58 protein-coding genes and 1 riboswitch (1 of these 59 running past the window's edge) are annotated in these 57,671 nt (G+C 44.3%); of the genes, 27 read left to right on the top strand and 31 right to left on the bottom strand.

Annotated elements, in window-relative coordinates:
- A protein-coding gene (gene dcm, locus B092_RS0101975) for a DNA (cytosine-5-)-methyltransferase (RefSeq protein WP_018573569.1) crosses the window boundary here: on the top strand, positions 1-825 show its 3' portion. 549 nt of this gene lie to the left of the window's left edge; 825 of the gene's 1,374 nt are visible here — the last part of the coding sequence; its start codon lies beyond the left edge, outside the window; it ends in the stop codon at positions 823-825.
- Between the two features lie 109 nt (positions 826-934).
- On the opposite strand, the gene gatB is transcribed toward dcm, so the two are convergent.
- From gatB to B092_RS0101955, 4 genes are all read right to left on the bottom strand, one after another.
- Positions 935-2,389 (bottom strand): Asp-tRNA(Asn)/Glu-tRNA(Gln) amidotransferase subunit GatB, encoded by a 1,455-nt coding sequence (gene gatB, locus B092_RS0101970; protein ID WP_018573568.1) that lies wholly within the window; start codon positions 2,387-2,389, stop codon positions 935-937.
- A gap of 2 nt (positions 2,390-2,391) precedes the next feature.
- Entirely contained in the window at positions 2,392-3,903 is a 1,512-nt protein-coding gene (gene gatA / locus B092_RS0101965) for an Asp-tRNA(Asn)/Glu-tRNA(Gln) amidotransferase subunit GatA (RefSeq protein WP_018573567.1), read from the bottom strand.
- Positions 3,904-3,918: 15 nt separating this feature from the next.
- Positions 3,919-4,227, bottom strand: coding sequence for an Asp-tRNA(Asn)/Glu-tRNA(Gln) amidotransferase subunit GatC (gene gatC, locus B092_RS0101960; protein WP_018573566.1), 309 nt, complete (start codon positions 4,225-4,227; stop codon positions 3,919-3,921).
- Between the two features lie 167 nt (positions 4,228-4,394).
- Complete coding sequence (locus tag B092_RS0101955) at positions 4,395-7,397, bottom strand: FAD-binding and (Fe-S)-binding domain-containing protein (protein ID WP_018573565.1); 3,003 nt, start codon at positions 7,395-7,397, stop codon at positions 4,395-4,397.
- Between the two features lie 111 nt (positions 7,398-7,508).
- On the opposite strand from B092_RS0101955, the gene B092_RS0101950 reads away from it, so the two are divergent.
- From B092_RS0101950 to rodA, 6 genes are all read left to right on the top strand, one after another.
- Complete coding sequence (locus B092_RS0101950) at positions 7,509-8,402, top strand: LysR substrate-binding domain-containing protein (protein ID WP_018573564.1); 894 nt, start codon at positions 7,509-7,511, stop codon at positions 8,400-8,402.
- A gap of 290 nt (positions 8,403-8,692) precedes the next feature.
- Positions 8,693-9,736, top strand: coding sequence for a rod shape-determining protein (locus B092_RS0101945; protein ID WP_026253539.1), 1,044 nt, complete (start codon positions 8,693-8,695; stop codon positions 9,734-9,736).
- Between the two features lie 131 nt (positions 9,737-9,867).
- A complete protein-coding gene (gene mreC / locus B092_RS0101940) occupies positions 9,868-10,740 on the top strand; it encodes a rod shape-determining protein MreC (protein WP_018573562.1) in 873 nt (290 codons plus the stop codon).
- Between the two features lie 5 nt (positions 10,741-10,745).
- Complete coding sequence (gene mreD, locus B092_RS0101935) at positions 10,746-11,312, top strand: rod shape-determining protein MreD (protein WP_018573561.1); 567 nt, start codon at positions 10,746-10,748, stop codon at positions 11,310-11,312.
- A gap of 18 nt (positions 11,313-11,330) precedes the next feature.
- Positions 11,331-13,448 carry a penicillin-binding protein 2 gene (gene mrdA / locus B092_RS0101930; RefSeq protein WP_051077697.1) on the top strand — a complete coding sequence of 706 codons (2,118 nt, stop codon included), beginning with the start codon at positions 11,331-11,333 and terminating at the stop codon, positions 13,446-13,448.
- A 2-nt stretch (positions 13,449-13,450) separates the two neighbouring features.
- Positions 13,451-14,611 carry a rod shape-determining protein RodA gene (gene rodA / locus B092_RS0101925; RefSeq protein ID WP_026253537.1) on the top strand — a complete coding sequence of 387 codons (1,161 nt, stop codon included), beginning with the start codon at positions 13,451-13,453 and terminating at the stop codon, positions 14,609-14,611.
- A 19-nt stretch (positions 14,612-14,630) separates the two neighbouring features.
- On the opposite strand, the gene mutY is transcribed toward rodA, so the two are convergent.
- From mutY to B092_RS0101910, 3 genes are read right to left on the bottom strand one after another with little or no spacing between them, the layout of a single operon-like run.
- Positions 14,631-15,707 carry an A/G-specific adenine glycosylase gene (gene mutY / locus B092_RS0101920; protein ID WP_018573558.1) on the bottom strand — a complete coding sequence of 359 codons (1,077 nt, stop codon included), beginning with the start codon at positions 15,705-15,707 and terminating at the stop codon, positions 14,631-14,633.
- Between the two features lie 6 nt (positions 15,708-15,713).
- Positions 15,714-16,634 carry a cell division protein FtsX gene (locus tag B092_RS0101915; RefSeq protein ID WP_018573557.1) on the bottom strand — a complete coding sequence of 307 codons (921 nt, stop codon included), beginning with the start codon at positions 16,632-16,634 and terminating at the stop codon, positions 15,714-15,716.
- Complete coding sequence (locus tag B092_RS0101910; RefSeq protein ID WP_018573556.1) at positions 16,627-17,298, bottom strand: cell division ATP-binding protein FtsE; 672 nt, start codon at positions 17,296-17,298, stop codon at positions 16,627-16,629. The genes B092_RS0101915 and B092_RS0101910 overlap by 8 nt, the downstream gene beginning before the upstream one ends.
- Before the next feature lie 137 nt (positions 17,299-17,435).
- Between B092_RS0101910 and B092_RS0101905 the strand changes: the two genes are divergently transcribed.
- The 8 genes from B092_RS0101905 to B092_RS0101870 all read left to right on the top strand — a co-directional run bounded on the left by B092_RS0101905 (position 17,436) and on the right by B092_RS0101870 (position 22,805).
- Positions 17,436-17,624: a DUF3460 family protein gene (locus B092_RS0101905; protein ID WP_026253536.1), complete on the top strand. Its 189-nt coding sequence runs from the start codon at positions 17,436-17,438 to the stop codon at positions 17,622-17,624.
- Positions 17,625-17,652: 28 nt separating this feature from the next.
- Positions 17,653-18,534 carry a segregation and condensation protein A gene (locus tag B092_RS0101900; protein WP_018573554.1) on the top strand — a complete coding sequence of 294 codons (882 nt, stop codon included), beginning with the start codon at positions 17,653-17,655 and terminating at the stop codon, positions 18,532-18,534.
- A 1-nt stretch (position 18,535) separates the two neighbouring features.
- A complete protein-coding gene (panC, locus tag B092_RS0101895) occupies positions 18,536-19,384 on the top strand; it encodes a pantoate--beta-alanine ligase (RefSeq protein WP_018573553.1) in 849 nt (282 codons plus the stop codon).
- An 18-nt stretch (positions 19,385-19,402) separates the two neighbouring features.
- Positions 19,403-19,732 carry a hypothetical protein gene (locus tag B092_RS0101890; RefSeq protein WP_018573552.1) on the top strand — a complete coding sequence of 110 codons (330 nt, stop codon included), beginning with the start codon at positions 19,403-19,405 and terminating at the stop codon, positions 19,730-19,732.
- A gap of 15 nt (positions 19,733-19,747) precedes the next feature.
- Entirely contained in the window at positions 19,748-20,548 is an 801-nt protein-coding gene (locus tag B092_RS0101885) for a MetQ/NlpA family ABC transporter substrate-binding protein (RefSeq protein ID WP_018573551.1), read from the top strand.
- 191 nt (positions 20,549-20,739) lie between these two features.
- Positions 20,740-20,949: a hypothetical protein gene (locus B092_RS0101880; protein ID WP_018573550.1), complete on the top strand. Its 210-nt coding sequence runs from the start codon at positions 20,740-20,742 to the stop codon at positions 20,947-20,949.
- A gap of 6 nt (positions 20,950-20,955) precedes the next feature.
- Entirely contained in the window at positions 20,956-22,323 is a 1,368-nt protein-coding gene (locus tag B092_RS13480; RefSeq protein WP_018573549.1) for a solute symporter family protein, read from the top strand.
- A gap of 5 nt (positions 22,324-22,328) precedes the next feature.
- The gene (locus tag B092_RS0101870) at positions 22,329-22,805 is read left to right on the top strand and encodes an aminoacyl-tRNA deacylase (protein WP_018573548.1); all 477 of its coding nucleotides are present in this window, start codon (positions 22,329-22,331) and stop codon (positions 22,803-22,805) included.
- Between the two features lie 598 nt (positions 22,806-23,403).
- Here B092_RS0101870 and B092_RS0101865 read toward each other — a convergent pair.
- From B092_RS0101865 to nirK, 8 genes are all read right to left on the bottom strand, one after another.
- Complete coding sequence (locus tag B092_RS0101865) at positions 23,404-24,606, bottom strand: NnrS family protein (RefSeq protein ID WP_018573547.1); 1,203 nt, start codon at positions 24,604-24,606, stop codon at positions 23,404-23,406.
- The gene (locus B092_RS0101860) at positions 24,599-25,303 is read right to left on the bottom strand and encodes an ABC transporter ATP-binding protein (protein WP_018573546.1); all 705 of its coding nucleotides are present in this window, start codon (positions 25,301-25,303) and stop codon (positions 24,599-24,601) included. Before B092_RS0101860 ends, B092_RS0101865 begins: the two co-directional genes overlap by 8 nt.
- A complete protein-coding gene (locus tag B092_RS0101855; protein WP_018573545.1) occupies positions 25,296-26,102 on the bottom strand; it encodes an ABC transporter permease in 807 nt (268 codons plus the stop codon). The genes B092_RS0101860 and B092_RS0101855 overlap by 8 nt, the downstream gene beginning before the upstream one ends.
- A 3-nt stretch (positions 26,103-26,105) precedes the next feature.
- Positions 26,106-27,086 (bottom strand): ABC transporter substrate-binding protein, encoded by a 981-nt coding sequence (locus B092_RS0101850; protein WP_018573544.1) that lies wholly within the window; start codon positions 27,084-27,086, stop codon positions 26,106-26,108.
- A gap of 161 nt (positions 27,087-27,247) precedes the next feature.
- On the bottom strand, positions 27,248-28,501 hold the full coding sequence (locus tag B092_RS0101845; protein ID WP_018573543.1) for a YncE family protein: 1,254 nt from the start codon (positions 28,499-28,501) through the stop codon (positions 27,248-27,250).
- A 38-nt stretch (positions 28,502-28,539) separates the two neighbouring features.
- Entirely contained in the window at positions 28,540-29,031 is a 492-nt protein-coding gene (locus tag B092_RS0101840; RefSeq protein ID WP_018573542.1) for a copper chaperone PCu(A)C, read from the bottom strand.
- An 8-nt stretch (positions 29,032-29,039) separates the two neighbouring features.
- Entirely contained in the window at positions 29,040-30,155 is a 1,116-nt protein-coding gene (locus tag B092_RS0101835) for an SCO family protein (protein WP_018573541.1), read from the bottom strand.
- Between the two features lie 141 nt (positions 30,156-30,296).
- On the bottom strand, positions 30,297-31,472 hold the full coding sequence (gene nirK / locus B092_RS13475; protein ID WP_018573540.1) for a copper-containing nitrite reductase: 1,176 nt from the start codon (positions 31,470-31,472) through the stop codon (positions 30,297-30,299).
- 439 nt (positions 31,473-31,911) lie between these two features.
- On the opposite strand from nirK, the gene metK reads away from it, so the two are divergent.
- From metK to metF, 5 genes are all read left to right on the top strand, one after another.
- Positions 31,912-33,075 carry a methionine adenosyltransferase gene (gene metK / locus B092_RS0101825; RefSeq protein WP_018573539.1) on the top strand — a complete coding sequence of 388 codons (1,164 nt, stop codon included), beginning with the start codon at positions 31,912-31,914 and terminating at the stop codon, positions 33,073-33,075.
- A gap of 67 nt (positions 33,076-33,142) precedes the next feature.
- Positions 33,143-33,236: riboswitch (S-adenosyl-L-homocysteine riboswitch) on the top strand.
- Positions 33,237-33,320: 84 nt separating this feature from the next.
- Positions 33,321-34,751: an adenosylhomocysteinase gene (ahcY, locus tag B092_RS0101820; RefSeq protein WP_018573538.1), complete on the top strand. Its 1,431-nt coding sequence runs from the start codon at positions 33,321-33,323 to the stop codon at positions 34,749-34,751.
- A 66-nt stretch (positions 34,752-34,817) separates the two neighbouring features.
- Positions 34,818-35,159 (top strand): phage holin family protein, encoded by a 342-nt coding sequence (locus tag B092_RS0101815; protein ID WP_018573537.1) that lies wholly within the window; start codon positions 34,818-34,820, stop codon positions 35,157-35,159.
- Between the two features lie 14 nt (positions 35,160-35,173).
- On the top strand, positions 35,174-35,512 hold the full coding sequence (locus B092_RS0101810) for a phage holin family protein (protein ID WP_018573536.1): 339 nt from the start codon (positions 35,174-35,176) through the stop codon (positions 35,510-35,512).
- Positions 35,513-35,520: 8 nt separating this feature from the next.
- A complete protein-coding gene (metF, locus tag B092_RS0101805; RefSeq protein WP_018573535.1) occupies positions 35,521-36,375 on the top strand; it encodes a methylenetetrahydrofolate reductase [NAD(P)H] in 855 nt (284 codons plus the stop codon).
- A 41-nt stretch (positions 36,376-36,416) separates the two neighbouring features.
- Here metF and B092_RS0101800 read toward each other — a convergent pair whose 3' ends face one another.
- The 3 genes from B092_RS0101800 to B092_RS0101790 form a co-directional block, all read right to left on the bottom strand.
- Positions 36,417-36,722 carry a monooxygenase gene (locus B092_RS0101800; RefSeq protein ID WP_197933407.1) on the bottom strand — a complete coding sequence of 102 codons (306 nt, stop codon included), beginning with the start codon at positions 36,720-36,722 and terminating at the stop codon, positions 36,417-36,419.
- A 50-nt stretch (positions 36,723-36,772) separates the two neighbouring features.
- Positions 36,773-38,116, bottom strand: coding sequence for a Na+/H+ antiporter family protein (locus B092_RS0101795; protein ID WP_018573533.1), 1,344 nt, complete (start codon positions 38,114-38,116; stop codon positions 36,773-36,775).
- Between the two features lie 127 nt (positions 38,117-38,243).
- The gene (locus B092_RS0101790; protein WP_040608005.1) at positions 38,244-38,558 is read right to left on the bottom strand and encodes an ArsR/SmtB family transcription factor; all 315 of its coding nucleotides are present in this window, start codon (positions 38,556-38,558) and stop codon (positions 38,244-38,246) included.
- A 261-nt stretch (positions 38,559-38,819) separates the two neighbouring features.
- Here B092_RS0101790 and B092_RS0101785 point away from each other — a divergent pair, with 261 nt between their 5' ends.
- From B092_RS0101785 to B092_RS0101770, 4 genes are all read left to right on the top strand, one after another.
- Positions 38,820-39,824 (top strand): ABC transporter substrate-binding protein, encoded by a 1,005-nt coding sequence (locus B092_RS0101785; RefSeq protein ID WP_018573531.1) that lies wholly within the window; start codon positions 38,820-38,822, stop codon positions 39,822-39,824.
- 89 nt (positions 39,825-39,913) lie between these two features.
- Positions 39,914-40,678: an ABC transporter permease gene (locus B092_RS0101780; protein ID WP_018573530.1), complete on the top strand. Its 765-nt coding sequence runs from the start codon at positions 39,914-39,916 to the stop codon at positions 40,676-40,678.
- Between the two features lie 18 nt (positions 40,679-40,696).
- A complete protein-coding gene (locus B092_RS0101775; RefSeq protein WP_018573529.1) occupies positions 40,697-41,464 on the top strand; it encodes an ABC transporter ATP-binding protein in 768 nt (255 codons plus the stop codon).
- 33 nt (positions 41,465-41,497) lie between these two features.
- Complete coding sequence (locus tag B092_RS0101770; RefSeq protein WP_018573528.1) at positions 41,498-42,805, top strand: NAD(P)/FAD-dependent oxidoreductase; 1,308 nt, start codon at positions 41,498-41,500, stop codon at positions 42,803-42,805.
- A gap of 85 nt (positions 42,806-42,890) precedes the next feature.
- Here B092_RS0101770 and B092_RS0101765 read toward each other — a convergent pair whose 3' ends face one another.
- The 11 genes from B092_RS0101765 to B092_RS0101710 all read right to left on the bottom strand — a co-directional run bounded on the left by B092_RS0101765 (position 42,891) and on the right by B092_RS0101710 (position 50,369).
- Positions 42,891-43,319 carry an organic hydroperoxide resistance protein gene (locus B092_RS0101765; RefSeq protein WP_018573527.1) on the bottom strand — a complete coding sequence of 143 codons (429 nt, stop codon included), beginning with the start codon at positions 43,317-43,319 and terminating at the stop codon, positions 42,891-42,893.
- Positions 43,320-43,560: 241 nt separating this feature from the next.
- The gene (locus B092_RS0101760; RefSeq protein WP_018573526.1) at positions 43,561-43,770 is read right to left on the bottom strand and encodes a cold-shock protein; all 210 of its coding nucleotides are present in this window, start codon (positions 43,768-43,770) and stop codon (positions 43,561-43,563) included.
- 158 nt (positions 43,771-43,928) lie between these two features.
- On the bottom strand, positions 43,929-44,051 hold the full coding sequence (locus B092_RS15985; protein ID WP_018573525.1) for a hypothetical protein: 123 nt from the start codon (positions 44,049-44,051) through the stop codon (positions 43,929-43,931).
- A 175-nt stretch (positions 44,052-44,226) separates the two neighbouring features.
- On the bottom strand, positions 44,227-44,409 hold the full coding sequence (locus B092_RS0101750) for a YgaP family membrane protein (RefSeq protein WP_018573524.1): 183 nt from the start codon (positions 44,407-44,409) through the stop codon (positions 44,227-44,229).
- 97 nt (positions 44,410-44,506) lie between these two features.
- On the bottom strand, positions 44,507-45,022 hold the full coding sequence (locus B092_RS0101745) for a rhodanese family protein (protein WP_018573523.1): 516 nt from the start codon (positions 45,020-45,022) through the stop codon (positions 44,507-44,509).
- A 180-nt stretch (positions 45,023-45,202) separates the two neighbouring features.
- Positions 45,203-45,355, bottom strand: coding sequence for a hypothetical protein (locus B092_RS16075; RefSeq protein ID WP_309473712.1), 153 nt, complete (start codon positions 45,353-45,355; stop codon positions 45,203-45,205).
- 557 nt (positions 45,356-45,912) lie between these two features.
- Positions 45,913-46,647: a phosphonate ABC transporter, permease protein PhnE gene (gene phnE / locus B092_RS13465; RefSeq protein WP_018573520.1), complete on the bottom strand. Its 735-nt coding sequence runs from the start codon at positions 46,645-46,647 to the stop codon at positions 45,913-45,915.
- The gene (gene phnE / locus B092_RS0101730; protein WP_018573519.1) at positions 46,644-47,468 is read right to left on the bottom strand and encodes a phosphonate ABC transporter, permease protein PhnE; all 825 of its coding nucleotides are present in this window, start codon (positions 47,466-47,468) and stop codon (positions 46,644-46,646) included. The genes phnE (B092_RS13465) and phnE (B092_RS0101730) overlap by 4 nt, the downstream gene beginning before the upstream one ends.
- 16 nt (positions 47,469-47,484) lie before the next feature.
- Positions 47,485-48,339: a phosphonate ABC transporter ATP-binding protein gene (gene phnC / locus B092_RS0101725; protein WP_018573518.1), complete on the bottom strand. Its 855-nt coding sequence runs from the start codon at positions 48,337-48,339 to the stop codon at positions 47,485-47,487.
- A 21-nt stretch (positions 48,340-48,360) separates the two neighbouring features.
- Positions 48,361-49,311, bottom strand: a complete 951-nt coding sequence (gene phnD, locus B092_RS0101720) for a phosphate/phosphite/phosphonate ABC transporter substrate-binding protein (RefSeq protein ID WP_018573517.1) — start codon at positions 49,309-49,311, stop codon at positions 48,361-48,363.
- Positions 49,312-49,448: 137 nt separating this feature from the next.
- A complete protein-coding gene (locus tag B092_RS0101710; protein WP_018573515.1) occupies positions 49,449-50,369 on the bottom strand; it encodes a helix-turn-helix domain-containing protein in 921 nt (306 codons plus the stop codon).
- A 110-nt stretch (positions 50,370-50,479) separates the two neighbouring features.
- On the opposite strand from B092_RS0101710, the gene B092_RS0101705 reads away from it, so the two are divergent.
- From B092_RS0101705 to B092_RS0101695, 3 genes are all read left to right on the top strand, one after another.
- Positions 50,480-52,615, top strand: a complete 2,136-nt coding sequence (locus B092_RS0101705; protein WP_018573514.1) for a TonB-dependent siderophore receptor — start codon at positions 50,480-50,482, stop codon at positions 52,613-52,615.
- A 151-nt stretch (positions 52,616-52,766) separates the two neighbouring features.
- Positions 52,767-53,528 carry an alpha/beta hydrolase gene (locus B092_RS0101700; protein WP_160115315.1) on the top strand — a complete coding sequence of 254 codons (762 nt, stop codon included), beginning with the start codon at positions 52,767-52,769 and terminating at the stop codon, positions 53,526-53,528.
- A 48-nt stretch (positions 53,529-53,576) separates the two neighbouring features.
- Complete coding sequence (locus tag B092_RS0101695; RefSeq protein ID WP_018573512.1) at positions 53,577-54,467, top strand: DNA adenine methylase; 891 nt, start codon at positions 53,577-53,579, stop codon at positions 54,465-54,467.
- A 50-nt stretch (positions 54,468-54,517) separates the two neighbouring features.
- On the opposite strand, the gene nrdD is transcribed toward B092_RS0101695, so the two are convergent.
- Positions 54,518-56,299 (bottom strand): anaerobic ribonucleoside-triphosphate reductase, encoded by a 1,782-nt coding sequence (gene nrdD, locus B092_RS0101690; protein WP_018573511.1) that lies wholly within the window; start codon positions 56,297-56,299, stop codon positions 54,518-54,520.
- 4 nt (positions 56,300-56,303) lie between these two features.
- A complete protein-coding gene (gene nrdG, locus B092_RS0101685) occupies positions 56,304-56,780 on the bottom strand; it encodes an anaerobic ribonucleoside-triphosphate reductase activating protein (protein ID WP_018573510.1) in 477 nt (158 codons plus the stop codon).
- Positions 56,781-57,671: the final 891 nt, after the last annotated feature.

Here is a 57,671-nt window from a genome sequence, read left to right as displayed (position 1 = left end):
AAAAATTCTCTAGGAGCTAAACACGGGTTTGAATGCTCAACTCAGGGCACTTTGTTTTTTGATGTGGCTAGAATTATTGCAGCTAAAAAACCAATTGCTTTTGTTTTAGAAAATGTTAAAAACCTGAAGAGTCATGACCGAGGAAAAACATTCAAAGTAATTATTGAGACACTTACTGAGCTTGGGTATGAAGTGGCAGATGCTGAACATACAGGGCCTAATGATCCGAAGATTATTAACGGCTCACACTGGGTGCCACAAAATCGTGAACGTATAGTATTGATAGGATTCCGTAAAGACCTCAATATCCACAATGGATTTAGTCTCAAAGACCTGCCTAAACCAACCACATCTCCTGTGCTAGGCGATATCTTAGAGGATGCGGATAAGGTTGATGATAAATACATATTGACCCCCAACCTTTGGAAATATTTATTCAATTATGCAGAAAAGCACAGAGCCAAAGGAAACGGGTTCGGCTACGGATTGGTTGGTCCAGATGAGCGTGCACGTACCTTATCTGCAAGATACCACAAAGATGGCTCTGAAATATTGATTGATCGCGGATGGGACTTTAGTAAAGATTTTGAAAACGAAGCAAATATGGCAAAACGTCCTCGTCGTTTAACGCCGCTTGAATGTTCCCGTTTAATGGGCTTAAGTTCTCCTCAAGGCAGTGAATTTAAAATTCCGGTATCAGATACCCAAGCCTACAAACAATTTGGAAACTCAGTGGTATCACCAATGTTTTCCGCTATTGCCAAATTTATAAAGCCGAGGATTATGCAGGTGAAAAAACAGAATACTATGGCTAAATCTGCTTAACAAAAAGCCATTTTTCTCACAGCCATATAAAACGATAAAACGGGGTTCTGGTGACAATCACTCAGAACCCCGTTTTTGTATTTATGCTTGAAAAGCTTTAGCAGTCAAATTAACTTAATTTCTTTTTCAAAATCTCGTTGACTTGAGCAGGATTTGCCTTGCCTTTGGCTTCGCGCATTACTCTACCGACTAATGAGTTAAAGGCTTTTTCTTTGCCTGAGCGGAACTCTTCGACGATGTCGGCATTGGCAGCCATGACCGAATCAACTAAGGCTTCGAGAGCACCCGTGTCACTGATTTGCTTAAGGCCTTTGGCTTCAATGATTTTATCCACATCTGCCTCGTTTTTTCCGGCCCAAAGCGCTTGGAAAACGTCGCGTGCGGCTTTGTGAGAAATTGTGCCGTCAGTGATTCGCTCAACTAACTTTGCTAAGCCTGCCGGTGTGACCGGAATGTCAGTGATTTCCAGACCGGAGCTATTGAGGGTAGCGTTGACGTCACCCATAATCCAGTTGGCGATAACTTTTGCATTGTCGGCTTTGGAAAGAGCCAAGACAGCTTCAAAGTAATCAGCAGTTTCACGATTGACCGTCATTTGTGCTGCGTCATAAGCGGATAAACCAAGCTGAGACTCATAACGTGCGCGGCAGGCATCAGGTAGTTCAGGCATTGATTGGCGTACTTCTTCAATCCACTCTTTGCTGACGATCAATGGAGGTAAATCAGGGCAAGGGAAGTAGCGGTAGTCCTGAGCGTCCTCTTTGGTGCGCATACTGCGAGTTTCGTCATTGACGTCATCATAAAGACGGGTTTCTTGGACAATGGTACCGCCATCTTCCAGTACCTCGATTTGACGTTCAACTTCATAAAGAATGGCACGCTCTAAGAAACGGAAAGAGTTCACGTTTTTGATCTCCGTGCGTGTGCCTAATTCCTTTTGGCCGGCAGGACGAATAGAAACGTTAGCATCACAGCGGAAGTTACCTTCTTGCAAGTTACCATCACAAACGCCAAGCCATACCACTAAGCTATGTAAGGCGCGGGCATAGGCTACTGCCTCAGCAGCCGAATGTAGCTCAGGCTCAGTCACAACCTCGAGTAGTGGGGTGCCGGTACGGTTTAAGTCAATACCGGTCGCTGAACCGCCATCTTCAAAGTGGTAGTTGTCGTGTAAAGACTTACCGGCGTCTTCCTCAAGGTGAGCACGTGTGAGATTGAGCGTTTTTAGCTCGTCTCCGACCATAAAACTAATCTGACCACCGCTGACAATCGGGTGCTCAAGTTGAGATGTCTGGTAGTTTTTCGGTAAGTCCGGATAGAAATAATGCTTACGTTCAAACTGAGAGAATTCAGCGACGTGTGCGTTGATTGCTAAACCGAATTGGATTGCCTTGTGTACTGCGTTGCGATTCATTACCGGTAAGGTGCCGGGTAATGCTAAGTCAGTAGCGCATGTATGCGTATTCGGTTCTGCGCCGACAGCCGTACTGCTGCCGGAAAATATTTTAGAAGCGGTCGAGAGCTGTACATGCGTTTCTAGACCGATAACAATTTCCCATTTCATTTTTATACTTCCGTCGGTTTGCGTGTATGCCAGTCTGTGTGTTGTTGGAAACGATCGGCAATCGCTAACAACTGACCCTCATTAAAATAATTGCCGATAAGCTGTAAACCAATTGGTAAAGGTTTAGCATCGTTACTGAAACCGCAAGGTAAGGACATGGCAGGTAGACCGGCTAAGTTCACACTGAGGGTGAAAATGTCATTAAGCCACTCGGTTTTTAGGTCCTTGTTGTCGCCTAGCGTACGTGCGGTACTTGGGGTAACCGGACCGACGATAACGTCACATTGCTCAGCAAAGGCGCGCTTAAAGTCGTCAGCAATTAAACGGCGGACACGTTGCGCTTTGACATAAAGAGCATCATAGTAGCCTTCAGTTAAGGCATATGTACCGATAAACATACGGCGACGTACTTCATCACCAAATGCTTCAGCACGGGAGAGGGCGATTAACTCACCGATATTATCTACCGGTTCAGCCGTGCGGTGACCAAAGCGCACGCCATCAAAGCGTGAGAGGTTAGAAGAAGCTTCAGCCGGCGCTAAAATATAATAGGTTGGAATACAATCCGCCGTATGCGGGAGGCTGATTTCTACAATCGTTGCCCCCAACGCTTCCAGCTGCTTAATCGCACTTTGGATAGCCGCGTCAGCGTCAGCGCTTAATTCATCACTTTGGTATTCACTTGGTACGCCAACACGTAAACCGCTTAAAGGCGTTGCGCCTGCTGCATCAAGCTCTGCTCGCTTAGCATCATACTGGGCTTTTACTCGCCCACTCGTGTTTGGTGCTCCAAAGCAGTGCGTTGCACTATTAGAATCACGCTCATCGAAATGACTGATAAGGTCTAAGCCTGCCACTAAATCATCGGCATTGCGGGCAATTAAACCGGCCTGATCCATGCTGGATGCGTATGCAATCATACCCCAACGCGAAATAGAGCCATACGTGCCTTTAATGCCGGTAACACCACACAAGGCAGAAGGTTGGCGAATAGACCCACCGGAGTCGCTAGCGGTTGCAAAAGGCACAATGCCGGCTGCAACAGCAATGGCTGAACCACCGGATGAGCCACCCGGGATTTTAGATTTGTCCCAAGGGTTTAGGGCGGCACCGAAAAAAGAGGTCTCGTTGCTGGAGCCCATGGCGAACTCGTCCAGGTTAAGCTTGCCGATGTTGACGGTACCTGCATTGCGTAAGTCATCAACGACAGAGGCGTCAAATGGGCTAACATAGTTTTCCAGCATTTTGCTGGCGGCGGTGGTTTTCCAGCCGGTGGTAACGTAGTTGTCTTTATGGGCTAGAGGAATGCCGGTAAGGTAATTTGCTTTGCCGGCGGCGATTAGCTCGTCAGCAGTGCGAGCCTGTTTGAGGCTTAGTTCTTCATTAATATCAATAAAAGCATTTAGCTCTTTTAGATCGGCTGCTTTTTTAAGCGCTTCTTGAGCTAATTCAACGGCACTGACTTCTTTGTTGGCTAGTGCTTTGTTTAAATCGGCAATAGTAGGAAATGACATGCTTGACTCAATAAATTATTCAATAACTTTGGGGACTAAGAAAACGCCCTCAGTGCTGGCCGGCGCATTACTCATTAGCTGATCGCGGTGCTCCGGTGTATCAGTCTCGGTCACTACATCATCACGTAGACGCAGCTGCACCTCTTCAAGCATGGCGAGTGGATGAGTTAAAGGCTCAACGCCCTCAGTGTCAATGCTTTTTAGGCTGTTAAAAATCGTCAATAATGAGTTGATCTCAGCTTCGTACTGGCTTGATTCCTCATCTGAAATCTTAATTGCCGCTAAATTAGCAATGCGTTTAATATCTTGATTGGATAAAGACATAGATTGTTTTAGAAAGTATTTGTGGGGTAGCTCAATCTGTGCGTAGAGAATTCGCCGGATCGATGCTGATAACCCATCGATTATAAATCAGAACTTTTCATTATAAGATATCTCCGGCTTATTTGTACTGCTAAGTAGAGCAATATTGGCATTGCTTTTTAAGTCTATCAAAAAGCATGACCCTGCTGCTTAAGGTGCTGCAATAAAATCTGCACCGGGTGCTTGACCTCTGCATTTGATTGAATAGAGCATTGACTTCTACAAGAGTAGCCTGAAGCCATGATCTCTGTCGGCGTGTCGCTGTGTTGAGCCGTTTCAATTTTATGGCGCCACGAGAGATCGTAAATTTTAGATGACACCTCGGCATTGGCCGTTTCATGACCATACAGACCTGACATACCACAGCAGCCCGTTTTTTGAGCATCGACTTTTAAACCCACCGAGTCAAAAATCGACGTCCATAAGGCGTGACTTGCCGGCGCATTGGTTTTCTCGGTACAGTGACCAAAAAACTGCACATTCACAGCGTCGTTAGGGTTGGTGATGGTCATCTTGCCCTTGGCTTTTAAAATCGGCTCTAACCACTCTTGCGGCAGCAAAATATTAGGCATGACTTTGATGCCGGGTACTTTCTGGTACTCTTGTCGATAGGTTAATGTTAAAGCAGGATCCATGCCAACGATTTTGAGCTGTTCCAGTTTATTTAGGGCGCTAAGCTTATTTGCGTTTTTTATTGCTTGTCGGCTAAATCGATCTCGGAAGCCGAGTACTTGCAGTGCTTTACCATTTGCAAAGTAAGGCAGCAAGTGAGGTTCGTAGCCTAAATACTTGATAAGTTGAATAAAGTCATCCAAGACGGATGAGTCAAAATAGCGAGTAAAGGCATCTTGAATAATTAACACGGAGGTCGCTAGCTTTTGTGGGGTCCAATTAAGCACCTCCTCAGGGCGTACGACCGGCGTTTTTTTAATATGATCGGTCGAAGCCTTGGCCATTTTAGGTAGGTGTACCAGTTTTAGGTGGTTTTTGATAAGACCTGACACCCATTGCTGTTGTATTAGGCGATTATAAAGGGAGCCGAATTTAGCCATGACAGGAGTTAGTAATTCTAAGTTGGCAATGACGTGATCCCGCAAGGGGCGGCGATGGCTTTGATGGTACACCTCAAAAAAGCGGGATCGTGAATCAGGAATATCTACTTTGATTGGGCATTGGCCAACACAGGATTTACAGGATAAGCAACCGGACATGGCCTTGTAAACCTCGTGACTGAACTCCTTAAGCTGTTCTTTTTCTTCAGGGGTTTTTGCCACGGCGCTTTTGTATAACCAATCTTTCATCAGACTGGCACGACCTTTGGGAGAGTGCACACGGTCACGAGTGGCTTTCCAAGATGGGCACATCTCATCATCTAGCTCGTAGTTAAAACAGGCTCCGTTACCATTACAGTGCATGGTTGAACCATAATCAAGCCATTCGTTTTTTGGAATCAAGCGATCTTTATGTCCACGGAAGCTGATTTCATTGACTTTTAACAGTTTATATTCCGGTGCCGGTGGGGTAGCGATTTTTCCGGGGTTTAATTGGTTGTATGGGTCAAAGGCCGCTTTAATGGTTTGTAGCGCTGGGTATAGTTTGCCAAAAAAGGTCGGCGCATATTCAGAACGCAGCCCTTTACCGTGCTCCCCCCAGAGTAAACCGCCGTACTTATGGGTAAGACTGACCACCTGATCGGTGATGGTTTTGATGAGTTCGCTGTCTGCTGTGTTTTTCATGTCGAGTGCCGGGCGCACGTGTAGGACGCCGGCATCAACGTGACCAAACATACCATATTTTAAGTTATGCTCATCCAGGAGTTGACGGAATTCTTCAATAAAATCAGCTAGATGCTCCGGTGGCACGACGGTGTCTTCGACAAACGGCTGAGGTCTAGCCTCACCCTGCATATTGCCTAGGAGACCGACAGAACGCTTGCGCATCGCGTAAACTCTTTGTATCGCTTCACGACCATAAGCGATGGTGTAACCGGAGCGTAGCTGTTGGTCTTGTTCTAGGAACTGAGTAAATTCTTTGACCTTGTCGGCTACTTCTGTTTGATTGTTACCGCTAAATTCAACAAGGTTAATGCCTAGCGCCTGTTTATTGCCTTTTTGCGGGAAAAATTCTTCGACCTGACTCCAGATAAAATCTTCTTGCGCCAGTTTTAAGACAGTTGAGTCAACGGTCTCAATAGACAATGGTTGGTGCTCAATGAGTGCTCTGGCATCGCGCAGTGCGGCCATAAAATCAGGGTATTGGATATTAACCAACGCACTATGCAGAGGGATGGGTAGTACATTGAGCTTGGCCTCCGTCATGAAGCCTAAGGAACCCTCTGAACCACAGAGAATGCTATTAAGATTAAATAATTTAGTATCCGCGATGGGGTCCGTGCTGTCTTCCCATAAATGAGCTAAATCATACCCCGTCAGGCAGCGATTTAACTTGGGGAAGCTGTCCTCAATGAGTTGGGCATATTGGGTGCTGATGTCATGTGCGGCTTGATAGTAAGTCGCCACATGATCTTCTTTGTTTGTGAGCTGCTTAAGTTGGTTGGGGTCGATAGCCTTGCTGTTAAAGCGATGTCCACCTAAGGTGACCATGTCCAGTTCCAGCACATGGTCGCGGGTTTTGCCATAAACGCAACTGCCTTGGCCGCTGGCGTCGGTGTTGATCATTCCGCCAATCGTTGCTCGGTTTGAGGTTGAGAGTTCCGGTGCAAAAAACAAGCCATAAGGTTTTAGGGCGGCATTCAGTTGGTCTTTAACGACACCTGTTTGTACTCTAACCCACTGCTCCTCCGGGTTTATTTCGAGGATTTGATTCATATGAGTAGACAGGTCAACCAAAATACCATGTGTTAATGACTGTCCATTCGTCCCGGTTCCTCCACCTCGTGGCGTAACGATAATGTCGCGAAAGCGTGGCTTTGCCAGCAGTTGCATAATATGCTGAACGTCTTGCGTGTTCTTAGGATGTAACACGGCTTGTGGTGTGGATTGATAAATGGAGTTGTCTGTTGACATGACGACTCGGCTTGCTGTGTCAATGCGAATGTCGCCTGCAAACCCGGTTTTTGCCAGCTCTTTTAGAAAGTCTTTATAGTTTTGAGTGATTTTTTCTGATTTCATGGTGTCTTTAACTCTTGTATAATAGTTAATGAATTGCCTATCTTCTATTATCCGTCCAGCGTTGTGTCAAGGACAATTGATTTTATTGTTATCAATACTTGCATAAAACTCATGAATTATCGTCATCTCACTCCATCCATGTCGTTGTTGCTGATCTTTGAGTCGGCAGCGCGTCATCAAAGCTTTGTCAGAGCGGCCGAGGAGTTATCTTTGAGCCAAAGCGCGATTAGTCGTCAGATACGTCAGTTAGAGGCGCATCTTGATGTTACTTTGTTTGAACGAGTTGGGCGTTCTGTACGCTTGACTGATTTGGGAGAGCAATATGCGGCCACAGTGCATGAGGCCTTAGATAAAATTCGTGGGGCGACGCTGCAAGTGATGTCCAAAGCACGAGGGGCGGGATCGCTAAGTTTGGCTATTTTGCCGACCTTTGCCTCTAAATGGGTTTTGCCTAATCTGCATGCTTTTTATGAACTCTACCCCAGTGCGACGATCAATATTCAGTCACGTATCGGGCAAATAGATTTTAATGCAGAAGATATTGACGCAGCGATTATCGTCAGTCGAGCTAAACCATCAGCTCCGGAATTAATGAGTCATCTGATAGCCAAAGAGTATTTGGTTGCCGTTGCAAATAAGCGAGAGAGTACGAGTGAGGTAATGGCTCCGGACTATGCGACAGGTTCTTTGTTGCTATCTGTGTCGAGCCATCCTTCTGCTTGGAGTGACTGGTTTAGTCACTATGGTTTAGACCATCGACAAATCAGCTTGGGGCCGAGTTTTGAGGTGACTGCGCATTTAATTCAGGCGGTGAGTGTCGGGATCGGCTTAGGGATTGTGCCTGAACAGTTTGTCCGTGATGAGTTACAGCAGGGTAGTCTAGTTGCTGTGGGAGAACCGATCCCAAGTCCGCGTAATTATTATTTGATTTACCCAAGGCGCTTGGCAAGTAGTCCAACATTACAGCAGTTCAGCGAGTGGATTTTATCCAATGACTTTAGTTAGTGAGTGAGGACGTCTTTTTGGGCTGTTTTAGTGGGGCAAGGGTAGGTATCTGTAGATGAGAAGTTACATCTTTTAAATTGTCGCCTAATCCCATCGATTAAGAACTAGAATACGTTATGATATGTTATCTCTAATATTGATATGTACTTAGCGATGACATTGGTGTTCAGATATGGCTGCAGTGCAGCCTTAGAGACACTGTTTTTGTGTTAGTATAACGCAACTTTTCTGTACGTTTAGAGCCTTTTTATAGGCTTATTATTATTTGTAATCGACAAAGACTCTTAATCATGTTCGGATTCCTCAGAAGTTATTTTTCTACCGATATGGCGATCGACCTCGGGACCGCCAATACACTCATTTATTTACGAGGTAAAGGCATCATTTTAGATGAGCCGTCCGTTGTTGCGATTCGTCATGAGGGCGGGCCTCATGGTCGCAAAATTATTCAGGCGGTTGGTCAGGCAGCTAAGCAAATGCTTGGTCGTGTACCCGGTAATATCGAGGCGATTCGACCCATGAAGGATGGCGTCATTGCTGATTTTACGGTGACCGAGCAGATGATTAAGCAGTTCATCCGCATGGTGAATCCTCGGACATTGATTTCACCCAGTCCACGTATTATTGTTTGCGTGCCTTGCGGCTCGACGCAGGTAGAGCGTCGTGCTATTCGCGAAGCGGCGTTAGGTGCAGGTGCCAGTCAGGTTTATCTGATTGAGGAGCCGATGGCAGCCGCCATTGGGGCCGGACTTAATGTCTCAGACGCCAGCGGATCGATGGTGGTGGATATCGGTGGCGGTACGACTGAGGTCGCTGTTATTTCTCTCGGCGGTATGGTCTACAAAGGCTCTGTACGCGTTGGCGGTGATAAGTTTGATGAGTCTATTATCAATTATATCCGTCGCAACAAGGGTATGCTAATCGGTGATCCGACAGCTGAGCTCATCAAAAAAGAAATCGGCTCCGCTTTCCCATCGACTGAAATTAAGGAGATCGAGGTCAAGGGTCGTAATATGACCGAGGGTGTGCCACGCAGCTTTACGATTAGCTCCAAAGAAATTTTAGAATCGCTTAGCGATCCCTTAAATCAAATTGTTTCAGCGGTCAAAATCGGTCTTGAGCAAACCCCACCCGAATTAGGTGCGGACATCACAGAAAAGGGTATTGCATTAACCGGTGGTGGTGCATTGTTAAAAGACATTGATCGTCTTTTACAAGAGGAAACAGGTATCCCAGTAGTGATTGCTGAAGAGCCTTTAGCTTGTGTTGTTAATGGTTGTGGCGAAGCTTTGGAGCATTTAGAGCGCTTAGGCCCGGTATTTGTTAACGACTAGTTATTTGATTAGTTATTAGTTTACGTTGGCCAGCCATCACTTCTAGCGCTTCGAGATCATAAGTAGGACATGTGGGACTATCGCTGATATCGAAGCGTAGCATTTGCTTCTAATTTTTTGCGATTATCTTAATGTCGACCAAAAAGTCACCATCTCTTTTTAGGCAAGGCATAGCAAGTGAAGTAAAGTTGTTTTTTCTTGCGTTGTTATGCATTGTGTTAATCATTGTTGATGCGAACTGGTCATTTTTGGAGCCGGTTCGTCGAGTTACGTCGACGTTAATGTATCCCTTTCAGCGCGTTGCGCTCTGGCCTAAAGATGTGGTTAACAGCATCTATGATTGGTCAAAGTTTGTCACTCAGACTGAGGAGCAAATTAGGCATACTGAAAGTGCGCGCATCGAAAATGCCCGTCTAAACATGCGCGCCATGCAGATGGAAACGGAAAATGTGCAGCTTCGCCGTCTGCTGGGTGTTAAGGCGACAGTGGATGTGCCTTCTGTTGCGGTAGAAGTGTTGTATACGCCTGCGCACCCATCTAAAGAGTCAATCATTTTAAATAAAGGTTCCGCGGATGGCATTGAGCCCGGCATGCCGGTGATTGCCGAGGGTGGTATTGTCGGGCAGATTCGTCGCGTGGCCCCAAATACGGCAGAAGCTGCTTTGGTGACTGATGACAAAACATCGGTTCCCGCTCTACTTAAAAGAAATGGCATTAGGGTGTTGGTGTTTGGAAGCGGTCAGCCCGGACAAATTGAAGTGCGCTATTTATCACTCGATGTAGATATTAAAGTAGGTGATGAGTTGGTCAGTAGTGGGATTGGCGGTTATTATCCGGCCGGCTTGATGATCGGTGAAATTACCTCAATTGAAACCAACAGTGCTCAAGGCTTTGTCAGAGCAATTGCCGAGCCGAGTGCGCATCCTGACCGACATCGACACTTCCTCGTGTTATTGCATACACCACCCAAGGAAAATGATGAAACCGCATTTTTAGAGGAGTGAGATCGATGACACCTAAAGAACAGCCGGAAAGACAGCAAGAGCGACGTACTTTAGCAAGCCTGCGACCCTTGAGTGCGGTTAATTATAGTTTTAATGCTCATCCATATTATGTCTGGATAAGCATTGTGCTTGTTTGGCTTGCGTCTTTGCTCCCTTGGCGCAATTGGGATGGTGCACCCGATTTGTTATTAGTTGTTCTGACTTTTTGGGGGGCGCATGGTGCCGGTGGCGTCGGTTTGGTTGCAGCCTTTATTTTCGGCTTTTTAATGGATGTCCATGACACTACCGTATTAGGAAGTCACGCCATTACGTATGTATTGACCATGTATCTGGTATTTAAAATTCGCAAAACCATGCTGAATTTTGAAGTCATCGGTCAGATGGTCTATATGTTGCCCATTTTTTTATTCATCCCTTTGCCTGAGCATATGCTTAACGCTTGGATGGCGAGTACGTGGAGTGGTTGGGGCTGGATGTTAGGCGGTTTTATTAACGTTGTGCTGTGGCTTTGTGCTGATTTGATTTTGAAGTTGCCATGGCAACTGGTCAATGACGAAGATGCCGTTGTTTAGGAATAAAGAAATTAGCTCATGTTTGAACAAAGACGACGAACTAAGATAGAAAGGACGAGGAATCGTTTGCGGGTATCCGTCGCAGCGATTTTTGTACTTTGTTGTTTTTCTATTTTAATTTATCGACTGTGGGTTCTACAGGTTGAGCGTTATCAGGGCTTTTCTGAACGGGCCGATCAGAATCGTATTTCTTTGGTCCCTATCGTCCCCAAGCGAGGTAATATCTATGACCGTAATGGTGAGGTCTTAGCTCGTAGTTACCGCGACTACACCCTGGAGGTGGTGCCCGGGCAGATTGCTGATATTGATGCCATGATTGAAGCTGTCGGGAAAATTATTCCGATTTCTCCACTGGATATTCGGCGCTTTAAGCAGCGCATGGGTGCTAATACGCGTTATACCTCGATTATTTTGCGTAGTAATTTGACCGATGAAGAAGCTGCCTCTTTTGCCGTACGCTCATTTAAGTTTCCGGGAGTGAATATTCGAGCGCGTTGGGTTCGTGAGTACCCTCAAGGCGAGTCTGCAGCGCATTTGATTGGCTATATTGGCCGCATATCTGAACGAGATTATGAGCGCATTCAGGAAGAGGAGCTGGAGGGTGATTATCGCGGTACCGATGTGATTGGTAAAAAAGGCCTTGAGTTAAGTTATGAAAAGGTCTTGCACGGTAAGCCGGGTTGGGAGCAGGTGGAAATTGCCGCCTCCGGTCGCCCTGTCCGTGTTTTAGAGCGTACCGATCCTATTCCCGGTGATAATTTACGCTTATCGATAGATATTGGTCTACAACGGATGGTTGAAGGGATCTTTAATGACCCTGAAAACCCTCAGCGTGGCGCTTTAGTTGCTATTGATCCGAGAAATGGTCAGGTGTTGGCCTATGTGTCAGCCCCTTCTTTTGACCCTAATTTATTTGTCGATGGTATTGATGTGGAGAATTGGCGTCGCCTCTCTGATTCACCCGATCATCCACTCATCGATCGGCCGATCTATGGTACCTTCCCCATTGGTTCAACCTATAAGCCTTTTGTCGCGTTGGCAGCACTCACATTAAATGCGCGTGACGCAAAAACGCGCATTTATGATCCGGGCTATTTTGAATTTGGTAACCAACGCTTTAGAAATGCCGGCGGTGCGGTTTATGGCTCAATTGATATGCATCGTGCCTTGGTCGTTTCATCAGACAGTTACTTCTTCAGTTTAGGGCCTATTATTGGGGTGGATGCCCTGCATGATTTTGCGATTCAATTCGGCTTTGGTAAGCAGACAGGGATTGATTTGCCACATGAAAAGAAGGGCGTTTTGCCTTCACGAGCGTGGAAGCAGTCTGCTTTTAAAGATCCTAAGCAGCAAACCTGGTTTCCGGGTGAAACGATTTCGGTAGCAGTCGGTCAAGGGTATAACTCCTTTACGATGATGCAATTAGCACAAGCGACGGCCACTTTGGCTGCCAATGGGGTGTATACCCGTCCTCATATTGTTAATTGGCTGGAAAATCCTACCCAAAAACGTGCCGAACCGGTTGTTTCATCGCCTGAGTATAAGATTGAGATGAGTCAAGCGGATATTAATGTGGTTAAGAGGGCGCTCGCCGAAGTACCCACGCATGGTACGGCCCGACGAGTGTTTCAAGGAGCTAATTATGAATCAGCAGGTAAAACAGGGACAGCGCAGGTATTCAGTTTAAGGGGCGCTACCTATAATGCGCGCAACTTGGATAAGCGTTTGCATGATCATGCGCTTTATATGGGATTTGCCCCGGTTGATGATCCAAAGATAGCTTTAGCGGTCATTGTAGAAAATGGCGGTTGGGGTTCTACCGTAGCCGCACCTATTGCCAGAAAAGTTTTCGATTATTGGTTGGACGATGATATTCAAACTCGTAACCGTCAAAGTTATACGCCTAACTTTTTAGAGATGGAAGGTGATGCGACGGAAGCTGTTTCGCCGGATATTAAGATACCTGAGGCGCCAACGAATATTGAGGAAGAGGACGTTATACAGCCGTTACCGGAGATTTTAGGTAACCCCATTCCGAGTCAGCAAACGAGAATCTCACGACCTGCCCAGTCTGAAAAGCAGTCGACCCAAGCGACCACTGTCACTAAAACCCAAAATGAAGGAGGGTTGGGTTAATGATGACTAAATTGATGAGTCAGATGCTACGCTCCTTGCGTTGCTTTGATTGGCCTTTGTTATTGATTTTATTGGCTTTTTTTGGTCTGAGCATGCTGGTGATGCACTCGGCGGTGGGCAGTACGGACTACCGCTTTGCCGGTCAGCTGAGAAACTTCAGCATTGCGTTTTTTGCGATGTGGATTGTCGCGATGATTAAGCCGCCGGTACTAATGCGATTATCTGTGCCGATTTATATCGTAGGTCTTATTTTGCTGGTGGGGGTGGAGTTTTTCGGGATTACCCAAAAAGGAGCGACACGCTGGCTAAATCTCGGCGTCGCAACAATCCAACCTTCGGAAATGATGAAGTTAGCTATGCCATTGATGTTGGCTTGGTATTTTGACCGTTATCGTAACAGCTTATCGTTGATGGATTTTATGGTGGCGATCATCCTCTTGATGGTGCCATTTGCGTTGATTATTAAGCAACCGGATCTGGGAACCGCTTTATTGGTACTGGCAAGCGGTTTGGTCGTTATTTATTTTGCCGGTTTATCTTTTAAACTGATTGTGCCGGTGTTTGTTCTCGGTGTTAGCGGACTGACGTTACTTATCGCTTATCAGAATGAGCTTTGCCAGCCGGGCTTTGATTGGGTTATTTTGCATGAGTATCAAAAAAGCCGGGTCTGTACACTCATGGATCCAACTACCGACCCTCTAGGCAAAGGCTTTCATACTATTCAAGCAATGATTGCTATTGGTTCCGGAGGGGTTTATGGTAAGGGCTATATGCAAGGTACTCAGACGCATTTAGACTTTATTCCCGAGCGGACCACGGACTTTATTTTTGCCGTGTATGCAGAAGAGTTTGGTTTATACGGCTGTATCTTATTACTGGCTTTGTATACCCTATTTTTGGGACGCGGTTTTATGATCGCCTTAAAAGCTAAAACCCAATTCGGCCGACTTTTAGCGGGTGCGATTACCATGACCTTCTTTGTCTATATCTTTGTCAATATTGGCATGGTGATGGGTATATTGCCGGTGGTCGGCGTACCTTTGCCCTTTATGAGTTATGGCGGTACGGCACTTGTTACCTTGGGGGTGGCTTGCGGTATGTTGATGAGTATTTCTAATTATGTACCTAGTGTTGCGGATCAAAGGCAATACTTAGAGCACTAAGTTTGACTGTGGTGACGTATTAAATGTCAGTCGTTGCTAAGGTTTCTAATAAGGTGCTAACGGGTTTGGGGATAGGTAGTGTTTGCCAGCTATGCAAATGATAGTACCCTTGCTTAGAGCTACTGTCCAGTAGTGATTGAGCACCAGTGGTTTTCACTAAAATAGGCTGTATATGTAATTTAAAATGGCTAAAAATATGCTCAAAAGCAGCCAGTTTAATGAGATCCTTTGCTGGGTTAATGGCCATTCCCTGATTTTGTAGGTAGTGGATCAGCGCCTCTGTATCATCAAAGCTAGGTAGGGATAATAAGCCGCTCCAAATCCCTTGCTGAGGGCGTTGTTCCAGCCATATGTGGTTATCGTGTACCAGTAATAGCATAACTGTATGACGAGTGGGCGTGGTCTTTCTGGCTTTAGATGTCGGTAGCTCTTTTTGTAAGTTATGCGTTTTGGCATAGCAGGAGCCAGCCACAGGGCAATCATCACACAGTGGCTTACTGCGAGTGCAGATTAGCGAACCAAAGTCCATTAGAGCTTGGGTATAACAGGCCATATCAACGTGCGTGTGCTCATCGCCAAGGGCTTCATTCAAGGTTTTTTCAGCTTGGGACCAGAGTTGCTTTTCTACAGCCGCTGTGCTGGTGACACCTTTGATACCATAGTAGCGGGTAAACAGTCTTTTGACATTCCCGTCCATGATAGGTGTAGGTGCACCATAGCAAAACGCCATAATAGCGTGTGCTGTGGAGCGACCAATTCCCGGAAGGGCAACGATGTCTTCGTACTCGCGTGGGAAAACACCGCCATATTGCTCGACGACAATTTGGGCACAACGATGCAAGTTGCGAGCGCGTGCGTAGTATCCTAAACCAGCCCAATAGCTCATTACTTCCGATTGCTCAGCGCTTGCCAATTCGCTGATCGTTGGAAAGCGTTCTAAAAAGCGTTTGTAGTAATCAATAACCGTAGCTACCTGCGTCTGTTGCAACATGATTTCTGAGAGCCAAACCCGATAAGGGTCTGTGCTCTGCCAAGGCAAGTCATGGCGGCCATGTGCTTGTTGCCAAGCACATAGCTTTTGTACAAAATTACTCATTGCTAATTAGAACTTACTGTGGCGTGTGACTGACCAGCGCGCTGCGGCAGCAGCAATTAACATAGCAATCACAATGCTAAAGAGTAACCAGAACAGATCCGGTAAATGCACTAAAAAAGGCTGCTCGTAACTCTGTGCAAAGACATCTTTGATGGAGCTGTTTACCATCATGATAGCGATAGATGTCAGTCCGATAGCCACGACTCCCGCAGCCAGACCGACGACCGCTCCGAAGTATAAGAATGGTCGGCGGACAAAGGTCTCGGTTGCTCCTACCAAGCGAGCGACGGCAATTTCATCACGCTGAACTAAGGCCTGCATGCGTACCGTGTTGAAGACGGTTGCGATCACGACCACTGATACCCCGATAGCCAGTAAGATTAAGACCACCTTAATGAACGTCATAATGGCTTGAAGCTTTTGTACCCAATCACTATCAAACTGTACTAAATCAACCTGCTCATAAGTGGCGAGTTGGTCAGTAAAGCTTAGCACACGCTCAGAATTGACGAACTCCTGCTCGGAGTTACTCAAGGTGATAATAATAGCGTGGGGTAGGGGGTTTTTAGCCAATACACTGAGCGATTCGGTCCAAGCAGGGGTGTTTTTTAAGTCTTCAAGCGCGTCATTTTTGTCCACTACTTGAATCTCTTGAACGAGCTCTGAGTTGTCTTGGTGAATGGCGACGGCTAAGTCATGAGTGTCATCAATGCTAACCGTATCCTTCATAAATAAAGTGACTGCCGGGTTAACCGATACGGTACGAGTGACCGGCTCTAAAGAAACCAATAATGAGGCAGCGATTAATGGTAATGATAAAACAAAGGCAATCACCAGGATATTAGCCAATGAAGAAAAAGGCGTTTGTGCAATACGACGCAAGGCGACCTTGAGGGCGTATGCATGCTGTCTTAACCAACTACGCATGATGAACTCCCAGATCAACAAATTTACCCGGTTCTACCAAGAGGGTGCGATTGGCATGCTGCTGTAGCAGGGGCTTATCGTGAGAAGCAATCAGAGTGGTCACCCCCACCTGATTAAAGTCCTTGAAAACGTCTAGAATCAAGCGGGCATTTTCCTGATCAAGGTTGGCAGTGGGTTCGTCGGCTAATAAAATAGCCGGTCTATTAACAATGGCGCGGGCAATAGCCAGGCGTTGCTGCTCACCGCCTGAGAGCTCAACCGGGTTCATACGCTCTTTACCACCAAGGCCGACTTTATAAATTGCCGCACGCGCTCGTGCTTCAGCACTTTTTGTGCTATGGCCCATCACGGCCATCGGCAGCATGACATTAGCGAGTGCGCTGCGGTCATAGAGCAGATGGGTATCTTGCAAAATAATGCCGACACGACGACGTAAGTAAGGCCGCTCTCGTGATTGTAGTTTGTCTAAACGCTGCCCCTTAATCGCAATCATGCCGCGACTGGGCCTTTCTAAACCGCCAATGAGCTTGAGGAGAGTAGACTTACCCGCACCCGAAGGACCGGAGACAAAAATAAACTCGCCTGCATTAATTTTAAAATTAAGATCTGCGAGAATATTTGGTCCCTGACCATAGGATTTGAATACATGCTGGAATTCAATCATTAGTTGCCCGAGGAAAAACCATGAATTAATTATTAACCTAATGATTTTAACAGCAATAAGGGATTTTTAGCGTAGCTCGTCGCCGGCTTTCTGTTAAACTTTAAGACTACTTGTGTGTTAATTTTATTTAGGGAAATATGATGGCAAGTTATGTTTCTGAGGTGACTCAATTCATTAATCAATACAAAAAAGATCATCCTGATACAGAAAAGCGTCAGCGCGAAGGTCGCGGATTACTGTGGGACAAAGAGATTGATCTGGAGTTACAAGAGCAATACAAAGCCGCTCGCGTACCTCAAAAGCCTTACGTATATCACAACAAATAAATCCTGTTAGTTTTCAAGCACCATCTAGATGTCTGTTGGTGAGTCTGATTTAGCACAGTTACATAACCCGACAGTCGATAGTACACCTGCTACTGTCGACAATGTGGCCTTAGCTCGCCTTTATGGCGAGCCTTTATTTAATGTGCCACAGGATTTGTACATCCCTCCTGATGCCTTACAGATTTTTTTAGAAGCCTTTGAGGGGCCTCTGGATCTTTTGCTCTATCTGATCCGCAAGCAAAATTTTAATGTGCTTGATATACCGATGGCGGAAGTGACTCAGCAATATTTAGGTTATGTCGAGCAAATCCGCGAGCATAATTTAGAGCTGGCTGCCGAGTATCTCCTAATGGCAGCTATGCTGATAGAAATTAAATCCCGCATGTTGCTACCCATTAAGAAGTCAGACTCAGAAGAGGAGGTGGATGATCCTCGAGCGGAGTTAGTCCGACGCTTATTGGAATATGAAAAAATGAAACTGGCTGCACGTTATTTAGATGAGCAGCCACAATTAGGGCGAGATTTCCAGCGCGCTCGAGCGCATAAAGAAATTGAAGTCGAGCAGCTGTTGCCAGAGGTCAGTCCGGATGATTTAAAGCAGGCGTGGGCTGAGATTATGCGGCGTGCCAGCTTAAATAAAAAGCATCACATCAGTCGCGAGCAGTTTTCGGTACGCGAGCACATGGGCCATATTTTACGCCGTTTAGGCAGCGTGCGCTTTATGGAGTTCAAGGAGCTCTTTATAGAGCGAGTTGATTCCGGTGATACCGCCGCCGTAGTTGTAGTACACTTTTTAGCTTTGTTAGAATTAGCTCGTGAAAGTTTGGTAGACATTACACAAGCAGAACCTTATGCCCCTATTTACGTCCGTCTCGCTTATATCAGTGTGACGGAGGTTGTGGAGAATTAATTTGAAAGTTGTTCGTACCATTGAAGAATTAAGACAACAATTAAGTGGTCAATTACGCACTGCCTATGTACCCACGATGGGTAATTTACACGAAGGGCATTTGTCTCTCATGCGCATGGCCCGTCAGTACGGTGACCCGGTGGTTGCCAGTATCTTTGTTAATCCCTTGCAGTTCGGTCCTAATGAGGATTTCGATAAGTACCCGCGTACCCTCGAAGAGGATATTGCGAAGCTGGAGGATTTGCGTGATGTATATGTGCTTTTTGCGCCAACGCTCAAAGAGATCTACCCTGAGCCTCAGAGTTTTAGCGTGCAGACCCCGGATAACTTAGGTAACATTCTTGAGGGTGAAGCTCGTCCGGGTTTCTTTGAGGGCGTTTCTACGGTCTTAATGAAGTTCTTTTCTTGTGTGCAGCCTAAGGTGGCTGTGTTTGGTAAAAAGGACTACCAGCAGTTGATGGTGGTACGTCAGATGTGCAGGCAGTTCCAGTTGCCGGTTGAAATCGTGGCTCATGAGACGGTACGTGATGAGCATGGATTAGCTTTGTCTTCCCGTAATCGCTATTTATCTGATGATGAAAAAGCCGAAGCGATCAGTCTTTACAATACACTGACACACATGGAAGCGCGTTTAGCGGCCGGTGAGATTGATACTAAAAAAATAGATAGAGAAGCGGTTGAAGCGCTAAGTGACCGAGGCTGGGCGGTTGACTATCTAACCGTCCGACGTCAGTCCGATTTATTGCAGCCAACGCCTGAAGAAATCGCGAATAAGGAGCCTTTAGTGGTTCTGGGCGCGGCCAAATTAGGTACCACGCGACTCATTGATAACTTAGAAGTTACTTATTAAAAGCCAAAGGATGGATTGATGAGCTCATTATTTTCTTATCCAAACATTCTTTGGTTGGCCCTTGTGTTGGTCGCTTTTTTGGTGATCATTCATTTGCTTGCCATGAAAATGCTCGCAAATCATTTCCGTAAAAAGTACCCGGAGGCGTTTGGTGCGGATGGTAAGCTACGTAAAGCGCAAGAAAATGCGGCGCTGGTAGGTACAGCGGGAGCGTTAAAAATGGCTGCAGAGGATGCTGAAAAAGCTGCTCAAGAAAAGGCGACAGCAACACAAGCCGCGCTCAAAGCATCAGAACAAGGCGATGGTGCGTCAAGTGATGCCAATTTAAATGACACTGAACAAAAATAAATTTTAGGAAGGTAGATGAAAAAAAATTTTGCCCTTAAGCTAAGTGCGCTAATGACCAGCGCTTTGATGGTCACCGGTACAGCTTCTGCAAATGAGACATTAAGTGTGGCGGCTACACCGGTGCCCGCTGCCGAGATTCTAGAGTTTATGGTTGATCAATTAGCGGAGCAGGGCGTGGATTTAAAAGTTCATGTTTTTACCGACTTTATTCAGCCTAACCAACAGGTAGTAGAAAAGCAAGTCGATATGAACTGCTTTCAGCATAAACCACACTTGGATTCTTTTAATGCCAATGAGGGGCAAGAGCTTGTGCCTCAGGGCTACACGTATGTTATTCCATTAGGCGCATATTCGACTAAAATTAATTCTATCGATGAGTTAAAGGACCGTGCTTCTGTTGCTATCCCTTCGGATACAACCAACGGCGCACGTGCGCTTTTGTTGTTGCAAAAAGCGGGTTTAATTACCCTGGAAGATCCGGATAATCTTTTTGCGACCTCACGTGATATTGCCCAAAACCCTAAGAAGTTAAAGTTTGTTGAGTTAGAGGCAGCGACGATTCCACGTGTACTCAGTGATGTCGATTTAGCGGTGATTAACACTAACTATGCCTTAGATGCTAATCTCAACCCTCAGCGCGATAGTCTATTTATGGAGGATACGGACTCTCCTTATGCTAATCTTTGTGCCAGCCGTGTAGATAATCAGGATAGAGAAGCGATTCAGAAGTTGAATGCGGCTTGGCAAAGTCCCGAAACCTTAAAGTTTATTGAGGAAAAGTATCAAGGGACGGTCATTCCGGTTAAAGCACCTTAGTTTTTAGGTGTGTGAGTGTTTAAAAGGAGGGTAAGTATGCTCTCCTTTTTTATTGCCTACTTAAATATCGTTAACTTCTCTTAATTGTCTTTAAAGTTATTCGTTTTTATAAAAATCTGATTTGCGATCTGTTTTTAATTCATTGATAATTTTATGACCTCTAATCAACGTCCGATAGGAACCTATTCAAAGTGAATTATCGATTGTTATTAATCATCGTAACCTTGCTGCCTATGGTGATTTATTACCTCTTGCTGGGTATGGTGCCTCAGCACTTAGCGACAAGCTCTATTTTAACTATTCCAAGCTCTCTTTTTCTGGGAGTAGCAGTCATGTTTTGGGGTGTTTTGATGGCGATTATTTACGTCATTATTCATCAAAATCGGCAACAGCATAGATAAATCGCAATGACACAATCAACTAGCAATACCGCGCAATACTTTTTAGTTGGGCGCTCTATTGGTTCGACACAAAACGCCTTAGCCCTAACAGGTGATTATCTATCAGCAGCCGCTTTTTTGGGGTCTATTGCCATGTACTTTGGACAGGGCATGGATTCACTATTTTATGCAGTCGCTACCTTGATCGGTTGGGTGCTGTTGCTTATTCTTTTTTCTGATAAATTGCGTCAGACTGAGGCCTTTACGTTTTCTGATGTGATTAATAGGGGCTTTAATAGTCAGCGTTTAAAAGTATTAAGTGCCTCCACCAGTTTGCTGATTTCTATATTTTATTTATTAGTACAGTTGGTAGGAGCAGGGGCCTTACTCTCATTGCTTTTTGGTATTAACTACACGGTGTCGCTTCTTTGTGTGGGGGTATTGACCGGCGTATTGGTGCTGTTTGGCGGTATGAAGGCAACGACCATGGTGCAGAGTATTAAGGCCTTATTGCTCTTTCTCTTTGCCGGTGTGATGACTTTTTTAGTTTTAAAGTCATTCGATTTTTCAGTGGCTCCTCTCTTTGAGCGAGTTGCCGACTTATCAAACTTTAACGCTTTGATGCCAAGTCCGGCGATTAGTTTAGGGATTGAGCAAGTTTCATTGATTTTAGGTTTATCGCTTGGATTGCTTGGTCTACCGCATATCTTAATGCGATTTTTTACAGTCAAAGATGAAAAAACCGCACTCTACTCTGCTGCAGGAGCTACTTTTTTAATTGCTATATTTTTTACCCTTAATTTGCTGATCGGTTTCGGTGCTTTTATCTTACTTAATGGCCAAACCCTCGATGGTGGTAATAATATGGTGCTGTTGCATCTGGCAAGGTTATTGGGTGGTTCGGGGTTTCAGTGGGTGTTGGCTATTTTAGTCTTTATTACCGTGTTGGCTGTGATTGCGGGTTTAGTGATGGCAGCGAGTGCCAGCATTACTCAGGATCTTATCCCGGTATTATTACCTAAGCAGCGTAGCAATTTGGTCATCGCAAAGCTATCTGTGGTCGCCATATTTTTGTCAGGTGTGGGCTTAGCCTATTTGTTTAGAGAGGTGAATATCGCCTTTTTATTTGGTATTGCCTTTGCGTGGGTCGCCAGTGCGCATTTTCCGGTGATGTTTTGTCGTTTCTACTTCAAAGGCTTTAATGAAAGAGGTGCGTTTTACTCACTGTTAATCGGTTCGTTAGGTAGCTTGATTTTTATTATTTCCAGTAATACAGTATGGGTAAATATCTTTGGTTTCAGTGAATTGCATCCTTATCGTAGCCCGACCTTATTTGTTTTACCATTTAGTTTTCTAATCATTTGGTTGCTAGGGGATCGTAAAAAGACCAGTTAATTATTATGAAAAAATCAACTATCAAAACACCCGCAACCTTATTTCTAGATCGACAAAAGCTACCTTATGAAGTGTTTGAATGTGCCGGTGAGGTTGAGGGTACAGCCGAGTTTATGGCTGATTTCTTAAATGTGCCGGTGCATCAGGTCATTAAAAGCATTGTTTTTACGGATGAACGCTCTAAGGGCTATATGGTGTTGCAGCATGGCGATCAGCGTATTGATACCAAAACCTTGCGTAAAGAATTTAATGTCAAAAACGTCAGTCCGGCTTCTTATGAGTTAGCCCATAAGTGGACAGGCTATGAGTTTGGCGGAACCTCACCTTTTGGTATTAAGGCCAATATACCCATCTATGCTGAGCATACGATTTTTGAGATGGACAGTATCTTTATCAATGGGGGGAGGCGGGGTGTCAGCTTAAAAATTAGCCCTGACTTGTTGCATCATATCGGTGTTAAAGCGATTGAGGTGAGTAAGTAGTCTTTGATTATGAGCCTGAGCCATGCCTAGATATTCTCTCCATGCTTTTGCAGGCGTATAGTCTTTGTCAAACATAAGGTCAACTACTTGATTTGGTACGCCATGCTCAAGATTGATGATACTTTGTTGTATGGGTTGTAAGTAGTCCGCATAAGGAAGAACTACATACTCAGGCTCACCCTGTTTGTTACGGATTATTTGCTGGTTAGGATGTGCGTTCATCACGTTTTTTTACGTTTGAGCAGTAAGGCATATCAGCTAGTAAATTAATTTTTTCGCGGATAAAGCTTATGAGAGGGGATTTTCAGCAATCGTCTCACCGCCCTAGGCTGATAAATTATCTTATTCATTGATTTATTATAAGAATTTTGCAAAGTTATAAGTAAAACATAAGTTTTCTTTGTGAAGTTATAACGGCAACCTATCCATAATTTCTGTGGTAGATCTATTTATCCTCTTGAAATGACTATTTAAATTGTTAGATTTAAGCTAATGAGTTTTTGGGCAGTCCTTTGTATAGAGCGACAATTAACTTATCCGGTCGTATTGACTCATATCCAATAGCCAAAATTAACCCATGCTAAATTACTTATAAAAATTAGCTTCGAGGGCTTGGTGGCACCGCCTCAGTGCTAATAAATATGCGCCAAAATACCGGAATATACAGAGCAAAGGCAATAATTAATAGAGCACTGGGAATAGCTAAGCTAAAAAGTGCATAGTTCCACCCAAAGTTTAAACTAATCGAACGTAGAATCGCAGCCAACAAGATGGCTGTCAGCGCCCATTGACTGGTCAAGGGAAACGGTAGCTCACGACCACTGTGGAGCAGGCCGGCAATATTAAATATTTGCATCACCATAAAGATAAAACCGCCGATCAAGATCAAGTGCAACGCCTGTGTTGGGATGCCCCACGATAAAATGCCGCTAATGCCAAGCCAGCAATATCCAACACCAATACACAATAGGGTGAGGTAGTGCCAGCGCACATAAGAAGCATGCCAGAGAATCGCGTGGTGCCAATCGCGCAAGCGTGCAATCATTGAGAGCCCTGAAGCCAGGGCCAACCAACTTGAAAAAACCGTATCGTTAACTAAAAGCAAACTGAATACGTATAAATACATACAAATGATATTTAGATTTCTATAGTAGGGATTTTGTATATAGCTGAGCTTTTCTGCCTTGGGGCCCGCTTGCTGAAGTGAGTGAAAACCCATTGCCATACCAATCCGGAAAATAATGAGGGAGACACCAATCATATAGGCGTGAGTCATGGTGACAAGATAGAACCATTCGCCAGTCAATCCGTAGGCGATATTTAGAGAAGTGATCAGCGCCATCATGAGGAAAACACTGATTTGCCGATTATTACGGTCTTCAAGTGCCGCAATCATGATGAAGGCGGTGAGTAAAATCCAAAAAACACTCATCAAAAGGGCGCTGCTCTGTAGGCTGATAAAGCTCAGTGCTACGTTACCAAGCCAGATAACTAAGCATAAAATACTCAGACGGCGTAAGGGACGAATAAAGTGAGTCCATGACGGTACGGCAGTCATGACAAAACCGGCAAATGCAGCGGAACCAAAGATATTGATATAGCCGTAGGCATGGTAGCTGATTGGATCAATGTTTAAACTAAAAGCGTTCCAACCAAAGTACGCAGTTAGGCTCACATTTAGCCATAGGCAGGCGATTGGAATAAGGCTGATTGAAGCAAGCAAAAAAAACAGACGAAAGGGATTAGTTAAAAAATCATGAGCTAGCTCAGATAGCGTTTTTTTCTTTGAGATCTTAGTCATGATAGGCCTGCCAAAAGGGTTGTGCTAAATAATGTCGGATAAGCTCCTGATCTCTTTGGCCACGCGGACGATCTAACTCGATCAGCCGGTGATTGCGTGCCGGTTTTCGTGGCAGTATATAAATCTTATCTGCTAATTGAAGCGCTTCAAAGCGATCGTGAGTGACCATCACGACACTCATGCCGTTGGTAATATAGCTTTGCAGCCAGTCATAGAGTTGTAGTTTTAACTCATAATCCAAGGCACTAAATGGCTCATCCAAAAGCAATAAGTCGGGTTGGCAGAGTAGGGCTCGAACGAGCGCTGCACGTTGTCGCATACCGCCTGATAGCTCATCCGGGTATTTATCGTAATCCTCTGGGTGAAGATGTAGTTTCGTCAGCAGTAAGCGTGCCTGCTCTTGTGTCTTTGCTGTGTTGGGTTGTGGGTGGGTCAATAAAATATTGTCCCACAGGCTACGCCAGGGTAGTAGGCGATGCTCTTGAAATAGGTAACGTAAGCGTTGAAAATCGCTGTTAATCTGACCCCGGTCCGGCCTAATTAAGCCAGCGATTAATCGTAAAATAGTAGTTTTGCCACAGCCCGAAGGCCCATATAAGCAGATCACTTCACCAGCTGCTAAGTCCAGGTTGAAGTTCTCAACAATCGTTTCACCCATCAGACTTTTTTCGATGTTTTGCAGATGTAAACTAGCCACGTCGTTGCGCCCACGGTAAGAAAATAATTTTTAGCGGTTCGATAAATAAATATTCCACTAAGTAAATAATCAACAGCAATATCACGATATAGGCCATGACCACATCTGTTTCCAGCATTGTGCGCGCTACACCGATTTGGGCACCAATACCGTCTGCTGTACCGAGTAGCTCGGCCATAATAGCAATTTTTAAACCGGACGCAAAGGCAATATTAAAGGCCGGAAGCAGTTGATTCAGTAGGTGAGGCCAGTAAAGATGATGGATTCGGCGAACATAACTGACCTTGTAAACGCGCATCACCTCTTCAAAATTACGATCAATAGACAGCATGCTCTGTAAGGCAGAAGCGAACATCAGTGGGGTGACGGCGATATAGGTAGTAAAAATGGCACTGCTATCACCGGTGCTAAACCAGAAGATGGCTAGGACCACCCAAATAATTGGGGGCGTACCCAGTAAGATGCTGATAATGGGGCGGCAGAACAGGGCGAGGGTTTTAGAGAGTCCTGTGAGTAGGCCCAAGGCTACGCCGGTTACTACTGCTGCGCTGATAGCAATGCTTGCTCTAAAAAGGGTATGAGGTATTTCTGCCGTCTCATAGTTGCGTAATAGTTCAATGCTCAGTTTAAAAACAGTCACCGGTCCCGGTAGCACAATGTCGCCAAGCATTAATGAGCCCCAATGCCAAAAGGCGCAGACCACAGCAATCACTGCCAAGGCAGTCCAAAGGGCCCAACAATAGGAAAATAGTTGAACGCGACGGGATTGACGAATCGGACGACCGGCGGATAATAACATAAGCTATAGCGCTAAAATAAAGTCATCTTTAGGCATGGCGCCGCCAAGAATTTTTGGATTAATATCATATAGGGCGCTGAAAAACAGTTCTAAATCGTCTCGCGCCTCAGTCGCAGCAGTCGCTGCTAGATGGGCATGAGGGATAGATGCTTTAATGGCAGGCGATGGTATGTCCAGCATCTTGCTGCCAATTTGAGCTGTTTTTGCAGGATTTTCCAAGGCCCATGCCGGGGCAGTCTGCAGTTCTTCTTGTAGTTGCTTTAAAAACAGCGTGTTTTGTTCATAAAAGGACTTTGTCACCAAGAGGCCTGCTTGGGGTAAGCCTTGTGTCTTATGGTCATGGATGTCGCGCCATAGCTCAGTGAGATTCAACACGCGCTCAACACCTTTGCTGCGAGCACGCATGAGCGCAATTGAGGTTAATGGTTCGTTGAGAATCGTAAATTCGACACGATCGTTGAGCCAGTAAGTCATGGCCTCTGCCGGTGTAGGAGTATAGGTGATATGAATTTTTTTGAAGTCTACCCCTTGGAATTTACATAGGACTTGTAAGACCAGATCGGGCATATCATTACGTAAAGGCACGGCCACAGAACGGCCTTCCAGATCCTTGAGGTTTTGAACGCTGCCTTTAGGGCCGACTATATCGACTAAACCCCAAGTCATAATATTGACTAATTTGACATCCATCCCCCGATTGGCCAAATTGACTCCAACATAGCTGGGCACAATACTTGCCTGAATAGTGCCATTGGCTAAACCGGCTCGTAAGATATCCGGAGTGCGCCATGTTTGAACCTGAAAGGCTTGTTGAATCGTGCTTTGACCTTGTGATTGATGTTGTGCAGCGATTCCTAAAAGGACCGTAGGCAGGGCGGTGGGACCGTAAACCGTCAACGGGGAGCTTGTGTTGGCCCACGCAACAGGGATCTGAGAGCTGATTGCAGCAGCTCCCGCATATTGAAGAAAACGTCGACGGTCCATAAGAAGCCTCTTTAATTGATTAATAATGATTAATAACTTAAACGTTCATTTGAAATGTATTTTATCACAAATCGGGCTGATAATGAGTATCAATATATGCGTTTTAGGGGCAAAAAATCCGTAACAAAACACTTGTCAGCGACTTAATTCGCGGCAAGGGATTAATAACAAATACTGTTGTTGGTTCCCATACGTAATGCACCACCCATCACGACCCCACGAATACGGATTGGGGGCAAGGCTTCGCGTGTTCGAATATCGTGTCGATAAACCATGGGCATGCCTTCATCTAAGGTATACAAGAGGGTCTTGCTGTCACCGGTGACCCACATATCAACGACAGCCCAAGGAGAATGTACGTAAGTTGAGTCTTCCGGGTCTTCATAAGATTGAAGTATCAGGCCCTTGTCTCCGCCTAAAATCCACGTGCTCTCTAGCCAACCGCTACGGAATAATCGTGGCGAGAAGTTTTTATGATATTTATCGTGCAAGTAGTAGTGTTCAGGCTCGTCACTTTTTTCTAAATCAAACATGACGACATGCGCAGAAGAGTCGGAAAAAAGGACTCGACGTGAATAGAAGTCAATATAAGGTACCACTTGAGGCCTGTAGGTCGAACCGGCGGTATGCATCGGGCCGGTAGATAGGACTTTACCATCTTCGGGGAAATAAATTACACCGCGCGAACCGTCTTTGGTGGTCAGGGCAACCATGAAATCTTCCGGGCTGGCAATGCCATCATCTAAACCTGAACCGGAAGGAATGTGCGCAGACAGGTCAATTGTTTCCCATGGCGCATCATGCGGCTCTAAGTGGGAATGACGGTATATCCGGGGATTATCCTCATCAAGGATCCAATAGTTTTGGCTATACGAGCTAAAGAGCAGATTATAGTAAGCGTAAATATGGGTGTTTCGGCGCTGAGAATCAAAGCGTTCCGGGTAGATATGAACTTCACCGGTTTCATAATTAACCATTCCTACCTGATCACGCAAGGCAATAGCGACAAGCTTAGACTGTGGCACAAAAAAAGCCTGATAAAGCGGAGAAGGGAGTTCGATATCTTTGCGTGTTCGGCTTTCCAGTTCATAGAGTATGAGTCGTGAAACTTCATAGTCACCGATAATCATCATTGAGTCATCACGCGCTATTTCGACAGTGCGGGGGCGTATGCCGAAGTTTAATAAAGCGAGCTGTTCGGCGGTATTAATATCGTAAACCGTGATGAAATAAGAGTCCGAGTCAGCAATAAATAGATATCTTGTAGGGTGATAGAGAGAATCACCAACACCTAATCGGGTTAGCTCCGATGAACCTGGTTTGAGTAGTTGTGCAGCGGCGTTTCCTGCGATACCGCTAGCGCCAAGAGTGACCCCGAGGCTTGCCAGCCATTGAATAAATAGTCGACGATCCATTGAGTTGCTCCCTTATTGTAGGTATGAGTTTCTTTTAGTTAGTGAGCCATTTTGCTTGCGGCATGCTCCTTCATGACATCATCCAGTGATTTGACCAAGGCATCGCAAGTGGCGGTTGTGCCATTGCTGAATGTAAAGGTCATGGTGTGCGTGTCACCAATTTGAGGGATGCTGTCTTCAGCTATGTTCATGATCATGATATGATCGCCGCCCTTACGGAAAAAACGTTGGCCTGTTGTGAGCGTAGTATCTTGCAGTGGTCCCATGGTCATAACGTTATCAACCATATCCATTTGGTGTAATTCAACTTGATCAGATACGGACGGGATTAGGCTGTCGACAATTTCTACTGCTTCACCCTGATGATTGAACGTGACAAAGGCGCCGGTCATGGCATTTCCCGGTAAAACTTCTTGAATGACGCAGTCGGTGACGGTGGTTGTGGTGCTGATGCCTTGGGCTAGACCCAGACCCAGAGCGCTACTGAGAGTCAAAGCTAAAAGGCCACTGCTTAAGAAGGTGAGTTTCATAATATTTCCTATAACTGTCTCTGAGATTGTACGCAGTCCGCATATCGATCTAATGAAGAGGTTTCAGTAATGATGCCGCTTTTGATGCCGGCAATGTTGCCGTCTACAAAGAGTGCATTAAAGGGCAAGCCGAGGCCTCCAAGTTGGCGTAGCAAATCAAAGCCTTCTGTTTGGTGTTTAGGCAGGTGGTAAAAGCCTTGTTCTGTAAATAGTTGCTCAATTTTATCTAGGCTATCCCCCACATTAATGGTGATGACCTCAAGTGGTGGTTGAGAGGCCACCCATTCTTCAAGAATGGGTAGTTCTTTACGACATGGGCCACACCATAAAGCCCATAAGTTGACGAGTTGAGCACCGGGCCTAGCGTCTATCGTCAGATTTAAATCAGATAAGTGAACCTGCTCATTTGCTTCGCTGAAACCCTCAGGTAGGGGGCAGCTTGTTTGGCTGGCATTGGCTGTCACTGGCGTCATGATGGTAGTATCATCGACATGTACAGTATCGACGTCAACTGTCGAAGTGGCGGCTTTACTTAAATGAGCATCCAGCACCTCGACTAGATCATCACCACCAATTTGGTAGTCAAAGACATCAAGTAACTCGCGTTCAGGAGTAATTAAATAAATCATGGCGCTATGATAAACCTCGTAACCTAGGCCGGGGACGGGATTATCAATGCGTTGACCGTTCAGACGATAACCAAATGTAGCGCCGAGTTGCTTTGCAATGTCTTCGATATCTTTCATTTCACCGCTAAGACCGACGATGCGCTCATCAAAATAATGGGTGTAGGCGTTGAGGCGGTGAATTTCATCATTGACCGGGTCAATGGTGAGAAATAATGGTTGCAACTCATCTGCATGCTGCATGTGTTTTAAGGCATAGCCGTATTCATATAACGTCGTTGGGCAAATATCAGGGCAGGATGTATAGCCAATTGACAAGAGTAGATATTTGCCGGGGTAGCTCTCGTGAGTTACCGGACCATGCTGATCGACTAAATTAAAAGAGATGGTTTCTGCTTTGGCATTGGAACTGTAAAAAGAGAAAATAGCTACAGTTGTCAGCAGTAAGAGTTTGAGAAACAGCCGAGAGTCTCGCTTACGTTGCAGTGTAAAGCTCATGGATTTCTCCTTAGGATAGAAAGCTGCTCGATGCGTTAGTTGTTAAATGTCATGTTAATAAAGTACCAAGCAGCTTAAAAGTTTATACAAGCTCACCGGCCATGATGGGGAATGGGCGAGTGAGCTTTAAACTGAACAATATTACTTCTGAGCGGCAATATCATCCCATTTTTTATGAGTACCCTCTTCAAATACGTGAGCTCCGGTGATCTGTTCCATGTACTTGTTGTCCCAAACGCCGTCAACTTTAATTTCTGCCATGGCACCGAGGTTAATTGCTTCAATTAAGTTATGATTCAGGTAGACGTAGACGCCCGGTTGTTTGAAGGTGTACATGGCTGCACCTGCAGAGCCTGCGGCAATAGACCAAGTTTCTAAACCGGTCGCTGGCTTATCTTGTAAGTTACCTCTTTCCCAAACATACTCACCGTGACCGCCGATTAAGTGCGGGTAACTATAACGGTTGGCTTGAGAATGAATCAGCAAGACAGTTTCACCTACTTTGGATGTTAAGGCATTATCACCGGTATAAGCGCCCTTACGGTCACCGAAAGTGATGTGCGAAGGTACCAGGGTGTTCATTGCTAAACGGTCAAGAGGGTAGGATTCACCTGCAGTCTCGAAGCGAATGTATTCACCGTTATCATCTTTAGGGATATAGAAGTCCTGCTCTCCGATATAGTACGCTTTGTCGTAAGTGAGTTGGTTACCTTCTTCGTCTTGTAAACCCTCTTTAGGAATAACCATAATTGCACCGTTCATGCCGTGGACGACGTGCCAAGGAATCATCGCGCCACCCGGGGCACAGTGATAAATGTGTACGCCGGGTTTGGTTGCTTGGAAGCGCAAGGTGACTTCTTGACCCGGAGCTACAAAGGTCAGATCACCACCACCTAGAGCACCAGTCGCTGCATGAAAGTCAATGTTATGTACTAATTCGTTTTTAGAAAGGTTAATTAGCTTCAGTTCAACATAGTCACCTTCATGTACCACAATGAGCGGACCGGGCACTGAGCCATGGAAAGTAAAGGCCCACATAAATACACCGGGTTCAACTTCAATTTCACGTTCGTCAATATACATTTCAATTTCAACGATACGAGGACCATCAGGACGCTCTAAACTATGCTCTGGAGCAAAAGGAGGGCTGACCAGCTTTTGTTTCACACGTGGTAGGTTTTCAACGTCTGGCGCTGCAATTACTTCATAACCCGGTAGGCCGCCTTTATTTACTGGAGGAGTCATGTCCTGTGCCATAGCAAAAGGGCTTAAGCTCATCGTGCCTGCTAACGCGATTAATAATAGTTTTTTATTCATAGTTATGTCCTCAAAAAAAGGATGAGTTGTGATGTACTACTATGCTGTTCACCTCAAACGATGAAGTGCTTAAAACTTAAAACGTTACGACTAATCATAAACCTAAAGAGACCTTAACTAAATACGTCAATTGTAAGCATATGTTTAAAAATGCAGCAATTGTGTAAAGATGTATTTAATATGTATCTTTATTTAAGTGATACGGGATAACCCTATTAAAATCAAGCGCAACTAAGGAAAAACCTTGACTTGGATCAAGTTGTTGTTTGTGCATCAACGTCTGGCAGACTTTATATACTCACTTGTTCTGTATTAAATGGAATGGTAGGAAAAGGGCACGATTTTAAGTCTTAGTGATTAGAACGTAGCAATTGGTATACAATACTGAGATAATTTTCTAATGGTTTGATTTTTTAAAATAGAAAGGACGCTACTTAAAATGGCGCATAATGATTTTTTATTTACTTCAGAGTCAGTATCTGAAGGTCATCCGGACAAAGTTGCCGACCAAATTTCTGATGCAGTTCTTGATGCTATTTTAGAGCAGGACCCTAACGCTCGCGTGGCTGCTGAGACGCTTTGCAGTACCGGTTTAATCGTATTGGCAGGTGAGATTACAACAACGGCCAATGTGGATTATCAAGCGGTTGCTCGCGAGACACTTAAGCGAATCGGTTACGATAATCCGGAGTTTGGTATTGACTACAAAACATGTGCTGTGCTTGTAGCCTATGATAGACAATCACCGGATATTGCTCAGGGCGTTGATCGCTCTGCTGAGGATATCTTGGATCAGGGTGCCGGTGACCAAGGCTTGATGTTCGGTTATGCGTGTGACGAGACAGCAGATTTCTTACCTGCGCCTATTTGGTATGCGCATCGTATTATGCAGCGTCAAAGTGAGCTGCGCAAAGATGGCCGCCTGCCTTGGTTGCGTCCTGATGCCAAAGCTCAGGTTACTTTCCGTTACATTGATGGCAAGCCTGCGGAGATTGATACGGTCTTAGTATCTACTCAACACCATCCGGATATTGAGCAAGCTGAGCTCAAGGAGTTGGTTAAGAGCGAGATTATTCTGCCGAGCATACCTGCGGAACTAATCACTGAAAATACGAAATATATTGTCAACCCGACCGGTAAGTTTGTGATCGGTGGGCCTCAGGGTGATGCCGGTCTAACCGGTCGTAAAATTATCGTAGATACCTACGGCGGTGCTTGCCCACACGGTGGTGGTGCTTTCTCAGGCAAGGACCCATCCAAAGTTGACCGTTCTGCTGCTTATGCTGCGCGCTATGTGGCTAAAAACATTGTAGCTGCCGGTTTAGCTCGTCAGTGTGAAGTACAGGTTAGCTATGCTATCGGTATTGCTGAGCCGATTAATATCACGGTATACACCAAGGGTACAGGTGTCTTGCCTGATGACGAAATCGCTAAGTTAGTCCGTCAGCATTTTGACCTAAGGCCTCGCGGGATTGTTGAGATGCTTGATCTGCTAAGACCAATTTATAGCAAAACAGCAGCCTATGGTCACTTCGGTCGTAATGAGCCGGAGTTTACTTGGGAAGCGCTGGACAAAGTCTCTGCATTAAAAGCAGCGCTTTAATAATTCGCTATGCGTAGATGACTTTTTATATAAAAAGTCATCTATGTTATACTTATCAGCACCTTACACAGACGAGGGGCGTTGCGACAGATTTCTATATCTGCCAGGCTCGTTTAGTGTTCATAATTTATGCAATCTATGCAAAACGGCGCTCACCATTTCTCTACATGCAGAGTTGGTGGGCTTTTTTGTGTCTACTGACTCCAAAGTTTATATTTATTTTCAACATACTTAGGAGTATTCAAATGGCCGATAATCTTAATACAGATATCAGAACCCAGGATTACGTTATTAAAGACATTAGCTTGGCTGATTGGGGCCGTCGTGAGTTATCAATTGCAGAGACCGAGATGCCGGGTCTGATGGCGACTCGTGAGGAGTTTGCCGCCAGCCAGCCTTTAAAAGGTGCTCGTATTGCCGGCAGCTTACATATGACCATTCAGACAGGTGTATTAATTGAAACACTCGTTGCCTTAGGTGCTGAGGTTCGTTGGGCTTCTTGCAATATCTTCTCAACACAAGACCATGCTGCCGCCGCTATTGCTGCACAAAACATTCCGGTTTTTGCGGTTAAGGGTGAAACCTTAGATGAGTACTGGGAATACTGCCATGAGATTTTTAACTGGCCGGGTGGTGCTGATCAGCAGGCCAATATGATCTTAGATGACGGTGGTGATGCGACGATTTTATTACACCTTGGCGCAAAAGCTGAAAAAGACCCATCTGTATTAGACAATCCGTCTAGCGAAGAAGAAAAAGCATTATTTGCTTCTATCAAGAAGAAATTGGCCGAGGACAATACGTGGTATTCAGAGCGTTTGGCTCAAATCAAAGGGGTCACCGAAGAAACGACGACCGGTGTTAATCGCTTGTATCAAATGGCCAGAAAGGGCGAGCTTCAGTTCCCGGCAATTAACGTTAATGATTCCGTTACTAAATCTAAATTTGATAATTTATACGGTTGCCGTGAGTCTTTAGTTGATGGTATTAAGCGTGCGACGGACGTGATGATCGCCGGAAAAATTGCCGTTGTTGTCGGTTTTGGTGATGTGGGTAAGGGATGTGCACAAGCACTCCAAGCGCTACGTGCTCAGGTTTGGGTGACTGAAATTGACCCGATTTGTGCGCTACAAGCATCCATGGAAGGCTACAAAGTAGTGACCATGGAAGAAGCGGCATCTCAGGGTGATATTTTTGTTACCGCAACCGGTAACTATCATGTGATTACACGTGAACATATGGATCAGATGAAAAACGAAGCGATCGTATGTAATATCGGTCACTTTGATAATGAAATTGATGTTGCCAGTTTAGAGTCCTTAGAGTGGGAAGAGATTAAGCCACAGGTTGATCACGTCATATTCCCTGACGGTAAGCGTATTATCTTGCTGGCACAAGGTCGATTGGTTAACTTAGGTTGTGCTACCGGTCACCCGTCATTTGTTATGTCAGCCTCATTTACTAACCAAACCATCGCTCAAATTGAATTGTTCTGCCATGGTGACAAGTATGAAAGTGGCCAAGTTTATGTGTTACCTAAGCATCTGGATGAAAAAGTTGCTCGCCTCCATTTACAAAAACTGGGTGTGAACCTGACGACTCTTAGCGAAGAGCAAGCGAAGTATATCGGTGTCGAGGTGGATGGTCCTTATAAGCCAAACCACTACCGTTACTAATCGTATAGGAATAATCTGCCCGAACCATTCATACTATTAGAAATTAATTAACAGTAGGAGAGCTCAATGGGAATTATTATTGCTTGGTTTATTAATGCACTTGCATTGATTTTTGTAAGCTATATACTGCCTGGCGTGTATGTAGCGGGTTTTGGCTCGGCATTGATTGCAGCCTTAGTGCTTGGCTTGGTTAATACGATTGTCAGGCCTGTATTAGTCTTGCTGACTATCCCGGTGACTATTTTGACCTTGGGCTTATTCCTATTAGTGATTAATGCCTTGTTGTTCTGGTTTGTGGGCAGTATTTTGAGAGACTTTCAAGTCGACGGTTTTGGCTGGGCCTTGTTAGGGGCGGTTATCTATTCAGTTATTACCTACGTCATGACAAGTATCTTGATTAAAATATAAGGCGCGAGTACCCCATGGATTTATTGATTGTTTGGCTGTTAAATGGCTTTGCCTTGATGATAGTGGCTTATCTACTTAAGGGCGTTCATATTGAGAATTACTTCTCAGCCTTTATAGCTGCTGCCGTACTTGCGCTTGTCAATACCTTAGTTAAACCGGTCTTAGTGATTTTGACAATCCCTATTACTGTATTGACTTTAGGTCTTTTCTTGCTGGTAATCAATGCCTTTTTATTTTGGTTTGTCAGTAAGATATTAAAAGGGTTTGAGGTCAGAGGGGCGTTAGCCTTCTTCGTGGCGCCAATTCTATATTCCATTATCTCTTCTGTCTTAAGCTATATTTTCTTGAGATAAATAATCATATGAGTATGCCAGAAAAATCAGATTCTCGTTTTTTCAGCTTAGAGTATTTTCCTCCACGCGAACAAGCAGGGCGTGAACGACTTGTCGGTACCACAAAGCAGTTACTTGAAATTGATCCTGCTTATATTAGTGTGACCTATGGTGCAGGGGGATCGACTCGTAGCGGTACGACTGAGACCCTTCTTATGGTTAAGGAGTTAGGCCACGAAGCGGTTCCTCATATCGCCTGCATTGGTAGTCAGCCGGAAGAAATTATCGAGCTGCTGGACTTTTATAAGGACAAGGGTGTGCGCAGAGTGGTCGCTTTGCGTGGTGATTTACCTTCAGGGATGGGCTTATCGCACTCGCCTTTACGTTATGCGGTTGATTTAGTGCGTTTGATTAAAGAGCATAGCGGTGATTGGTTTGATATAAGTGTTGCAGCTTATCCGGAGATGCATCCTCAGGCCGGTAGTTTTAATGATGATATCGATCATTTTGTAGAAAAAGTCAGAGCAGGCGCAGATGCTGCGATTACGCAGTATTTCTACAATATCGATGCCTATTGGGATTTTGTTAATCGGGTGCAAGCCAAAGGGGTTGATATCCCTATTATTGCGGGTATTATGCCGATTACTAACTATACCCAATTAGCTCGCTTCTCAAAGATGTGCGGCGCGGAAATTCCTCGTTGGATTGCTAAGCGTTTAGAGAGTTATGGTGATGATATTGAATCTATCCGAGCCTTTGGTCACGAGGTGGTGACCAAAATGTGTGATAATCTGCGTAGTGGGGGTGCAGCGGGTATTCACTTCTATAGCTTAAACCAAGCAGAACCGGTATTAAAAATCTGGCGAGAACTAGAAGCTAAGTAGTCGTAGAATGAGCCCTTATTTTTAAGGGCTCAATTTTTATATCAAAGTGGCGCTTTGTTGAGCGTTGAGAGCTCTTCATTAACAGCAAATATCCGACTACGTATTTCCTGAACGCCACCCTGTTGTAGGCGTTTGCTGTGTTTTTCTAAGTATTGCTGCGCATTGTGTTTGCTATCAAAAAGATAGATCCCACCGGCTTGCTGTTGCTGCTTATTCTCAGTCCAGAGCTTCCAAATAAAACCGGGCTCATGGTTGATGGATTCAGCCAACTCCCGCATAGCAACAGTCATTGCAGATTCCCAAGGACCATCAAATGGGAAGTCCACTTGTAAAATAAAACTCATCATATTCTCCAAAAGACGCTAAGTAGATATTGATTAACTCGAACCTCTAAGGCTTATAGTACCATGGCTGCAATCCAACCAAAGATTAATAATGGGATATTAAAATGAATAAAAGTCGGGATGACGGAGTCATAAATATGGTTGTGCTGACCGTCTACGTTTAAACCCATGGTCGGGCCGAGGGTGGAGTCGGAAGCAGGCGAACCGGCATCTCCCAATGCGCCTGCAGCGCCAATAAGTGCGACTGTTGCGGCAGCTGAGAAGCCCATTGCCATGCAGATAGGAACATAAATGGATGTAATGATGGGTAAGGTGGAAAAAGAGCTGCCAATACCCATAGTGACAACTAAGCCCACAAATAGCATAGCCATAGCAGCTAAACCTTTATTGCCTGCAAACACCTCTGCAGATGCGTGAACTAAGCTATCAATATGGCCGGTGGATTGAATCACTTCAGCAAAACCTTGAGCGGTAATCATAATGAAACCAATCATGGCCATCATGCGTAAGCCATCATTAAAAACAGCATCTGCTTTACGCCAATGAATCACGCCAAACGCCATAAAGAGAGCAAATCCAATCATGGCTCCTAATAATAAAGAGCCCGTGCTGAGTTGAATAGCGAATGAGGCCACGATAGCGATTAAAGCAACCACGTTATTGTATTTTTGCTTTGTACCGTTATCCTGGCTGTTTAAGCTTGCATTATCAGCTTCTCCTGCGCTGCTGATTGCTCTGTTTTCGTAATGTCTGGGCTTGCGATAGCTGATAAATAAAGCAATAGATAATCCAATCATCATGCCGATGCTCGGGATAGTCATCACGGTCATGATATTCAGCTCTGAGGTATCTAGACCGGCTTTGTTGATATTGCCTAAAAGAATTTGATTCAAGAAGATGTCACCAAAGCCATAAGGCAGGAACATATACGTTGTGACTAATCCGAAGGTCAGCACGCAGGCAATTGCTCGGCGATCGATATGTAAGCGGTTAAAAACAACGATTAGCGGAGGAATAATCAGCGGAATAAAAGCGATATGGATAGGAACCAGGTTTTGGCTCATAATTCCCATCACAATCAGCATACCGATTAAAGCCCATTTGATGCGGTTGCCTTTGCTTTTAGCACCATCTAAACGATTGATAATGACATTGGCAATAGTGCGCGGTAGGCCGGAGTAGGCAATGGCCATGGCAAAAGCACCCAGCATGACATAAGAAAGGGCAATTTGAGCGCCATTGGCGAGGCCTTTTTGAAAGGCATCTAATGTGGCTTCCAGGCCCATACCGGCAAGTAAGCCACCTGCTATTGCACCAATTAATAGACTTAAGACAACGTGAACTCGTGCTAGTGACAAGATCAACATGATGAGAACGGCGACGATTACAGCATTCATGCAAAACTCCGCAAAGATAGGTATGTTTGATTGTGAAGCATGAATGATACCGTAAGCAACGCAGTTAATGTTTTAAATACTTGATAGATAACAGAAAAAACTGTGTGCTAATCAATAGAACGACCTATTAAGGACAGAAAATATCCTTTAGTACGGAAACGATTTTGAACACTCTATCATCCGTAATGCGATAATAAAGGGTTTGAGCCTCTCGTCTATAGGAAATTAGGCCCTCATCACGCATGATGGCAATATGCTGAGAGAGCGCAGATTGACTGAGGCTGGAGTGCTGGTGGATTTGGCCGACATTGAGCTCTCCCTTTTCAACTAGCAGGCACAACACTAAAAGGCGATGCTGATTGCCTAGCGTCTTGATAAAGTCTGCAGCTTCTTTAGCTAACGCCTCTATCGACGCATCTAACGATATAACTTGTTTGTTCATAATGTATTTGGTTGCTAATTTAGAATATTCTGAATTGGAAGTCGAGAAAAAAGTTTGGTAATAGTTTCGACTTAGTGGTAAATTATACTGTCTCAAGCCATGACTTAACTGTTTAATCTTGTGCATTACCAGATAACTGTTTGTAAATGATGTAAGCAACATGAACATCAAGACAGTACGCAAAGCGTATTGTTTTACAGACTTATGCATGACAATGCAATAGGAAAAGCACTATCCGATTACAAAAGAGGAGATTGTTACATGAATTCTTGGAATAGACGTAAGTTTATTAAAACCTCAGCTTTAACCGGTGCAGCAATCGGTTTAGCGACGAGCCCCTTAGCTGTTTTTGCTCAAGGCCGTGAAATTAATTATGGAGGTTCTGCTTGGTTAGGCCACTATCCTGTTTATTACGCTAAAGAAAATGGTGACTTTAGCAAAGCAGATCTTAACGTTGGTTGGGAGTTCTTTGGTACGTCATCAGGCCGCATGAGCGCGCTGATGAGTGGTGATATTGATGTTGCGGGTACCGGAGTCGTATCTGCCATTGCGTTAATGGCTCAAGGCGTAAATCGCTTTTATGTGATTGGTGTACCTGATAACTTCGGTCGTGTTGAAGGGCTTTTTGCGGTCGAGGGTATAGAGTCTTTTGAGGACCTCAAGGGCAAAACCATCGGTACGACCTTTGCGTCCAGTGCGCACACCTTGGTATTAGACCTCATGGATCAGCACGGTTTCACCGAGCGCGATATTAATGTAATTAATATCCCGGCGCCTGAAATTCCTGCGGCGATTCAGTCTAAGCAGATCGATGCAGCGGCTACCTGGACACCGTACTTTAATACAGTCTCTAATCTTCCCGGTGTGAAGTTAATTGCCGACGATACTGACTTTAGCTTGTTTAAGGATTATGGCGTGACTCCCGGTCCTGACGTATTAGTGGTGAGTAAGCGTTTCGCCGATCGCAACCCGGAGATTGTCAAGGACTTCGCGAAAGTATATTTTGCGGCGACTGAGTCGTTAGGCAAAGATCCTGATGCTGCTGTGTCTGTATTGAGTGGTCTTACTCAAATGTCGGAAGAAGATCAGTTGCAAACAATTAAAGATGCAGACTGGTATAGTTTTGAGCAGCAACAAGAGATGATTGGTGCTGACACTTTATTTGTTGAGGGCTTACAGAAATTGGCCGACATGTTGGTCGAGTATGGTCAAATTGATAAGTCACCACAAGTCAAGGATTGGATTAATAGCGACTTTATTCGTTAATATCCGTTTTTTAAAATAGTTTGTTAAAAGCCGAATAGTATCACTAACTGATTACTGTTCGGCTCTTATATTTTTAAAAGAGGACATATATGAACAACTCGCGTTCAGAAAAGTATTCATTATTTACAATTAGCGCCATTTCTATCGTGGTGTTTGTTGGGATTTGGGAGTTAGCGACCCGTTTCGGCTTAATCGATCCTATTTTCCTGCCTTCCCCAAGCGCTGTGTTTGAACGCGCTGTACGTACCTTTGAAAACGGGGCCTTAGTTGCTAACGTACTTGCCTCTACTCGTCGTGTCATGGTTGGCTTTTTAATGTCGGTCTTAGTGTCGATTCCATTAGGACTGGTTTTAGGTACTTCCCGCCGTGCATGTGCTGTTTTTGATCCGATTATCTCCTTGTTGCGTCCCTTGCCGTCAATGAGTTGGATTCCATTATCTTTATTATGGTTCGGTATTACTGAAACTCAAAAATACAGTATTGTTTTTATGGGTACGATCGCACCGGCCTTACTGTATGTCATTGACGCAACGCGTAACGTTGATAATGTATTGATTTTAGCTGCCCGCAATATGGGTGCGTCACGTATTCAGGTTATGTGGCACGTAATTTTACCGGCAAGTCTGTCACAAATTATTATTGGCTTTAAAATTATTTTAGGTCTAGCGTGGACTTGCGTTATTTCTGCCGAATTAATTGCAGCCAAAGAAGGGCTTGGCTTTATGATTATGAATGGTAAGGAGTTTTTCCAGACAGACACCGTGGTATTAGGCATGGTGCTGATTAGTTTAACAGTATTGGTTTTTGATGCGGTTTTACGTCGTATTGAGCGACGAATCTTAGCTTGGAAGTAATTAAGAGGAAGTTTTTTAATGATTAAAATCGATAATTTAACTAAGAAATATGGTGATTTAGTCGTACTGAAAGACCTCGATTTGCATGTTGAAGAGGGCGAATTTGTTGTATTGCTAGGTGCTTCCGGTAGTGGTAAGTCCACGCTGATTAATTTAATTGCAGGTTTCGAGCAAGCTAGCGAAGGTTCCGTGGTGGTTAATGGTTCCCCTGTCACTGATGTCGATCCCGGTAGTGGCATGGTGTTTCAGCAGTATGCTTTATTTCCTTGGCAGACTGTCATGCAAAATGTGGCTTTTGGTTTAAAGCTCAAGGGCGTGGCCAAGGCTGAGCGTGAAGAGCGAGCTAAAAAGTATATTGATATGGTCGGGCTGAGTGGCTTTGAAAACTCTTTCCCTAAAGAGCTTTCCGGCGGTATGCGTCAACGAGTAGCGATTGCACGCGTGTTGGCTAATGACACTGATGTTATTTTATTAGATGAGCCGTTTGCTGCACTTGATGCAATGACACGACAGGTGTTGCAAGAGCAATTAGTTAGAATTTACGAAGCAAATCGTAAAACAATTGTTTTTATTACCCACTCGATTGATGAAGCGCTATTATTATCTACACGAATGATTGTATTGGGTGCTAAGCCCGGTCGGATTGTTAAGGATATCGTTAATGACTTGCCACACCCGCGCAATGCCAAAGTACAGTTGTCTAAGCGCTATAACGACATCAAGTCTGAGGTTTGGGACGTGGTGCAAGAAGAGGTCATGAAAGGCCTCGAAGGTCAAGGCCAATAGTATTATTGCTTTTTTATAGGAGTTAGGTAATAAATGTCGTCAAAAGAGATGTTCCCTTCCTACGCTACTGTTTGCGGATGGAATGCCTTACTGCCCCCACGCAGCATAAGTTCGCCACCATCATCGTGGAAAAAGTACGATTTTATCGTCATCGGTGCGGGCTATACAGGTTTAGCAGCGGCTCGTCAGCTCGCGCTACTTAAACCTGAGTTGGAAATTTTGGTGCTAGAGGGCTCAGTAGTAGGTGAGGGTTCGTCAGGCCGTAACTCCGGTTTTTTAATTAATGTACCACACAATACAAAAATGTCCGGACACGATGCGGAAATTGAATTTGCTAAAAAGCAGATTGCGATTCTTAATTCGGGCAAAGATTGGCTTAAGTCTCTTGTTGATGAGCATCAGATTGATTGTGCTTGGAGTGATATCGGTAAGTACCACGGTGCTGCGACGCTTAAGGGCGAACGCGGTATACGTCAGCTTGCTGATGAGCTTAAGCAGTGGGGCATATCGTCCAAGCTGCTTAGTAAGGATGAGCTGGAGTATCGTATTGGCTCACCTTATTACCGCCTTGGGTTGCATTCTGATACCAATGTCTTGGTTCAGCCTGCGGCGCTGATACGCGGTTTGGCAGATTCTTTACCGCCAAATGTCACGCTGGCTGAACGCTGTCCTGCGAGTAGTCTTGAATACAAAAAGGGTGAGTACACCGTACGTACGCTAACTCACAACTATAAGAGTAATGCCATTATTTTGGCCAATAATGGTTTTGCCAAGAACTTCGGCTATCTCAAGGACCGTTTAATCACTATTTATACTTACGCCGGTATGACCGGTGAGTTGGACGACGAGCATTTAAATGCGTTGGGTGCGGACAAAGAGTGGGGATTAATTCCGGCCAATCGTTTAGGTACGACCTTGCGGTTAACTCAAGACCGTCGCTTGTTAGTGCGCACAGAATACTCTTATGAGCGACCTGAAAATCTTTTTAAAGTAAAAGAAATTCTTCTCAAAAGTGTACGACATCGTTACCCTGAATTTAACGATTACGAATTTGCTTATGTCTGGGGTGGTGTGACGGCTCTAACCCGTAATGGTGCTGTGTACTTTGGTCAGTTGGGTCCTAATATATTTGCTTCTGTTGGTTGTAATGGTGCCGGTGTACTCAAGGGAACCATCTATGGCAAATTACTTGCTGAGTCTATTTTAGGAATCGACTCAGAGGAGTTACGAATGGTGGTGAGTTTGGATAAGCCGACTTGGTTGCCACCTGAGCCTTTGCGCAAAGTGGTGGTAGGCGCTGCGATAAGCCGCTTTAGAAGGCTTGCCGGTTTAGAGCGCTAAGTGACAAAAAGAGGCGATAGACTTATGAGCTACCGCCTCTTTTTTATGGGGACCCAAGTTGATAGGGCCATTATATTTAAAAAGATTAATCAGCAACGACTAGCGTCACGTCAATATTGTTGCGTGTCGCGTTGGAGTATGGGCAAACGATATGAGCGTCATCGACCAGTGCTTGTAGCGTATCGCGAGCAACGCCCGGTGCGGTGATAGTTAGTTTGGCTTCAATGCCAAAGCCGGTAGGAATTGGACCAATACCAATTTCAGCGGTAATCGACGTATCCTCAGGCAATTTAATATCTTGCTTGCCGGCAACCAGTTTGAGTGCGCCTAAAAAGCAAGCAGAGTAGCCTGCAGCAAATAATTGCTCAGGGTTGGTGCCTGGTCCGCCGGCGCCACCAAGCTCCTTTGGTGTTGATAACTGTACGTCTAAGGCATTGTCAGAAGAGGTGCTGCGGCCCTCGCGGCCACCAACTGAAGTAGCAGATGCAGTGTAAAGGACTTTTTCAATAGACATGGTGTAGCTTTCCTATAGAGTGGTTTGAACTACTGGAAGACTGGTAGTTTAGGGAGGCTAAGTTGATATCTCCTAAAACTTCCGGTACCTGTACTATTTTGCATCATTTGACGGATGATTGATAGCTAAATAAACGAGATAGAATAAAAAAATAGGTCAAAGCTAAATGTATAAGCTTTGACCTATCTGTATTACTGCTCCTGCTGTTTAAGCAGAGAATGCACTAATATGCATCAATCGACTAAACTGCTTCAACTTGAGTAGCGCAAGGACCTTTCTGGCCCATTCCTTCAACGAAGGAAACGCGTTGATTTTCTTCGAGTGTCTTGTATCCATCAGCTAGTATTTCTGAGTGGTGAACAAAGAGGTCTTTACCGCCATTCTCAGGCATGATAAAACCAAAGCCCTTCTCGCTGTTAAACCACTTCACAATACCTATTTCTTTTTTCAATGTAAATCCTAAATATAAAAATGACTAAAGCACAGTATGACAGCTATATATAAGCAATGCTAGTAATGTTACAAATGTTCTGTTTGTTAAGGACAGTGTGGTAAATAAGCTTTGTCTCTACCCACTGTAGCGTTTAAGTTTTTGATCAGATGACTGTTTTAGAGCAGCTTTTGTCTAACCTTCATGGTGATCCACTCGCTGATAACGACAGTTGCAAAAATCACGATAGCGATAATTAAAATTAAGACCGCACCGGCTGAACTGTATTCATAGCGGTCCATCGCTGTGCTTAGGGTGCCACCAATACCACCGGCTCCGATGATGCCGATAACGGCAGACTCACGGAAATTAATGTCTAAACGATAAAGTGATAAACCGACTAAACGTGGTAGACAACAAAAACCCGAATCTAAATAAAATTAGATTCGGGTCGAGAAAAGTGGTTTTAGCTAGTAATTACTTACGGCTTGAAAAACCAAGAATACGGTAAAGTGGGCAGAAGTTAATTAATGCTGTTGCTAATGGAATAATACCAATCCAACCCCATACACCGATGTTGCCGTTGATGGTTAAAGCAATTAAAACGATACCAATAATAATACGGATCAAACGATCTACGCTACCAATGTTTTTGTTCATAACATATCCTTTAAGTGATTGGAGAACAACTTTGTCAAACTCAATACAAGTACAGACTATTGTGTCAACACTTGTGATTAACTTAATTAATTATTGCTTAGACTCGATTCCACGGCGCTAACATAAGTAGGCGTGCTAAACCACAGAAGCCAGTCACGCCAGCCATAAGTAAGCCAGAACCAACAAAAGCACTTAAAATATACCAAGCAGGGTTAACCCAAGTACCAAGTACAACACCTAGGATAACCATGATGCCAACAGCGATTTGTACTTGACGTTGTAACTCTAAAGGTGCGTTAGGAGCAACCTCAACAGCTAAGCCTTGTTTTTGCCAAGAGTCGATACCGCCCTCTAAGATATAGTACTCTTTACAGTTTTTAGCGGCCGCAGCTAATTTATTAGCATTGGTGCGAGTGCGCATGCCTGATTGACACAGGAAAATAACCACGCCATCAGTTGGTAATGAGCTAGTAGACACTTGGTCTACTGTTTGGTTGCTAGAACCAGGAATATGGCGATGGCCATATTCACCAGCTGAGCGAATATCAACTAAGGTTGCGCCGTCTTTAACTAAGTCGGCAGCTTTATCTGGAGAAATGATTTGTAAAGTCATGAAAATGGTCTCTAATAAAAATTTAAGAACCCGAGTTTACGGACAGAAGATCTCTTTTAGATTGGAAACGATTTTATAAACTCTATCATGAGCAATGCGATAGTAAAGGGTTTGAGCCTCACGGCGATAGCTGATCAGACCCTCTTCGCGCATAATTGCAATATGCTGAAATAAGGCTGATTAACTTAGGCTTGAGTGTTGGTAAATTTGACCAACGTTAAGCTCACCCTTTTCGACTAATAAACATAATAGTAATAGTCGATGCTGGTTACCTAAGGTTTTGATAAAGTCGGGGGCCTCTTCGGTCAGCGTTTCTAATGATAAAGTTTGCATATTCATAACATCTGAGAATGACCTAATTTAGCACATTCTAATTTAAAAATCAATAGCTAAATGGCAATAGATTCGTCTTAATATTAAATTTTACTGTCCATGCAACTAGTTAAAGGTTTTTAGTCGTTTCTAATGAGATTCAGTTTGTAACGTTTGTAAATATATAACACTTTTCTAAATTATGACGCGATAAAAAATCTGCTTAGTTGTTATTAATAATTAGATATTTAAACTCAATTCTTGCTAGTGTAACTGGCTGTTTTAGCTCGTAATGACGCAGTCTATTTTGGGTATTAATTCCGATGAGCTGCGCTTGATTACTAGTTTGAATAAGCCGTGCTGGCTATCACCTGAGCTTTTACCTAAGGTAGCGGCAGGGGTGAGGATTAGGTGTTTTAGGCGCATCGCAGGTTTAGAGCGTTAATTGAATAAAGGGCCTAATCAGACCCTTTATTTGTCTGTGGAAATTAAATCAGCTTTTGTCTAACCTTCATGGTGATCCACTCGCTGATAACGACAGTTGCAAAAATCACGATTAAAATCATGCTGACCTTAGGCTAAGCCAGCGTGTTTAAAGCGGCATTTAGTTTTAAACCCAAACCGCCGGCACCCACTAAGCCGAGTACCGTTGATTCGCGAATATTAATATCCCAACGAAATACCGTAATACCGGCTAAGGTCGGTGCTACTTGCGGGAATATTCCCCAAGCAATCACTTGAGGGCGACAGGCCCCGGTCGCTGCAATCGCTTCTACTGCTGTGGGACTAATTTCTTCAATTGATTCGTAGAGCAGCTTACCGATGAAGCCAATCGATCTGAGTGCAATAGCTATAATGCCTGCTAAAACGCCGGGACCTAGGATAGACACTAATAATAAGGCCCAAATTAAGGAATTAATAGAGCGTGAAGAAACAATGATAAATAGAGCGATAGGGCGTAATAAGGTGCTGCTTGGCGTTGTATTTCGCGCAGCCAAAAAGGCCACAGGTACCGCCATGGCTGTTCCTAATAGTGTGCCTAAGGTCGCAATATTGAGTGTTTCCCACAACGGTGACCAAAGCTCGTTGATGGATGTCCAGTTTGGAGGAAACATACGGGCGCCAATGTCCTGCATTTGACGTGGAGCGTCGTAGATAAAAGCCCATATGGTGTCTTTGGTCATGACTTGAAAGCACCAGACGACAAAGGCGATACTGATGAACCAGATCATAAAGACCGCTGCGTTTTGTATGGGCGTGCGTTTATTCCATTTGGCCGTTGCCAGTGAATTTAGATTAATGACATTACTCATAGCATTTTCCGGCGCACCCAACTAGAGGCGTATTCAGCAATCATCACGATAGCGATAATTAAAATTAAGACCGCACCGGCTGAACTGTATTCATAGCGGTCCATCGCTGTGCTTAGAGTGCCACCAATACCACCGGCTCCGATAATGCCGATAACGGCAGACTCACGGAAATTAATGTCTAAACGATAAAGTGATAACCCGACTAAACGTGGTAGACATTGACTTAAAACCGCAAAGTCGAGTGTTTGTAGGAATCCGGCACCGGTTGCTTTTAAGGCGTCGAGTTGAGAGGCTTGAATCTCTTCAATATCCTCGGCTAATAATTTCGCTAAAAAACCAATCGTGGCAAAGGCGAGGGTTAGGAAGCCTGCAAAGGCGCCAAAACCAAATAAAGCAACCATGAAAATAGCCACAATAATTTCATTAAGTGTTCTGGAGAGAGCGATAATGGCACGACAAATATAATAGATCCAATGAGGACTTAAATTTTTTGCAGCACCGACGGCAATAGGAATTGAAATGACAATGCCGGCAGCCGTTGAGGTCAAGGCCATGGTTAAGCTCTCTACCATGCCTTGCCTAATATCAGTGCCACGCGTGGTAAAGTCAGGAGTTAAAAAGCCTTTAACAAACACCCAAGCTCTTTCCCATCCTTGACTAAGGCGTAGCCAGTTAATATCCAATGAGCCAATCGCTAATATTAAGTAAACGATAGCGCCGATGATTAAGGTGTAGCGCAGGATAGGGTTGCTGATAAAGGGTGGCTTTTTCCATTGGGTAGGATAAGCAGGCGGCTTTAATAAAGTAGCGGGGTTTTGCATAACAATCGACTATGGTTTAAGCTGCTCCAGTAGCAGATGTTAACGCCCGGTATGAGCCTTCAGCGACGTTTAGTTCGTCATCATCGCTGTCTGTTTTGTTTTGAGAGGCGAGTTTCTTACTGATCGTCGTCCAATCCTCATCACCGTAAATTTGATTGAGTACATCCGTATTTACGTCTTTGGCAGGACCATCAAAAACAATTTCACCGGCGCGTAGACCAACAATTCTAGGCAGGAATTCAGTGGCTAATACCACGTCATGAATATTCACAATAGCAGCAAGACCATTCTCACGGCAGAGCTCAATAATTAAACGCATTACTTGACGTGAGGTTTTGGGGTCTAAACTGGCGGTTGGTTCATCAATTAACATGAGATCGGGCTTTTGAATAAGGGCACGAGCAATACCAACACGCTGGCGCTGACCACCGGATAATTCGTCGGCGCGAACGTTTTCTTTGCCCTTAAGGCCGACACGATCTAAAAGCTCATACGCTTGAGCAATATCTTCGGCACTAAAACGCCGGAACCAACTGTTCCAAAAGCCCATATGACCTAAGCGTCCGGAGAGTACATTTTCCATGACGGTTAAGCGTTCAACCAATGCGTATTCTTGGAAAATCATGCCGATACGACGGCGCGCTAATCTCAAGCTATTTTTTGATAGCTTGCAAAGGTCGTTGTCCTGGAGAGAAATAGTGCCTTTTGTGGGTTCAACTAAGCGGTTTACACAACGGATGAGTGTTGATTTACCTGCGCCCGAAGGTCCAATCAGGCCGATGACCTCGCCTGATTGGACTTCGAGGTTGATCCCATGAAGCGCGACCATGCTGTTGTTGTAGCGCTTTTCTAGGTCAACAATTTTAAGCATTAAATATACCTTTAAGATGGATTAGTTACACTCGTAACTAACATTCATTGCCGCATCGATATCACGGACAACTTGCCAGTGCTCTTTATAAGAAATAGGCATGAATTTTTCTTGAGGAGGTTCAACCGGGTTGAACTCTTTAGCTAAACCGGTACCTTCCCAATTGAAGTTAAAGAAGGCTTCTTTAACCTTTTCAGCTAACTCGGGCTTTAAGTTATAAACGTAACCATAGCCGGTGGTAGGGAAAGACTGAGATTTGTAAATTGATACTAATTGCTCGCTCTTTACCACATCGCGCTCAAGCATACGAGACAAAACAGAGTTGGCAATGGCAGCGGCCGGGTAATCTTTATTGGCAACACCTAAAATTGAGTTGTCGTGCTTACCGCTAAATACAGGTTCAAAATCTGTACCTGCTTCCATTTTAAATTCTTGCTTTAATAAAGCAGAAGGGGCTTTGTAGCCTGAGTTAGATGTCTCAGAGGTAAAAGCAAGTTTCTTGCCCTTAATGTCTTCTACTTTTTCAATCCCGCTACCGGGGTAAGTAAGGATTTCCATCTCGTAGCCGTAGCGATCATCATTGGAAGCCATCATGGCAAATGGTACGAAACCTGCGCAGTTGACTGCTAATGGGTTAGAACCCGTGTTAAAACCGGCAACGTGTAAACGACCTGCGCGCATGGTTTCTAATTGAGCAGCATTACTTTGTACCGGGAAGAACTGTACCTTTTTACCGGTTTCCTTGGCTAAATGATCAATAAATTCTTTCCACACCTCGGCATAAACAGCAGGGTCTTCAACCGGGGTATAGGAAAAGACGAGGGTTGATGGGTCAAGCCAGTCTTTAGGATCGGTGGGCGCATCTGCAATTAAATCGCCATCAGCGTCAGTAAAGCGGGTATCTAAAGCTTGGCTGCTCAAGGGGAGTGCGGCTAATAAAGCAGCTAACGCAATGCTTTTCAATTTAAACATGTTAAATCCTTATCAGATCGTAATTAAAGAGATATTACTTAGTGACAAAATGTTAACAGGCCATTGTTGCAGTTTCATGAATCAAAAAATGGTGTTGCCGCTGTTGTGTGATGCCAAGCTAAGTAAAAACTTACTCTTTAATTGGTAGCGCTTTTTGATGTGTTTGCACGCTGTATTTCGGCTGGCGTGGAGTCAAAGAATTTCTTAAAGGCTTGACCGAAGTTGGACACATGCTGATAGCCGCACTCATAAGACACCTCACTAATACTGAGTTGATTTTGCACGAGGAGCTTAAGTGCCAAGATCATTTTTTGCTGATGCATCCACTCACGAAGACTGCAATTAAAATGGCTTTTAATACGACGTTGCAGTGTGCGTTCGCTAAGGTGTAGATAATCAGCCAATTCCTGTGCGCTTAAGCGGGGTTGATATGCGTTGGTGAGCTGCCTGATAAACTCGTGCTGAGGCTTAATTCGAGCGATGGCTTCGTGTTGGGCGCAATCACTGGCAAAATTTTCCCATAACTGATCGAGCAGCTTGAGAGCGGAGTAGTCAAGTACTAACGAACTGGGGGAGGGGCTCATGGTTTGTTGTAAAAAGTTTAGGCTTAAGTGACGCTGTTGAGCATCCAGTTCACGAATGCGTACGGCCTGTTGATAGAGGCCCGGGTAGTGGTGTTGATCGTCATCATCGATCCAACGGTCTATCCCCTTGATAGCGATTTTAGTACTTTGTTCGCCACTGACTAAGTAGCGGGTAAATAAACTGTTGTTGTCAGGTGTGATTAAAATCAGCTTGCCATGAGAGGCGGCTGTAATATCGTAGCGCTGCTCATTAATGGCAAAGCGTAGGCTGCCTTCCAGTAGGACGATGAGATTGACGTAGCGATTAATGATGCGACCTGATTTGAGGGATTGACTGGGGCATAGCGTACCACCATGAATGCTCAGCCCACTGTTAAGCTGTCTAAAAAAGTATCGCCCCTCTAAAAAGTCATGTGCCTGATCGTGATTAACTAACCAAACTAGGTGATCACTATGGAAGAATTTGCTTGTCATTTACCGTTTGTCCACAAATCAATATACATTGTCGCTTCTTAAATAAGAATCGTTCTCAATTATTGTAACGAATCATTTAAAATTTTTCTTAACTTTATTGTGAGGGAAAAATGTTTAAATTAACGTACTTACGTGCTTTGCTCGGATGCTATGTAGTGTTCGGTGGCCAGATGGTTTATGCGCAGTCAGCTCAAACAAATGATGAGGGTGAGATTGTTGACTTAGCGACGCTTCATGTCGTCACGGAGCGTGAATATGATGCCATTGTGACTGACAATACACGAGATTACAGCTCTTACGCTGCCACAGTCGGCTCTAAGCTACCAACAGTGGTGCGTCAAATTCCGCAATCGGTCAGTATTATTACGAGCGCTCAGATTCGTGACCGTAATGTCAAGACCTTTGACCAACTGGCTGAGCGTACACCGGGCTTACGGGTATTGCGTAATGATGATGGTCGTTCTTCGGTCTATGCTCGTGGCTATGAGTATGATGAATATAGTATTGATGGTCTGACTGCACCAATGCAAAGTATTAATGGTACGTTGCCGAACCTGATTGCCTTTGACCGTGTGGAAGTGCTGCGCGGCCCAAGTGGTCTATTTGATAGTTCCGGTGAGATGGGTGGGGTGGTAAACTTCGTTCGTAAGCGCCCAACCAAAGAGTTACAGGGGGCTTTTAACTTAGGGTATGGTACGCGTGATTATTATGTAGTTGATGGTGATGTTTCCGGACCATTAAATAGTAGTGGGACAGTGCGAGGGCGCATAGTGGCTCAAACCTCAGGTGAGTCTCCGCGTCCTGCTAAAAATAATAACCACCATGAGACTTTTTATGGGGCATTGGATTGGGATATCTCCCCATCGACTACCTTGGGTTTAGGTTATCTCTACCAGCAGCGTAAAATTACTCCGTTTAATGGTCTACCCACAGAGGCTGATGGTAGTGTGTTGCCATTGCCCGATCAGACCTTTGTCGGCAGCTCGTGGAATGATTTTACGATGGATAGCCATGACGTATTTGCCGATTTAAAGCATCACTTTGCGGATGGTTCTTTTGCTAAAGTGTCTACGCGTTATTCTGATCGTCATGCAGACTCTAATTATACTTTTGCCGGTAGCGCCTTAGATACGCAGGGTTTTGTTGCTGTTACCGGGCTTGGGACGTTAATTAAGCAAGAAAGTTTTAGCATTGATGCGAGTTATAGCCGTTCATTTAGACTAGGTTCGACAGTTAATGAATGGGTGGTCGGAGCGGACTATCACTATGCCAATACCGATTATGATCAAGCGCGAGCGCGTTCTTTAGGTAAAGTGCATTACACGGACGTTGAGCGTATTGCTTATGTTGATTTAATGGGTTCAGCTAAAGCAGGTCTTGCCGGTTTTAGTCATTCGTTGACAGAAACGACGCTTAAAGAAAGCGGTTTATATACTAAATTTGTCATGCGTCCTACTGATTACTTTACGGTGATTGTAGGCGGACGTCTTGGTCGTTATGAGATACAGTCTGGCGATGGCGTTGATAAAGACAATAGAAGTGATACTAAGTTTACCGGTTACGGTGGGGTAGTACTCGATCTTAATGAGCAAAATAGCCTATATGCCAGTTATTCTGCTTTGTATCGTCCACAAGAGTCGTTAGGTGTTGATAATAAGCTACTTAAACCTCGTCATGGCAGTCAGGTTGAGTTGGGCTATAAAGGGGCCTTTTTCTATGATGCCCTAAATGTACGTCTTTCTCTCTATCGAATGCGCGATGAAAATGCTGCAGCCAGTATCCCCGCCAATAACGCTCAATTCGCTGCGCTTGGAAAGCGTGTGATGCAAGGGGCGGAGTTTGAAGTAAGCGGCCAAATAACAGATAAATGGCGTATACATGCAGGTTATAGTTATCTCGACAGTGATATTGAGGTGGGCTCAACCACGCGCGATGATGGGATTTTCTTGCTGATGCCGCGTCATACTTTCAACTTATGGTCGACCTACGATGTAACGCATGCGCTGGTGTTGGGGGCCGGTATTAATGCGATGACGTCGATTGAATCATCACAGGGGGTTAGAGGGCCGGGCCATGCTACCATCGATGTGATGGCAAGTTATCAGCTGACAGAGCGTTTGAAGTTGCAGTTAAACGTGGATAACGTGGCAAACCGCAAATACTATGCGCGCGTCGGTTCGTTTAATACCTTTAATATCCCGGGTAAAGAAAGGACGGCAAAAGTAAATATCAGTTATCGTTTCTAAAATCGTGTTATTAAAATTAATCAGGTAGATGAGAGGATTCATTTTTTTAATTCTAATGGCTTTTGCACCCTTATCGGTAGCCCAGACAAGGGGTCCGCTAGGGGTGCTAAGCGAGCCTGAGCCCGTTGAATTAAGTTTTGCTAAAGAGATTATGGTTGAATCACAAGCAACAAAAAGAAGGTATAGAATTCAAACGGCACTTTTTGGTCCTAAACCTGACAGCGGCTACCCCGTCTTATTTGTTTTAGATGGCGATGCTTATTTCTCTAGTGTAGTAACCTTTGCTAAGGCGCTTTCGCAAAGCCCGGCGAAAGACAATGCGCTGTCTTTATTAATCGTCGGTGTAGGCTATTCCGCAGATAACTTGCTCGATATTAAGCAGCGTTCTTTGGATTACACACCGCCACTACGAGAGGATGCGACTGAGGAGGAGCGAAAGAGTTACGGACAGGGTGACCGCTTTTATGAGTTCCTAAATTACGAACTCACGGATTATTTAGCGATTAACTTTGAGTTAGATTTATCGAAATTAGCAATTTATGGGCATTCATTCGGTGCACTTTATGGGCTCTATGATTTATTGCATCAAGACTCCCGATTTACTTATTTTGTTTTATCAAGCCCGTCTATCTGGTGGCACAAACAGCGTATCCTTGACTTTGCCGATAGTTGGCAGCAAACACATCATAAATATGTACGGATTACCGTTGGAGAGTTAGAGGCAGTCGCAGCGCGTGATGATGCCAGACGAAGACATCGCGATATGACGGGTCAGGCTCAGAATCTTTATCAGCAATTAAAAGCTGAGGGGGTGGCCGTCGAGTTTGCGACCTATGCCGGCGAATCGCATGGTACGGTCGCTTATAAGTCAGTTTTAGATGGTCTAAGGTTTTTACAGAAAAATTTACGATAAACTAGGGTGGTATATATTTAGGTAGTTTTCAATGTTACAAAGCAAAGTATGATTGCCAAGCCAGTGATTAAATGGGCAGGTGGCAAATACCGATTGTCCACAACTATTATTCAGGAATCCCAAGACTTTATTGATTGGGATTCTTTTGATCGTTATGTTGAGCCTTTTGTTGGTGGGGGCGGTATGTTTTTTGCCGTCTGTAATCAATTTCAGTTCAAAGAAAAGGTGATATCTGATGTTAATCCTGAGCTGATTAACCTCTATCTTAAGCTCAGAGATCAGAGCAATGAGCTGCTAATATTATTGCGGGACATTGAAGCGGAGTTTAATGCCTTGCCAAGTGATGAGAGGCGGGAGCAGTTTTATTACTCAACGAGAGAGAGTTTTAATCAAGGTATCGTTGCGCAGGATGCGAGTCCAGAGCATGCGGCTTTATTTGTTGTTTTAAATAAGCTTGGCTTTAATGGTCTCTATAGAGTAAATAGCAGCGGGCTGTTTAATGTGCCTTTTAGTAAGAAAAAGCGTATTAAATTAGCTGATGAGCATAATGTGCTGAAAGTAAGTGAGCTTTTACAAGACACCGAGATTTTGTTGGGTGATTTTGCCGAGACGTTCAGTTTTGCAGATGAGAGGACGTTATTTTATTTTGATAGTCCCTACAGACCATTGTCTACCACGTCGACTTTTACCTCCTATGCCAAAACTGCCTTTGATGATAGCGAGCAAATACGATTAGCACGTTTTTGTGATCAGATTCATGCGAAAAAAGCCAAGTTTATTTTAAGCAATTCCGATCCTAAAAACACCCAAGCAAGTGATGATTTTTTTGATGAACTATATATAGAGTACCGTTTGCTGAGAATTAATGCTCGGCGTGCTATTTCAGCTAAGGCTGAGGGTAGGGCGAATGTGTTGGAGATATTGGTCATAGGAAGCTAAAAGGCGCCCCTAATATAAAGGAGCGCCTTTTTAGTGAAGTTTAATAAGCGTTAAGCGGCATCACGATGATAGTGGCGCAAGGCGTGTTCGCGACGACGGCCTTCACTATAGGCAGAAACGCGTTTTAAATACCCAATGACGCGTGTGCCATAATCGATGTCGCTTGAGCCGCAACTGCTGCAAAACTGTAAGGTTTGCTTATCGATGTGCTCACACTCATTGCAAATGGTGATTTTTACGTTAATGCAAAAATAATTACAACCGGTACGAGCAGCAATGTCAAATAGAGAGCGATAGCCCTGTTTGGTTAGCGCTTCGTCCATATTTAGGTGGAGTGCCGAGCCGCCATCCAGCCAATCAACTAACTCACTACCGTGTAAGAGTAATTTATCCAAAGCATTAACCTTTTCGTCTTCGACCGGGTAGAAATAGGAGTTATAGCATTCGCGAGAAACTTTATAACCGTCATCAGCATCCCATTTTGCATTTTTAACACCTAAGTTTTCAGCAGGAACAAACTCGGTATTGAAGCGCACCCCATAGTGAGCAGAGGCGATTTTGTTCGCATCAAAAATAGTCTTTAAACGGCTTTGGACAAACTCAATGTATTCAGGGTTGTAACTGGCCTTGATGCCTTGAGATTCGGCAGCCTCAACCATGCCATTAATACCAATCGTCAGAAATTGCTTATCCATGGTAATAAAACCGGCATCATAAACTGAGAGCATACCTGCTTTTAAGTAGTCTTCCATCAATTGACGGTACGCATATTGATAGCGATGGATTTTATCGACTTCAACCGCTAAATCTCGCCCATCTTGTTCCAGCCTGTTCATATTGATGGTGATAACATTAATTGAACCGGTGGCGACACCTCCTGCACCCAAGGTATAAGAGAAAGTGTGGTCATCAATTTCATTGCGTAAACGGCAGCATGAGGCGAGTGAATCAGGGTTATCTGATAAGTAGATAAAGAAAGAATTACCTTCCGATAGCTCTTTAGCTAATTGATTGGCAAACTGGTCATCTTTACATCTGCCATCTTCTGTGAGCATTGCGGCTGTAACCACAGGGAAAGTCAGAATGGCTTTGGTGCGCTCTTTATTAAACCAAGTTAGGAAAAAGTCCTGCAGTCGCGCGACACTTTCCCAAACAGGTTTAGTAAAGTCCGGAAATACAAAGTTGCCAAACATGGCATCAAAGTAATAATGGTCGTAAACAGAAATATTCCAAAACACACTTTGATAACCACGAGCGGCTGCCGGTTGGTTGATGCTATAGACGACGTGTTGTAGATGATTAGCGATCTCTTCCGGGTGAGTTTCAAGGTAGTTATCACCGTAATCCTTGCGAGCAAAGTAATCAAAATAGTTTAGAAACTCTACCGTTGCTACTGCGCCGGCAAATTGCGCGCTAATAGCAAAGACTAAATTGACAAAGGAGCCGCAAAAGGAATCTAAATGCTTTGGTGCTTTGGATTCGCCACCGAGTTTAGTCAGGCCATCGTGCAAAAATGGATATAAGGTGACAGAGACACAATAGGGCTTTAAGCTAGTCTCATCATGTACGTAGATTTCATGGTTCTCTATCTGGCGAATATATTCATCAGCCAGTTCTTGTCCAAAGAGCTCGGCTATCTTTGCGCTGACTTGAGCACGATTGATTTGTATGAAGAAGTCTTTAAGTAATTCGCTCTCCATCGTTGCAATGTTCTTGTGAGTTACATTGGCATTCGCATCCATGGTTGAACCGTCCGCAGCATTGTGGGCGGAGATATAATTCCGCATAAAAGCGAGCTTATCACTAATTTGGGTTGGAGTTAAACGTATCATGTCTTTATTCCTTGCGTAGGGTAGGGTGAAAAAGATGATTAAGTAGGACACCGCTGCGTTGGCTTATAAAACGTTGATTAGTTGTTGGATTATCTAGACCACCACGTTCAGGAATCCAAGGACCGGTTTTTAAATAGTCCAAGAGCGGTAATAACTCAGCTGGCACCTGCTCTTTTTCAAAGCCTGTATATAAACAAGTCTTTAAATCAGCCTCTTGTGCTAACTGTAAATAGGTTAATAACTGTTCAGGTAGCCATTCGCCACCCATAAAGAGAACACAGGTTATTAAGTTCTTATACTGTTGTAGTTGTTTGGAAAAATGCTCGGGAGTTAATAATTTGCCGGAGCCTACCTTCCAAGTGTCTGCGCTGTGACAGCCTTTACAGCGTAAAGGGCAACCAGTGATGTGATAGGCGAGCGATACTTCGCCCGGCACTTCTAGCCAAACAACTTCTTCATGACGGTATCTTAAATTTTTCATATAACTACATATTGTGTTTTCTGATAAATAAAACACCGCATATTGTGTTTAGTTGGATTATCGCCAAGTTAACCCAAGGTGACAAGCAACAGAAAGACAAGTGTTGACACAGATCAAAGTGGATAAAATGTAGGGTTATTGTGAATGTTGTCGGGACTGCAAAAGCCTCTATATAAGGGGTTCAAGAAGGGGGGTAAGCCGGAGATAAAGGTGGGAGGATGTTTTAATGACACAATTTGTCGTTAAAACACACAAGTTGCTTGACAGGTTGAGTTAGATGGGTCATAATTCATCTCTTTCGTTGCTCACGCATTAGGGAAATCCCTAAGAGACTAAAAAGCTGTGAGTGATGAAAAGCAACATCGATTTATTGGTTTTAAATTATTTTTAAGTTTTGATAAAATGGTGTTGACAAGAAGGTTTGAATGATTCATAATTCATATCTTTCGTCGCTAAGGCAACTGGGGTTATCCCGGAGGTTGATGAAAAGAAACTTTTAGTTTCTTGCGACAAAAACAACACTTCGAATTAAGTTTTTAAATTAATTTAAAGTTTTTGATAAAAAGTGTTGACAAAGAGATTTAGATGGGTCATAATTTAAATCTTTGCTGCTCACGAAGCACTAGTTAATAAGTTCTAGTTTTTATTATTAACGGCGGATGTGACAGGGTGATGACAACAAATTAATTGATTAAATAGTGCATCGTTAGGATGCGATTTAGTTTGATTAATTACTTGGTTGAAATCAGCCAATATGTTCTTTAACAATTTAACAACCGATAAGTGTGGGCACTTGGCATAATGTGCAGTCACCGTTTCACGACGGTGAGCCAAATAAATTATGTTTTAAGTGCTTATACTTAAGTTATGAAGAAATAGTAAGGTTTGATA

Origin of the sequence: Oligella ureolytica DSM 18253 (assembly GCF_000373745.1) — a bacterium.
GTDB classification, from domain to species: Bacteria; Pseudomonadota; Gammaproteobacteria; order Burkholderiales; family Burkholderiaceae_B; genus Oligella; species Oligella ureolytica.
The sequence above is the reverse complement of the archived record's forward strand: the minus strand, read 5'-3'. Positions and strand labels throughout refer to the sequence as shown.

Coding starts and splice junctions, on each gene's coding strand:
- gatB (WP_018573568.1), bottom strand. CDS start 2,389: ATGAAATGGGAAATTGTTATCGGTCTAGAAACGCATGTACAGCTCTCG.
- gatA (WP_018573567.1), bottom strand. CDS start 3,903: ATGTCATTTCCTACTATTGCCGATTTAAACAAAGCACTAGCCAACAAA.
- gatC (WP_018573566.1), bottom strand. CDS start 4,227: ATGTCTTTATCCAATCAAGATATTAAACGCATTGCTAATTTAGCGGCA.
- B092_RS0101955 (WP_018573565.1), bottom strand. CDS start 7,397: ATGAAATCAGAAAAAATCACTCAAAACTATAAAGACTTTCTAAAAGAG.
- B092_RS0101950 (WP_018573564.1), top strand. CDS start 7,509: ATGAATTATCGTCATCTCACTCCATCCATGTCGTTGTTGCTGATCTTT.
- B092_RS0101945 (WP_026253539.1), top strand. CDS start 8,693: ATGTTCGGATTCCTCAGAAGTTATTTTTCTACCGATATGGCGATCGAC.
- mreC (WP_018573562.1), top strand. CDS start 9,868: ATGTCGACCAAAAAGTCACCATCTCTTTTTAGGCAAGGCATAGCAAGT.
- mreD (WP_018573561.1), top strand. CDS start 10,746: ATGACACCTAAAGAACAGCCGGAAAGACAGCAAGAGCGACGTACTTTA.
- mrdA (WP_051077697.1), top strand. CDS start 11,331: ATGTTTGAACAAAGACGACGAACTAAGATAGAAAGGACGAGGAATCGT.
- rodA (WP_026253537.1), top strand. CDS start 13,451: ATGACTAAATTGATGAGTCAGATGCTACGCTCCTTGCGTTGCTTTGAT.
- mutY (WP_018573558.1), bottom strand. CDS start 15,707: ATGAGTAATTTTGTACAAAAGCTATGTGCTTGGCAACAAGCACATGGC.
- B092_RS0101915 (WP_018573557.1), bottom strand. CDS start 16,634: ATGCGTAGTTGGTTAAGACAGCATGCATACGCCCTCAAGGTCGCCTTG.
- B092_RS0101910 (WP_018573556.1), bottom strand. CDS start 17,298: ATGATTGAATTCCAGCATGTATTCAAATCCTATGGTCAGGGACCAAAT.
- B092_RS0101905 (WP_026253536.1), top strand. CDS start 17,436: ATGATGGCAAGTTATGTTTCTGAGGTGACTCAATTCATTAATCAATAC.
- B092_RS0101900 (WP_018573554.1), top strand. CDS start 17,653: ATGTCTGTTGGTGAGTCTGATTTAGCACAGTTACATAACCCGACAGTC.
- B092_RS0101890 (WP_018573552.1), top strand. CDS start 19,403: ATGAGCTCATTATTTTCTTATCCAAACATTCTTTGGTTGGCCCTTGTG.
- B092_RS0101885 (WP_018573551.1), top strand. CDS start 19,748: ATGAAAAAAAATTTTGCCCTTAAGCTAAGTGCGCTAATGACCAGCGCT.
- B092_RS13480 (WP_018573549.1), top strand. CDS start 20,956: ATGACACAATCAACTAGCAATACCGCGCAATACTTTTTAGTTGGGCGC.
- B092_RS0101870 (WP_018573548.1), top strand. CDS start 22,329: ATGAAAAAATCAACTATCAAAACACCCGCAACCTTATTTCTAGATCGA.
- B092_RS0101865 (WP_018573547.1), bottom strand. CDS start 24,606: ATGACTAAGATCTCAAAGAAAAAAACGCTATCTGAGCTAGCTCATGAT.
- B092_RS0101855 (WP_018573545.1), bottom strand. CDS start 26,102: ATGTTATTATCCGCCGGTCGTCCGATTCGTCAATCCCGTCGCGTTCAA.
- B092_RS0101850 (WP_018573544.1), bottom strand. CDS start 27,086: ATGGACCGTCGACGTTTTCTTCAATATGCGGGAGCTGCTGCAATCAGC.
- B092_RS0101845 (WP_018573543.1), bottom strand. CDS start 28,501: ATGGATCGTCGACTATTTATTCAATGGCTGGCAAGCCTCGGGGTCACT.
- B092_RS0101840 (WP_018573542.1), bottom strand. CDS start 29,031: ATGAAACTCACCTTCTTAAGCAGTGGCCTTTTAGCTTTGACTCTCAGT.
- B092_RS0101835 (WP_018573541.1), bottom strand. CDS start 30,155: ATGAGCTTTACACTGCAACGTAAGCGAGACTCTCGGCTGTTTCTCAAA.
- nirK (WP_018573540.1), bottom strand. CDS start 31,472: ATGAATAAAAAACTATTATTAATCGCGTTAGCAGGCACGATGAGCTTA.
- metK (WP_018573539.1), top strand. CDS start 31,912: ATGGCGCATAATGATTTTTTATTTACTTCAGAGTCAGTATCTGAAGGT.
- ahcY (WP_018573538.1), top strand. CDS start 33,321: ATGGCCGATAATCTTAATACAGATATCAGAACCCAGGATTACGTTATT.
- B092_RS0101815 (WP_018573537.1), top strand. CDS start 34,818: ATGGGAATTATTATTGCTTGGTTTATTAATGCACTTGCATTGATTTTT.
- B092_RS0101810 (WP_018573536.1), top strand. CDS start 35,174: ATGGATTTATTGATTGTTTGGCTGTTAAATGGCTTTGCCTTGATGATA.
- metF (WP_018573535.1), top strand. CDS start 35,521: ATGAGTATGCCAGAAAAATCAGATTCTCGTTTTTTCAGCTTAGAGTAT.
- B092_RS0101800 (WP_197933407.1), bottom strand. CDS start 36,722: ATGATGAGTTTTATTTTACAAGTGGACTTCCCATTTGATGGTCCTTGG.
- B092_RS0101795 (WP_018573533.1), bottom strand. CDS start 38,116: ATGAATGCTGTAATCGTCGCCGTTCTCATCATGTTGATCTTGTCACTA.
- B092_RS0101790 (WP_040608005.1), bottom strand. CDS start 38,558: ATGAACAAACAAGTTATATCGTTAGATGCGTCGATAGAGGCGTTAGCT.
- B092_RS0101785 (WP_018573531.1), top strand. CDS start 38,820: ATGAATTCTTGGAATAGACGTAAGTTTATTAAAACCTCAGCTTTAACC.
- B092_RS0101780 (WP_018573530.1), top strand. CDS start 39,914: ATGAACAACTCGCGTTCAGAAAAGTATTCATTATTTACAATTAGCGCC.
- B092_RS0101775 (WP_018573529.1), top strand. CDS start 40,697: ATGATTAAAATCGATAATTTAACTAAGAAATATGGTGATTTAGTCGTA.
- B092_RS0101770 (WP_018573528.1), top strand. CDS start 41,498: ATGTCGTCAAAAGAGATGTTCCCTTCCTACGCTACTGTTTGCGGATGG.
- B092_RS0101765 (WP_018573527.1), bottom strand. CDS start 43,319: ATGTCTATTGAAAAAGTCCTTTACACTGCATCTGCTACTTCAGTTGGT.
- B092_RS15985 (WP_018573525.1), bottom strand. CDS start 44,051: ATGGACCGCTATGAATACAGTTCAGCCGGTGCGGTCTTAATTTTAATT.
- B092_RS0101750 (WP_018573524.1), bottom strand. CDS start 44,409: ATGAACAAAAACATTGGTAGCGTAGATCGTTTGATCCGTATTATTATT.
- B092_RS0101745 (WP_018573523.1), bottom strand. CDS start 45,022: ATGACTTTACAAATCATTTCTCCAGATAAAGCTGCCGACTTAGTTAAA.
- B092_RS16075 (WP_309473712.1), bottom strand. CDS start 45,355: ATGCAAACTTTATCATTAGAAACGCTGACCGAAGAGGCCCCCGACTTT.
- phnE (WP_018573520.1), bottom strand. CDS start 46,647: ATGAGTAATGTCATTAATCTAAATTCACTGGCAACGGCCAAATGGAAT.
- phnE (WP_018573519.1), bottom strand. CDS start 47,468: ATGCAAAACCCCGCTACTTTATTAAAGCCGCCTGCTTATCCTACCCAA.
- phnC (WP_018573518.1), bottom strand. CDS start 48,339: ATGCTTAAAATTGTTGACCTAGAAAAGCGCTACAACAACAGCATGGTC.
- phnD (WP_018573517.1), bottom strand. CDS start 49,311: ATGTTTAAATTGAAAAGCATTGCGTTAGCTGCTTTATTAGCCGCACTC.
- B092_RS0101710 (WP_018573515.1), bottom strand. CDS start 50,369: ATGACAAGCAAATTCTTCCATAGTGATCACCTAGTTTGGTTAGTTAAT.
- B092_RS0101705 (WP_018573514.1), top strand. CDS start 50,480: ATGTTTAAATTAACGTACTTACGTGCTTTGCTCGGATGCTATGTAGTG.
- B092_RS0101700 (WP_160115315.1), top strand. CDS start 52,767: ATGGTTGAATCACAAGCAACAAAAAGAAGGTATAGAATTCAAACGGCA.
- B092_RS0101695 (WP_018573512.1), top strand. CDS start 53,577: ATGATTGCCAAGCCAGTGATTAAATGGGCAGGTGGCAAATACCGATTG.
- nrdD (WP_018573511.1), bottom strand. CDS start 56,299: ATGATACGTTTAACTCCAACCCAAATTAGTGATAAGCTCGCTTTTATG.
- nrdG (WP_018573510.1), bottom strand. CDS start 56,780: ATGAAAAATTTAAGATACCGTCATGAAGAAGTTGTTTGGCTAGAAGTG.